48 protein-coding genes (1 of these 48 only partly in view) are annotated in these 54067 nt (G+C 68.6%); 8 read left to right on the top strand and 40 right to left on the bottom strand.

Translation table 11 applies throughout. The features are described from left to right. Positions 1-195: 195 nt before the first annotated feature. Positions 196-1086, bottom strand: coding sequence for a carboxylating nicotinate-nucleotide diphosphorylase (nadC, locus tag GSI01S_RS05080; RefSeq protein WP_006895371.1), 891 nt, complete (start codon positions 1084-1086; stop codon positions 196-198). Positions 1087-1091: 5 nt separating this feature from the next. Continuing rightward, the gene (nadA, locus tag GSI01S_RS05075; protein WP_051999609.1) at positions 1092-2102 is read right to left on the bottom strand and encodes a quinolinate synthase NadA; all 1011 of its coding nucleotides are present in this window, start codon (positions 2100-2102) and stop codon (positions 1092-1094) included. An 84-nt stretch (positions 2103-2186) separates the two neighbouring features. Between nadA and GSI01S_RS20465 the strand changes: the two genes are divergently transcribed. Then, the gene (locus GSI01S_RS20465) at positions 2187-2843 is read left to right on the top strand and encodes a hypothetical protein (protein ID WP_231650325.1); all 657 of its coding nucleotides are present in this window, start codon (positions 2187-2189) and stop codon (positions 2841-2843) included. 54 nt (positions 2844-2897) lie between these two features. Then, positions 2898-3578, top strand: coding sequence for an NUDIX hydrolase (locus GSI01S_RS05065; RefSeq protein WP_006895368.1), 681 nt, complete (start codon positions 2898-2900; stop codon positions 3576-3578). Between the two features lie 26 nt (positions 3579-3604). On the opposite strand, the gene GSI01S_RS05060 is transcribed toward GSI01S_RS05065, so the two are convergent. The 6 genes from GSI01S_RS05060 to GSI01S_RS05035 all read right to left on the bottom strand — a co-directional run bounded on the left by GSI01S_RS05060 (position 3605) and on the right by GSI01S_RS05035 (position 8838). Next, positions 3605-4231 (bottom strand): DUF2567 domain-containing protein, encoded by a 627-nt coding sequence (locus GSI01S_RS05060; protein ID WP_006895367.1) that lies wholly within the window; start codon positions 4229-4231, stop codon positions 3605-3607. After that, the gene (gene bsaP, locus GSI01S_RS05055; RefSeq protein ID WP_039866961.1) at positions 4228-4467 is read right to left on the bottom strand and encodes a biotin synthase auxiliary protein BsaP; all 240 of its coding nucleotides are present in this window, start codon (positions 4465-4467) and stop codon (positions 4228-4230) included. Before bsaP ends, GSI01S_RS05060 begins: the two co-directional genes overlap by 4 nt. Positions 4468-4535: 68 nt before the next feature. Continuing rightward, positions 4536-5573: a biotin synthase BioB gene (gene bioB / locus GSI01S_RS05050; RefSeq protein ID WP_006895365.1), complete on the bottom strand. Its 1038-nt coding sequence runs from the start codon at positions 5571-5573 to the stop codon at positions 4536-4538. 108 nt (positions 5574-5681) lie between these two features. After that, positions 5682-6380, bottom strand: coding sequence for a dethiobiotin synthase (gene bioD, locus GSI01S_RS05045; protein ID WP_006895364.1), 699 nt, complete (start codon positions 6378-6380; stop codon positions 5682-5684). After that, positions 6377-7507: an 8-amino-7-oxononanoate synthase gene (locus tag GSI01S_RS05040; RefSeq protein WP_006895363.1), complete on the bottom strand. Its 1131-nt coding sequence runs from the start codon at positions 7505-7507 to the stop codon at positions 6377-6379. Before GSI01S_RS05040 ends, bioD begins: the two co-directional genes overlap by 4 nt. After that, complete coding sequence (locus tag GSI01S_RS05035; protein ID WP_006895362.1) at positions 7504-8838, bottom strand: adenosylmethionine--8-amino-7-oxononanoate transaminase; 1335 nt, start codon at positions 8836-8838, stop codon at positions 7504-7506. Before GSI01S_RS05035 ends, GSI01S_RS05040 begins: the two co-directional genes overlap by 4 nt. A 127-nt stretch (positions 8839-8965) precedes the next feature. Here GSI01S_RS05035 and GSI01S_RS05030 point away from each other — a divergent pair, with 127 nt between their 5' ends. The 3 genes from GSI01S_RS05030 (at position 8966) to treY (ending at position 14162) form a co-directional block, all read left to right on the top strand. Beyond that, positions 8966-9532 (top strand): TetR family transcriptional regulator, encoded by a 567-nt coding sequence (locus GSI01S_RS05030; protein WP_006895361.1) that lies wholly within the window; start codon positions 8966-8968, stop codon positions 9530-9532. Positions 9533-9647: 115 nt separating this feature from the next. Then, on the top strand, positions 9648-11804 hold the full coding sequence (locus GSI01S_RS05025; RefSeq protein ID WP_006895360.1) for an acyltransferase family protein: 2157 nt from the start codon (positions 9648-9650) through the stop codon (positions 11802-11804). A gap of 42 nt (positions 11805-11846) precedes the next feature. Further along, positions 11847-14162, top strand: coding sequence for a malto-oligosyltrehalose synthase (gene treY / locus GSI01S_RS05020; protein ID WP_006895359.1), 2316 nt, complete (start codon positions 11847-11849; stop codon positions 14160-14162). 27 nt (positions 14163-14189) lie between these two features. Here treY and GSI01S_RS05015 read toward each other — a convergent pair whose 3' ends face one another. The 14 genes from GSI01S_RS05015 to lspA all read right to left on the bottom strand — a co-directional run bounded on the left by GSI01S_RS05015 (position 14190) and on the right by lspA (position 30498). Beyond that, a complete protein-coding gene (locus GSI01S_RS05015) occupies positions 14190-14927 on the bottom strand; it encodes a hypothetical protein (RefSeq protein WP_039866959.1) in 738 nt (245 codons plus the stop codon). 10 nt (positions 14928-14937) lie between these two features. Next, complete coding sequence (locus GSI01S_RS05010; RefSeq protein ID WP_039866956.1) at positions 14938-16107, bottom strand: MlaD family protein; 1170 nt, start codon at positions 16105-16107, stop codon at positions 14938-14940. Further along, entirely contained in the window at positions 16095-17195 is a 1101-nt protein-coding gene (locus tag GSI01S_RS05005) for an MlaD family protein (RefSeq protein ID WP_006895356.1), read from the bottom strand. Before GSI01S_RS05005 ends, GSI01S_RS05010 begins: the two co-directional genes overlap by 13 nt. Further along, positions 17192-18298, bottom strand: coding sequence for an MCE family protein (locus GSI01S_RS05000; RefSeq protein WP_039866954.1), 1107 nt, complete (start codon positions 18296-18298; stop codon positions 17192-17194). The genes GSI01S_RS05005 and GSI01S_RS05000 overlap by 4 nt, the downstream gene beginning before the upstream one ends. Continuing rightward, entirely contained in the window at positions 18292-19284 is a 993-nt protein-coding gene (locus GSI01S_RS04995; protein ID WP_006895354.1) for an MCE family protein, read from the bottom strand. The genes GSI01S_RS05000 and GSI01S_RS04995 overlap by 7 nt, the downstream gene beginning before the upstream one ends. After that, entirely contained in the window at positions 19281-20315 is a 1035-nt protein-coding gene (locus GSI01S_RS04990) for an MlaD family protein (protein ID WP_006895353.1), read from the bottom strand. The genes GSI01S_RS04995 and GSI01S_RS04990 overlap by 4 nt, the downstream gene beginning before the upstream one ends. Beyond that, positions 20312-21607: an MlaD family protein gene (locus tag GSI01S_RS04985; RefSeq protein WP_006895352.1), complete on the bottom strand. Its 1296-nt coding sequence runs from the start codon at positions 21605-21607 to the stop codon at positions 20312-20314. Before GSI01S_RS04985 ends, GSI01S_RS04990 begins: the two co-directional genes overlap by 4 nt. Before the next feature lie 3 nt (positions 21608-21610). Further along, complete coding sequence (locus tag GSI01S_RS04980; RefSeq protein ID WP_006895351.1) at positions 21611-22477, bottom strand: ABC transporter permease; 867 nt, start codon at positions 22475-22477, stop codon at positions 21611-21613. 1 nt (position 22478) lies between these two features. After that, positions 22479-23324, bottom strand: a complete 846-nt coding sequence (locus GSI01S_RS04975) for an MlaE family ABC transporter permease (RefSeq protein ID WP_006895350.1) — start codon at positions 23322-23324, stop codon at positions 22479-22481. Between the two features lie 288 nt (positions 23325-23612). Then, complete coding sequence (gene ilvA, locus GSI01S_RS04970) at positions 23613-24995, bottom strand: threonine ammonia-lyase IlvA (protein WP_006895349.1); 1383 nt, start codon at positions 24993-24995, stop codon at positions 23613-23615. After that, complete coding sequence (locus GSI01S_RS04965) at positions 24952-25233, bottom strand: hypothetical protein (RefSeq protein WP_039866952.1); 282 nt, start codon at positions 25231-25233, stop codon at positions 24952-24954. Before GSI01S_RS04965 ends, ilvA begins: the two co-directional genes overlap by 44 nt. A 69-nt stretch (positions 25234-25302) precedes the next feature. Then, positions 25303-28839, bottom strand: coding sequence for a DNA polymerase III subunit alpha (gene dnaE, locus GSI01S_RS04960; RefSeq protein WP_006895348.1), 3537 nt, complete (start codon positions 28837-28839; stop codon positions 25303-25305). Between the two features lie 137 nt (positions 28840-28976). Continuing rightward, positions 28977-29903 carry an RluA family pseudouridine synthase gene (locus tag GSI01S_RS04955; protein ID WP_006895347.1) on the bottom strand — a complete coding sequence of 309 codons (927 nt, stop codon included), beginning with the start codon at positions 29901-29903 and terminating at the stop codon, positions 28977-28979. Beyond that, positions 29896-30498 (bottom strand): signal peptidase II, encoded by a 603-nt coding sequence (lspA, locus tag GSI01S_RS04950; protein WP_006895346.1) that lies wholly within the window; start codon positions 30496-30498, stop codon positions 29896-29898. Before lspA ends, GSI01S_RS04955 begins: the two co-directional genes overlap by 8 nt. 83 nt (positions 30499-30581) lie before the next feature. On the opposite strand from lspA, the gene GSI01S_RS04945 reads away from it, so the two are divergent. Then, a complete protein-coding gene (locus tag GSI01S_RS04945; RefSeq protein ID WP_006895345.1) occupies positions 30582-31568 on the top strand; it encodes a hypothetical protein in 987 nt (328 codons plus the stop codon). Positions 31569-31621: 53 nt separating this feature from the next. Here the strand turns inward: GSI01S_RS04945 and GSI01S_RS04940 are convergent, their stop codons facing one another. Further along, positions 31622-32203: a WKL family lipoprotein gene (locus tag GSI01S_RS04940; RefSeq protein WP_006895344.1), complete on the bottom strand. Its 582-nt coding sequence runs from the start codon at positions 32201-32203 to the stop codon at positions 31622-31624. A gap of 196 nt (positions 32204-32399) precedes the next feature. On the opposite strand from GSI01S_RS04940, the gene GSI01S_RS04935 reads away from it, so the two are divergent. Next, positions 32400-33335, top strand: coding sequence for an asparaginase (locus GSI01S_RS04935; protein WP_006895343.1), 936 nt, complete (start codon positions 32400-32402; stop codon positions 33333-33335). A 23-nt stretch (positions 33336-33358) separates the two neighbouring features. On the opposite strand, the gene GSI01S_RS04930 is transcribed toward GSI01S_RS04935, so the two are convergent. After that, positions 33359-34708: a DNA polymerase IV gene (locus GSI01S_RS04930; RefSeq protein ID WP_045537446.1), complete on the bottom strand. Its 1350-nt coding sequence runs from the start codon at positions 34706-34708 to the stop codon at positions 33359-33361. A gap of 58 nt (positions 34709-34766) precedes the next feature. After that, positions 34767-34952, bottom strand: a complete 186-nt coding sequence (locus GSI01S_RS04925; protein WP_006895341.1) for a hypothetical protein — start codon at positions 34950-34952, stop codon at positions 34767-34769. Positions 34953-34996: 44 nt separating this feature from the next. On the opposite strand from GSI01S_RS04925, the gene GSI01S_RS04920 reads away from it, so the two are divergent. Continuing rightward, a complete protein-coding gene (locus tag GSI01S_RS04920) occupies positions 34997-35761 on the top strand; it encodes an SGNH/GDSL hydrolase family protein (RefSeq protein WP_039866949.1) in 765 nt (254 codons plus the stop codon). A 12-nt stretch (positions 35762-35773) separates the two neighbouring features. Here the strand turns inward: GSI01S_RS04920 and ileS are convergent, their stop codons facing one another. The 15 genes from ileS to GSI01S_RS04845 all read right to left on the bottom strand — a co-directional run. Then, entirely contained in the window at positions 35774-38962 is a 3189-nt protein-coding gene (ileS, locus tag GSI01S_RS04915; protein ID WP_006895339.1) for an isoleucine--tRNA ligase, read from the bottom strand. 301 nt (positions 38963-39263) lie between these two features. Then, positions 39264-40046: a hypothetical protein gene (locus GSI01S_RS04910; RefSeq protein WP_006895338.1), complete on the bottom strand. Its 783-nt coding sequence runs from the start codon at positions 40044-40046 to the stop codon at positions 39264-39266. A 56-nt stretch (positions 40047-40102) separates the two neighbouring features. Continuing rightward, positions 40103-40885 (bottom strand): DivIVA-like cell division protein Wag31, encoded by a 783-nt coding sequence (gene wag31, locus GSI01S_RS04905; protein ID WP_006895337.1) that lies wholly within the window; start codon positions 40883-40885, stop codon positions 40103-40105. A gap of 327 nt (positions 40886-41212) precedes the next feature. Beyond that, entirely contained in the window at positions 41213-41512 is a 300-nt protein-coding gene (locus GSI01S_RS04900) for a YggT family protein (RefSeq protein ID WP_006895336.1), read from the bottom strand. Positions 41513-41599: 87 nt separating this feature from the next. Next, a complete protein-coding gene (locus tag GSI01S_RS04895; RefSeq protein ID WP_006895335.1) occupies positions 41600-42382 on the bottom strand; it encodes a cell division protein SepF in 783 nt (260 codons plus the stop codon). Positions 42383-42466: 84 nt separating this feature from the next. Further along, a complete protein-coding gene (locus GSI01S_RS04890; protein ID WP_006895334.1) occupies positions 42467-43207 on the bottom strand; it encodes a YggS family pyridoxal phosphate-dependent enzyme in 741 nt (246 codons plus the stop codon). Next, a complete protein-coding gene (pgeF, locus tag GSI01S_RS04885) occupies positions 43204-43941 on the bottom strand; it encodes a peptidoglycan editing factor PgeF (RefSeq protein ID WP_006895333.1) in 738 nt (245 codons plus the stop codon). Before pgeF ends, GSI01S_RS04890 begins: the two co-directional genes overlap by 4 nt. Next, positions 43941-45104: a cell division protein FtsZ gene (ftsZ, locus tag GSI01S_RS04880; protein ID WP_006895332.1), complete on the bottom strand. Its 1164-nt coding sequence runs from the start codon at positions 45102-45104 to the stop codon at positions 43941-43943. Before ftsZ ends, pgeF begins: the two co-directional genes overlap by 1 nt. A gap of 176 nt (positions 45105-45280) precedes the next feature. Next, positions 45281-46030, bottom strand: coding sequence for a cell division protein FtsQ/DivIB (locus GSI01S_RS04875; protein ID WP_006895331.1), 750 nt, complete (start codon positions 46028-46030; stop codon positions 45281-45283). After that, entirely contained in the window at positions 46027-47505 is a 1479-nt protein-coding gene (murC, locus tag GSI01S_RS04870) for a UDP-N-acetylmuramate--L-alanine ligase (RefSeq protein ID WP_006895330.1), read from the bottom strand. Before murC ends, GSI01S_RS04875 begins: the two co-directional genes overlap by 4 nt. After that, positions 47502-48692 (bottom strand): undecaprenyldiphospho-muramoylpentapeptide beta-N-acetylglucosaminyltransferase, encoded by a 1191-nt coding sequence (gene murG / locus GSI01S_RS04865; protein ID WP_051999607.1) that lies wholly within the window; start codon positions 48690-48692, stop codon positions 47502-47504. The genes murC and murG overlap by 4 nt, the downstream gene beginning before the upstream one ends. Then, complete coding sequence (gene ftsW, locus GSI01S_RS04860; protein ID WP_006895328.1) at positions 48671-50467, bottom strand: putative lipid II flippase FtsW; 1797 nt, start codon at positions 50465-50467, stop codon at positions 48671-48673. The genes murG and ftsW overlap by 22 nt, the downstream gene beginning before the upstream one ends. Further along, complete coding sequence (murD, locus tag GSI01S_RS04855) at positions 50464-51960, bottom strand: UDP-N-acetylmuramoyl-L-alanine--D-glutamate ligase (protein ID WP_006895327.1); 1497 nt, start codon at positions 51958-51960, stop codon at positions 50464-50466. The genes ftsW and murD overlap by 4 nt, the downstream gene beginning before the upstream one ends. A 1-nt stretch (position 51961) precedes the next feature. After that, positions 51962-53053, bottom strand: a complete 1092-nt coding sequence (gene mraY, locus GSI01S_RS04850; protein ID WP_006895326.1) for a phospho-N-acetylmuramoyl-pentapeptide-transferase — start codon at positions 53051-53053, stop codon at positions 51962-51964. 64 nt (positions 53054-53117) lie between these two features. Next, positions 53118-54067, bottom strand: the final stretch of a protein-coding gene (locus tag GSI01S_RS04845; RefSeq protein ID WP_006895325.1) for a UDP-N-acetylmuramoyl-L-alanyl-D-glutamate--2,6-diaminopimelate ligase. It continues 1126 nt past the right edge of the window; 950 of the gene's 2076 nt are visible here — the last part of the coding sequence; its start codon lies beyond the right edge, outside the window; the stop codon is at positions 53118-53120.

The following is a 54067-nucleotide window of genomic DNA, read 5'->3' as shown; positions in this document are numbered from 1 at the left end:
CAACACCAGCCGCGGCGGGACAAGACCGCCCGGATGGCGGATCAACCAGATCCACCACGCCGAACTCCTACCGGACCACCAACCCCAACCGCCGCCCGAACCCAGCGAATCCCGGATCGAGAACTACCTCGACACACTCCTGGCCGCCTGACCGGACACACCCGGCCGGGCACAGGAGTGCGCGAACACCGTCGGTCACATGTCCAAGCCGAAGTCGAGGACCGTGACCGAGTGGGTCAATGCCCCGACGGCGAGGTAGTCCACACCGGTCCTCGCGTAGTCCATCGCCGAGTCCAGTGCCAGTCCGCCTGATGATTCGAGCTTCGTCTCGGGCGACCGCGTGTCTCGGCGCTGCACCGCCATCTGCGTCTGCCACGGCTCGAAGTTGTCGAGCAGAACCAGCTGGGGCGCGAGCTCGAGGACCTCGTCGAGCTGCTCCAGCGAATCGACCTCCACCTCCACCGGAACATCCGGCGCCGCAGCGCGGACCGCTTCGAGCGCCTGCGCGACACCGCCCGCGGCGACCACGTGATTGTCTTTGATGAGCGCGGCATCACCGAGACCCATCCGATGGTTCACTCCGCCGCCCGCCCGGACCGCATACTTCTGCAGCGCGCGCATACCGGGCAGCGTCTTCCGCGAATCCCGGATCTGTGCACGCGTGCCGTCCACGGCGTCGACCCACGCAGCCGTCGCCGTGGCGATACCGGACAGATGGCACAGCAGGTTGAGGGCGGTACGCTCCGCGGTCAACAACGAGGTCGCCGGGGCACGCAGCGCGAGAGCGACCGACCCGGGTTCGACGCGCGAGCCATCGTCGAGTTGCTCGGTGACTACGTAGTTATCGCTCCCGATCACCTCGTCGAACACGGCCCGGACCACCGGCAGGCCGGCGAGCACGCCGGGCTGGCGGGAGACGATCTTCGCGTCCGCGACCGTCTCCGGTGGCACGGTCGCCAGCGTGGTGATGTCGGGACCGTATCGAAGATCCTCCAGGAGTGCCGTGCGGATCAGAGCGATGAGTTCCTCGTCGACGACGAGATCCAGATCGCCGGTTGCCTGTTGCTGACCGATGAAGGAGTTCACTCCGCCTATTCTCCGCTACCGGGATTGCCGATCGCGATCATCCTCTCCACCGAGCGCCGTGCACGGGCGGCCACATCCGGAGCGACGTGGACTTCGTCCTTGCCCTCGGTGAGGCATCGCAGCAGCGCCGCCGGGGTGATCATCTTCATGTACGGGCAGGCTGCACGATCGTTGACCGGCTGGAAGTCGATCTCCGGCGCCGCACGACGCAGCTGGTGCAGCATGCCGACCTCGGTCGCCACCAGCACCTGCTTGGCGTGAGTGGCTCGCGCGGCGTCGATCATGCCGCCGGTGGAGAGGATCTTGACGCGCTCCTGCGGCACGACGCCCTCGCCCGACAGATAGAGCGCCGACGTGGCGCACCCGCACTCGGGATGAATGAACAGGTCGGCGCCGGGGTGACTCTCGGTCTGTTCGGTGAGTTCATCGCCGTTGATGCCGGCGTGCACGTGGCACTCGCCCGCCCAGATGTGAATGTTGTCGCGCCCCGTCTCACGCTTCACGTGGGCACCGAGGAACTGGTCCGGCAGGAACAGCACGTCCTTGTCCGGATCGATCGACGCGACCACGTCCACCGCGTTCGACGAGGTGCAGCAGATGTCCGTCAGTCCCTTCACCTCAGCGGTGGTGTTGACGTACGAGACGACGACCGCGTCCGGGAACTCAGCCTTCCAAGCACGCAGGTCGTCCGCGGTGATCGAATCGGCGAGCGAGCAGCCCGCTCGCTCGTCCGGGATCAGTACCCGCTTCTCTGGACTCAGGATCTTGGCGGTCTCGGCCATGAAGTGCACACCGCAGAAGATGATCTCGTCCGCATCGGTCTCCGCGGCGATCCTCGACAGTGCGAGCGAATCGCCGACATGGTCGGCGATGTCCTGAATCGCGGGCAGCTGGTAATTGTGAGCCAGGATCGAGGCGTTGCGCGCCTTCGCCAGCCGCTTGATCTCCTCGGCCCACTCGGCCGTCGGCTCCACGCCGCCGTAGGCGGGCGGAATACCGTGGCGGGGGTCGGGCATGCCGAGTTCGGTCTCGGTCCGGGTGATCACGGTTCCAGTAGTCATGACGACTGCTCTCCCATCGCGTGGTCTCGAGCGCGGGCTGTGCGCCAGAGGTTTTCGACCATAGATCGAAAACACCTCGTCATCGTAACACCTGTGATCGACGACGCATTCCCGCCCGGTCGTGACAGCGTTCGGGCGCGCTGTCAGCGGGAACGCCAAGGCCTGCCGGTGCAGTGGGCTACGGTGCTTCCATTCACGTGGGACGAGGCCGAAGAGGTGACTGCATCGATGGCGACACGACATGTGACGCGGATACTCGTGGCCGTTGCGGTTCTATTGGCGGTGGCTGTCGCGGTCGCGGTCACGATCGTCCTGATGGACCCTCAGCGATCGAACGACGCCGCAGCTCCGCCGGCGACCGTCACCGTGTCGGTCACGCAATCCCCGCCGTCCCAGACCGAGAGACCCGACCCGCCGGCTGTCGAGGAGCCGGTCACGGAGGAGGCACCGCCGGTCGTCGAGGGTTCGGAGTGTTCGGACTCGGAAGTACGCACTTTCCAGACAGACGCCTCCGGCCGCAGTCTGGTCTGCGGCTACTCCGGTAGGCCGACGCCGCACTGGCTCCAGCACGGAGACGACGACGGAAGCGTCCACAATGTCGGCGATCCCTGCGACAGCAGCGTCGATCGGGTGTCGCGGGATCCGTCGGGACTGTTCATCATGTGCGGCGGGAGCACCTGGGTCACTCACCCGTGACCGTCCACCGGGACCGAATGCGCAGCGGAACGACCGTCTCCTAATCTGGATCGCATGGCCGAAACCACCGTGCGCGTCGAGGTGCTCACCGCTGTCTTCCAGGTGCGCGAAACCGACGTCGACGTCCCGGCGCTGCATGTGCTGCTGCATCGGTGCGAGCAGGCCGGATGGGCGTTGCCCGGCGGACCGATCGTTGAGCGCGAGACGCTGGGGGCGGCCGCGCTGAGATGGCTCGGTGCCCGCGCCGGGCTCACTCGGGTGGCCCACCTCGAACAGCTGTCGGTGTTCTCCGACCCGGACCGCGTGCCCGAACAGCGAACCGTCGCATCGACTTTCCTGGCGCTGGTGCCGAGCGATATCCCCGCCGAGACCGTCGCCGATGCCGCATGGTTCGCCGTCGACGAGTTGCCGGAACTGGCCTACGACCACCGCGACGTCATCGACCTCGCACGGCATCGTCTGGCGGGCAAGCTCTCGTACACCAACATCGCGTTCGCTCTGGCGCCGAGCCAGTTCCCGATGTCCGAACTCTCCGAGATCTATGGAGCGGCGCTGGGCTACCCGGTCGACTCGACGAATCTGCTGCGGGTCCTCTCACGCCGCGGAGTGGTCGTGGCGACGGGAACCGTCGGCCGCACCGGCCGGACGGGTGGCCGTCCGCCCGCGCTGTATGAGTTCGCGGACGCTCGGATCAGGGTGACCGACGAATTCGCCGCGCTGCGCCCACCCATGTGACGGCCCGCACTTCCCCACGTCCCGCCTCAGCGTCCGCTCGGGTCTCCCGGTTGCGAGGGCGGCACGACCTCGCCGCCGTCGGATGCTCCGACCGCACCGACCGGCAACGGCTCGCGCATCTCACCGAACTCGTCCGCAGGCAGATCGCCCACGCCGAGATCTGCGTGCGCGCTCGAGAGAACGCACACGAGATAGACCAGCGCGCCGGCCGTCGGCGCACACAGCAGCAGCACCCAGGCCGGACCGACGTCGCCGTCGAGCCAGAGGTTCACCGTCCCGGAGTAGGAGCCCGGTACGGACCGCTCGATCTCGCCGTGCGACATCCGGCCGAAGCGGTCGGCCAGGTTCAGCGCGAGCGCCGACGTGGCGATGGACATCAGCACCACGAACGCGAATCCGCCGACACCCCTCGACGTGCGCAGCCCGAACCAGGTGGCGAGTCCGATCAGCACGCCCAGTCCGAGGCAGAGGAAGGAGAAGATCGCCACCCCGTCGAAGAGCTTCGCCGGGTCGGCCTCGGTCGCGAAACGCATCTGCCCGCCGTGTTCGACGACGACATCGGGTGCGGGAGCCAACAGCACCCACAGTCCTCCGACCGCCACCGCCGCGGCGAACAGCGCGAGTACGACCGCGACCACCCGGCGCGCGTTCATCGCTGTCCCAGCTCCGACGAGTCGACCGTTCCGTGCCTGGAGCACCGTGCATCCCAACCGTCCGGCCGCACCTGCACCACCATCCGGCGGCCGCACTGGCCGCAGAAGCGCGGCGGCTCCAGGCCGAGTCGCGCCGCAGTGGGAACCTCGTCCGCAGCCTGGAGTTCGAGCTCGATGCCGGTGTACACGCCGAAGCGCAGCGGCTGCTGCAGCGGACCGGGGATCACGCTCGTCATGGTCGACGCCTCCTGGAATCTGATAGCCGCGGCGGACGGGCCACGACCTTCGAGGCTACCGGCGCGGGTCACAGCGTGTCATTGAGGGCTTTGATGGGCATGCTCAGGTCGTCGAGCAGATCGAGATCGTCCTCCGCGGGCCGGCCGAGAGTGGTCAGGTAGTTGCCCACGATGACGGCGTTGATGCCGCCGAGGATGCCCTGCTTGGCTCCGAGATCGCCGAGGGTGATCTCGCGGCCGCCCGCGAACCGCAGGATGGTGCGGGGCAGCGCGAGCCGGAACGCGGCCACCGACTTCAGCGCCTCCGAGGCCGGCAGTACGTCCAGGTCGCCGAAGGGCGTGCCCGGACGCGGGTTCAGGAAGTTCAGCGGCACCTCGTCGGGCTCGAGCGCCGCGAGATCGGCGGCGAACTCCGCGCGCTGCTCGAGGGTCTCCCCCATGCCGAGGATGCCGCCGCAGCAGACCTCCATGCCCGCCTCACGCACCATCCTCAGGGTGCCCCAGCGCTCCTCCCACGTGTGCGTGGTGACGACCTTCGGGAAGTGACTGCGCGCGGTCTCCAGATTGTGGTTGTAGCGGTGGACACCCATCGCTGCGAGCTCGTCGACCTGCTCCTGCGTGAGCATGCCCAGGCTGCAGGCGATCTGGATGTCGACCTCGTTGCGGATGGCCTCGATGCCCGCGGCGACCTGAGTCATCAGTCGCTTGTCCGGTCCACGCACGGCGGCGACGATGCAGAACTCCGTCGCTCCGGTCTTGGCCGTCTGCTTGGCCGCCTCCACGAGCGACGGGATGTCGATCCAGGCGCTGCGGACCGGAGAGGCGAACAGTCCCGACTGACTGCAGAAGTGGCAGTCCTCGGGGCAGCCGCCGGTCTTGAGCGAGATGATGCCCTCCACTTCCACCTCGGGACCGCACCACCGCAGCCGCACATCGTGCGCGAGCTGCAACAGTTCGGTCAGGCGGTCGTCGTCGAGCTGCAGGACGCGCAGGACCTGGTCCTGACTCAGTCCCTCACCGCGCTCCAGGACCTGCTCGCGCGCGACGGCGAGGATGTCGGCGGTGTCCGCGGCTGCCGGAGCCGAGGTGTCGGCGGTCGTGGTCATGGGGAGATCTCCTTCGTGAATGGGTGTGAGGTTTCTAGGAACGTGCCGGTGACGCCCCGGGTGAGGGCGTATCCCCCTCGGCCGGCGCTGTGCGGCGCGTTCTCGGCGTCATGAACAGGTCGCGTCCACGTGGAACAGCGAGGCGTCGACCCACTTCGGTGCGGCGGCGCGGAAGTCGTCGGCCGGTGACCGCCCGACCCCTGCGGGGACGGTCGCGACGATCGGCGCTCCCGTCAGCCGTGGAAGGTCGGCGAGGTTGCACCGCATCGCGAGATCCGGTTCGCCGGGCCAGGAACCGATCACCAGACCGCGCAGCCTCACCCCGGCTGCGGCGATCGCCCGCGCGGTGAGTTCGGTGTGGTTGAGAGTTCCGAGCCCCGGGTCCGCGACCACCAGCATCTCCGCGCTGAGTCGGCGGGCGACGCCGAGCACGGTCAAGTCCGGACCGAGTCGCACCAGCACGCCGCCCGCACCTTCCACCAGCACCAGATCGGTGACGGCGGCGAGTCCCTCGGTCGCCGAGGCGATCGCATCGAGTGTCACCGGCTCCATTCCGGCCCGCGCGGCGGCGGTCTCGGGGGCCAGCGGCTCGGGATACCGTGCCGGCTCGCGCACCGGGATCGGTCCGGCCAGGCGGCGCACCTCGTCGAGGTCGCCCGGTTCGCCGGGCGCGACCCCCGTCTGCGCGGCCTTGCACACGCCGACGCGGAGTCCGGCGGCCTGGGCGGCGGCCGCCAGCGCAGCGACCGCGACCGTCTTGCCGACATCCGTCGACGTGCCGGTGACGACCATGATCCGCGCGGTCATGCGGCCTCCACCCGGCGCAGCGCGCCGGTCACGACTGAGGCCACGAAGTCGAGGTCGGCGTCATCGAGGTCGGCGCGGACGGTCAGGCGCAACCGTGAAGTGCCCTCGGGCACCGACGGCGGTCGGAAGCATCCGACGAAGACGCCCTGCTCCCGGCACAGCGCGGCGGCGTCGACCGCGGCCACCGGGTCGCCCACGATCAGCGACACCACTGCGGCGTCGGGGATCCCGCCACCGCAGGCGGCGGCGAGCCGGCGCACTCCGGCGCGGAGCCGGTCGGGCATCTGCGGATCGCCGCGCAGAATGCGCAGCGCCGCATGCGCCGCCCCGACGGCGGCCGGGTTGAGACCGGTGTCGAAGATGAAGGTCCGGGCATGGTCGATGAGATGCTCGCGGAGCAGATGCGTGCCGAGAACGATGCCGCCCTGTGCACCGAGCGACTTAGACCCGACCGTCGTGATCACCAGACCGGGAGCGCCGGACAGTCCCTGTTCGGCCGCGACTCCCCGCCCGCCGGGGCCGCGCACGCCCAGCGCATGCGCCTCGTCGGCGAGCATGATCGCGCCGTGCCGAGTGGCCGTGTCGTAGTACTCGCGGAGCGGAGCGATCCGGCCGTCGATGCTGTAGATCGAATCCGTCACGACCAGCGCGCGTTCCTCCGACCGTGCGGCGAGCACTCGCTCCACGGCATCGGCGTCGCCGCGCGGCACCACTTCCACGCGCGCCCGCGACAGCCGGCATCCGTCGATCAGCGAGGCGTGCGCTCCGGTGTCGCTCACGATGAGATCACCCCGGCCCACGAGCGCGGTGATCGCGCCGACGTTGGCCAGATACCCGGACGAGAAGGCCAGAGCGGCTTCGAAACCCAGGAACTCAGCGAGGTCGTTCTCGAAGTCGATGTGCGCCTGCGTGGTTCCCGCGACCAGACGGGAGGCGGTGGAGCCCGCACCCCACCGGTCGAGTGCGGCGTGTGCCCCGGCGATCACGTCCGGATGGCTCGACAGCCCGAGGTAGTCGTTGGACGCGAGGTTGATCTCGGTCGCTCCGGCCTGGCGCACCACGGGTTCCCGGTGCAGTCCTGCGTTCAGGGTCCGCGCGGCGATGTCCGCCAGCCACGGTGCGCTCATGATGCCAACTCCTCGTCCTCGCGGGTGTCTGCTTCCACCGACGCCTCCACCGACGCCCTCGCCGCCGCGGTCATGCCTGCTGTCAGCACGTCGATCTGTGCATCGGTGATGATGTACGGCGGCATGGCGTAGATCAGGTTTCGGAACGGCCGCACCCACACTCCGCGCGCGATCGCCGCGTCGGTGGCCGCAGCGACGTCGACCTCGCGATCGAGCTCGATCACCGCGATCGCCCCCAGTGTGCGTACGTCGGCGACGCCTGCCACCTCGGTCAACGACGCCAGCCCCGCGCTGAGCCGGCGGCCGATCTGCGGCACGCGCGTCCGCCAGTCCGATTCGGCGAGTACCTCCAGGGACGCACAGGCGACCGCGCAGGCCAGTGGGTTGGCCATGAAGGTCGGTCCGTGTGCCAGACCTCCCGCCTCGCCGCGGCTGATGGTCGCGGCGATCTCATCGGTGGTGAGGGTGGCGGCCAGCGTCAGGTAGCCGCCGGTCAGCGCCTTCCCCACGCACACGATGTCGGGGCTGACGGCCGCGGCGTCGACCGCGAAAAGGGTGCCGGTCCGGCCGAAGCCGGTGGCGATCTCGTCGCAGATCAGCAGCACGTCGTGGCGATCGCACAGTCGCCGCAGCCCCGCGATCAGCGACGGCGAGTGGAACCGCATCCCGCCGGCACCCTGGACCACCGGTTCGACGATCACTGCGGCCAGTCGATCGCGATGCAGTTCGAGTTGCGCGTCGAACATGGTCAGGTAGGCCTCGTCGGCGGACGCACCCGCACGCGCGTCCGGAGGCGCGGGGACGAAGACCTGCTCGGCGATCACTCCGCGCCACATCGAGTGCATGCCGCCCTCGGGATCGCAGACGCTCATGGGCGCGAAGGTGTCGCCGTGGTAGCCGCCCCGCCAGGTCAGCAGGCGGTGCTTCTCGCTGCGCCCGCGACTGCGCCAGTACTGCACCGCCATCTTCACCGCGACCTCCACCGACACCGAACCGGAGTCGGCGAAGAAGACCTTCTGGAGCGGATCGGGAGTCAGGCTCACCAGCGTCTGGGCCAGTCTCGCCGCGGGCTCATGTGTGAGCCCGCCGAACATCACGTGCGACATACGACGGGCCTGTTCGGCGAGCGCCGCGTCGAGTCGCGGGTGACGGTAGCCGTGAACGGCCGACCACCACGAGCTCATCCCGTCGATCAGTTCGGTGCCGTCGGCGAGCCGGATGTGCACGCCCGCGCAGTCCCGCACCACCAGCGGCCGCGTACTGGACGGGAAGCCGCCGTACGGGTGCCAGACGTGCTTCGCATCGATCTGCGCGATGGTGGTCTGGTCCATACCGGCCTCCTGTTCGTTGCACATCCCACACGGATTCCTCGATTCCTGGACACCGTACAGGACGTCCTGAACGATGTACAGGAGACGCCTGTACGACGTACAGGGCAGGTCAGGATAGGGTGGCGGTGTGAGCAACACGAGATCGGACATTCTCGCTGCGGCGCGGGCCATCCTCGCCGAGCACAGCCTCGCCGATCTCACGATGCGGCGGCTGGCATCAGATCTCGGCGTCCGGCCGAACGCGCTGTACTGGCACTTCCCGAACAAGCAGTCGATGCTCGCCGCGCTCGCCGAAGACATCCTCTCGACCGTTCCCGGGGCGTCCGAGGACATCGACTGGCTCGCCGATCTGCACCGGTTGGCGACGGACATGCGCCAGGCGCTGCTCGCCGTCCCGGACAGCGCCGAGGTGGTCTCCTCGGCTTGGGCGTCGGGACTGGCCGACCGCGGCATCGAGACGGTGATCGCCGACATCGCCGCCCGCGGCGGCCTCGACCGCCAGGCCCAGTCGGGTCTGGCGACGGCCATCTGCCAGCTGACCATCGGTCTGACGATCGAGGAGCAGACCCGGACACAGATGGAGCGGCTCGGCGTCACCGGACCGTCCGGCCGGGTCTTCGACGCGGAGTTCGACGACGCGCTCGAGGTGATCCTCGACGGCGCCCGGGCCCGCAGCGCCGCACAGACGCACTGACCCGCGCACCGCACCCGCCGCAGGCCGAGATTTCGTCCGGCGCAGGCGGGCACGTAGATTACTGAGGCGGCCACCCGCCCGGGAGGCCCGTGCCCGGAGAGAGAAACCAACGACAGTGCCCGCGTCCACCGATCGCCCTGCCACGGCAACGGCCCCGACGGTGCCCGCCTATCGTTCAGACCTCGACGGTCTCCGCGGCATCGCCATCGCCCTGGTCGCATGCTTCCACGTCTGGTTCGGCCGGGTCTCCGGCGGCGTCGACGTGTTCCTCACTCTCTCGGGCTACTTCTTCATCGGCTCGCTCCTGCGGCACACCATTCACAGCCAGTCGGTCAGCTTCGGGCTCGCGGAGACGATCAACCCCTGGCCGCGGTTCCAGCGTCTGCTCAAACGACTCCTGCCCGCGCTGTACACGGTGCTCATCGGGGTCGTGATCCTGACAGTCCTGGTGATCGCACAGACCCGCTGGCTCAACATCGGCCGTGAGACCTTCGCGAGCGCGCTCTACTACCAGAACTACTACCTCGCGAAGAACTCTCAGGACTACCTCGCCGCGAGCTCAGCGAACAGCCCGCTGCAGCACCTCTGGTCCATGTCCATGCAGGGCCAGTTCTTCGTCGGCGCCCTGATCGTCCTGCTCGCCATCGCCGGACTGATCAAGGTGGCGGGCCGCCGCTACGAGATGCTGACCCGCGCAGGCGTCATCCGCGGTGTCTTCGCGGTCGTCGTCGCCGCCGTCGCCGTCGCCTCGTTCGTCTGGGCGCAGCACCGGCTGCACGTCGATCAGCCCTTCAACTACTACGACACGCGCTCGCGCCTGTGGGAGCCGCTGGTGGGCGGGCTCCTGGCGATCTGGATGCCGCGGTGGCCCATCGCCGACCGCATCCGCAGCGCGGTCACCGTCGCAGCGCTGGTGTTGATCGCCACCTGCGGTTGGTGGATCGACGGTGTCGCCGAATACCCGGGAGCGCTCGCCTGGGTTCCGGTGGGGGCCACGCTCCTCGTCATCTGGGCCGGTCAGGCCTCCGACCGCCCGGCGCCGGCCGCGAACCGGATGCTCGCGAGCCGGCCCGCCGTGTGGCTCGGCGGACTGTCGTACTCGCTGTATCTGATCCACTGGCCGCTGCTGATCTTCTATCTCACCTGGCGCGGAACGCAGCACGCGAACGTCCTCGAAGGCGCGGGCATCCTCGCCGTCTCCCTGGGACTAGCGTGGCTGATGAAACGGTACGTGGAGGATCCGCTGCGCGGCGGCGGCCGCTCGTCGATGGCGCACATCCGGTGGCCGGCGCACCCGCGGATCACCTACGCCGCGATCCTGACCGTCATGCTGGTCGCGATGTCCGCCGGGACTGCCGGAGCCATTCGGGCGTGGGACCGTCACATGGCGACGGTCACCGTCGACACCGCGAACCTCGACCCCGCCCTGTATCCGGGTGCCCGCGCCCTGCTCGAGAACGCGCCCGTTCCAGCACTCGACCCGCAGCCGACGCCGCTCGCGGTGGCCGACGACCTTCCGCAGACCGGCCCGGACGGATTCATGAGCGACTTCGCCGCGACCGAGCCCGCGATCGGCGTCTACGGCGACCCGCACGGCACCAGGACCCTCGCCCTCGCCGGCGGCTCGCACGCCGAGATGTGGATCGGTGCCCTCGACGCGATCGGCAAGGCCAACGGATTCAAGGTCCTCACCTATCTCAAAATGGGCTGCCCGCTGACGTCCGACGAGAACCCGACGAAGCTGGAGGGCACGCCGTATCCCGAGTGCCGCACCTGGATTCTCAACGTGATGGCCGACCTCGAACGGACTCGCCCCGACGCGGTGTTCACGAACTCGACGCGGCCGGACCCGTCGGGCGCCGCCGATCACGTCCCGCAGGGGTACATCGGGATCTTCGACGAACTGACCGGCGCCGGGATCCCCGTCGTCGGAATCCGCGACGATCCGTGGCCGCACAACGACCGCGGGCCGATCAACACACCCGAGTGCCTCGCCGCAGGCGGCACCGCGCGCTCGTGCGGCACGGTGCGGACCAGCGCACTGCATCCGGTCGATCCGGCGACCGACTACGCCGCGCGCAACCCGCTGTTCCATCGGCTCGACCTCTCCGACGGGCTCTGCACCGCCGACTTCTGCCCCGCCGTGGTCGGTAACATCATCGTGTACAAGGACTATCACCACTTGAGCGCGACCTACGTCCGGAGCCTCACCCGGGAACTGTCGCGTCAGCTCTCCGCGGCACTGCCGTGGACCGGCCCGGAGATCCACTGACGCCTCACCTCCGGGGCCAGTGCAGGCGATCGGAGGACAGGTATGGCCGGCACCCCCGCCGACCCGGTGGCCACCTATCGCATCCAGCTCACGCCTGACTTCACGTTCGCCGAGGTGGCCGGGATCCTGCCTCATCTGTGCGAACTCGGTGTCAGTCACCTCTACCTCTCCCCCGTCCTGGAGGCGATGCCCGGATCGCGGCACGGCTACGACTGGTGCCCGCCAGGGCGGATCTCCGGTGTTCTCGGCGGGCCCGACGGCTACCGGCTGCTTCGCGAGCACGCCCGGGCCCTCGGACTCGGCGTCATCCTCGACATCGTCCCCAACCACGTCGGAATCGCGGACCCCGATCACAATCCCTGGTGGTCGGACGTGCTGGTGAACGGCCTGGACTCCCGGTACGCCGAGTACTTCGATCTCGACACCGAGGCCGCAGGCGGGATCGTCAACCTGCCCTACCTCGGCCGCGACGAGGACCTCGCCGATCTGCGACTCGACGAGCGCGGACGGCTGGTCCTCGGCACGCTCGCCGTACCCACCGCCCCGGGGACCGCGTCACCCGGCGACGACCCGCACGCGGTGCACGCCCGCCAGCGGTACCGCCTCGTCCGGCACGACAGCCGCCGCATCGGCTACCGCCGGTTCCTGGCCGTCAACGGGCTCGCCGCACTGCGGCAGGAGGTTCCGGAAGTCTACGACGCGACGCACTCGTGGCTCCGGGAACTGATCGCCGACGACTTGGTGGACGGCGTCCGCGTCGACCACGTGGACGGGCTGCGCGATCCCGCCGGTTACCTCCGGCGGCTGCGCGCCGATCTCGGCGACCATCGGCTCCTCTACATAGAGAAGGGGCTCGCGATCGGCGAGCGGCTCGACCCCGCCCTCCCCGTCGACGGCACCACCGGATACGACCAGCTCCGGCTGATCGAAGCCCGCTTCACCGCACCGACGGGGATGGTGGAACTCGACGAGACCTTCAAATCCGTCTCCGGCGTCCCGGGCGGCGGCGAACTCGGCGCTCTGGCGCGCGCACTTCGCCAGACCGTGCTCGTGGACCTGTTCCCCGACCGACTCCAGCGCGTCGGCGATCTGCTCTGCCGGCGTGCGCCGCACGTTCGCGCCCACCTCGTGCAGCAGGCCGCCGCCCTGATGATCTGCTCCGCGTCGGTCGCCCGTCCCGACTACCCCTCGCTGCGAAGCACGGTGTTGGCCGACATCGAACGGCTGCGGGACGCCAGTCCGATCCTGTCACCGGGGTTCGACGTCCTCCGTGACGCCTTCCACGACCCGGACTACGCTCCGGAAGCGGTCGCCCGACTCGGCGAAGCCGCGGTCGCGGTCTACGGCAAGGCCACCGAGGACATCGGGTTCCACCGCACCGCACGGCTGGTCTCCACGCAGGAACTCGGATGCAATCCGCGGGTCCCGGCCGTGAACCGCAACGACTTCCATGCGCGGATGACCGAGCGTGCGGCCCACTGGCCGCGGGCGCTGACTGCACTGTCGACGCACGACACCAAACGCAGCGAGGACGTCCGCGCCCGGATCGCGGTGATCGCACAGACGCCCCAACGGTGGCGGATCCTGGTCGACGAGCTGCAGCGGATCGCACCGCCGCCGGACCCGGTGATGTGCTACTTCCTCCTACAGAACGTGGTCGGCGTGTGGCCCGACGAGGGCCGGCCGGACGCCGACCTGGCCCGTCGACTCGCGGAGTTCGCGCGCAAGTCCATGCGGGAGAACGGCATCGTGTCGTCGTGGACCGACGTGGACGACGCTGCCGAGTCGGCCGTTCAGCAGTGGCTGACGAGTCTGCAGCACGGTTTCGCGGCGGAGCTGATCGCCGCGTTCGTCGCACTCATCGCCGACGCCGGCCGCGCCGAGTCGATCTCGCGCAAGGCCCTGTCGCTCCTGCTGCCCGGTGTCGGCGACGTGTACCAGGGCACCGAGTGGTGGGACCATTCGCTGACCGACCCCGACAACCGGCGGCCTGTCGATTACGGTCAGCGCCTCGACCATCCGAAGCTCCAGGCCGTGCGGACCGCTCTGGCGGTCCGGCGCAGGCATCCGGGTGCCCTCGCCCCGGGCAGCGACTTCATCGACGTCCCCGCGCGCGGGGTCTGCGCCTCGCACATCGTCAGCTTCGCGCGCGGCCGCGACGGCGAACCGCAGGTGGTCCTCGTCGCGGTTCGGCTGGCCCTGATGTTCACCGGCGCCGAGACCAGAGCTGCCGCCCAGGTGGAACTGCCCGCCGGAACCTGGCGCGATGCCGTCACCGGCGCGGTGTTCACCGGAACCGTCGGTGCGGACGTCCTCCTGGGCGACGGTCCGCTGGCCGTCCTCGAACCGGCGGATTGAGCCGCCGCGGGACGGCTATCCGGGTGGCTATCCGCCGGGGACCGGCGCGGGCGTCTGCGTCGGGGCGGGTGTCGGGATCTGCTGCTGCGCCTGCTGAGAGCCGACGGTGACTCCGGGACCTGCCTCGATCGCGCTCACGAGCCAGTCGCCGTCGACCTTCTTCATGTTCAGCTGGAGCAGGATCGCATTCTTGCCTCCGGTGGTGCTGATGGCGCTGGTGCCCGTCACGTCCACACCGAGGACCACCGTCGCCTGATCGGCACTGAAGGACTCGACCATCGAGGAGGTCACCGTGGTCTTGATGTTCTCGACCTTGTTCTCCTTCATGAACTCGGTGCTGACGACCGCGTCCGAGTCCAGTCGCTTCTTGAACTCACCGGTGCTGAGCGGGCCCACCGCGTCGCGCAGCGACTTGGCGTCCGCATTGGGACCGCTCATCGCCTGGAAGTACGTGCCGACGAAGTTCGACGCGGCGGCCTTGCTGTCGTCGAACGCCGCGAGTTTCTGGTCCTTCTCGTACAACTGCCATCCGCCGACCGCGATCACGGCGATCACGGCGACGACGAGCAGTCCGACGATCGCCTGCTTCACCCGGCGCATCGAGATCGTCACCGAGACGCTGTCGGCCTTCTCCCTGCCCGCCTTCCGCTCGGCGCGCTTGGCCGCATTGCCGGACTCCGAGGCGTCCATGGCAACGGCGGTGTCGTCGGCATCTGCGTCGTCGGGCCGGGCGTCCGAGATGTCTTTCGAGTCGTCTGAACTCATAAATCCTTCATCACTTGTCGAGCGGTACCGTGCGGGCGTTCGGATCGTAGTCCGGAGGCGGACCCGCCGTGTCGTCGCCCTTCGGTCGCGGTGCGTTCGCCGCCCCGCGGACCTGCATGGTCGGATCCTCGGTGACACAGTACAGATTCTTCGGCACGGTGAGTTCGAGGATCTTGGTCGGACGCACCGGAGCGATCTGGTAGTTGCACGACGGCCGCGGATACACCGATGCCAGCGCCCACCAGGCGCCGTCGTGGAACATCTTCTGTGCCTGAATGGACCCGTCCCGGATCGCGGGGAACAGGGTCGCCAGCGCCGGCGCGCGCAGTGCACCCTGTCGCGCGACGTCGAGGAACTGGGTCAGAACGTCGCTGAGCGGATCGGTGATCGTCGCCAGCGATCCGGCGAGGCTCGTGAACTGTTCCGGTCCGTTCCCCAGGAGCGTCCGCAGTTCCTTGTCGGCCGCGACCGTCGCGTCGAAGAGCGAGTCGAGCCCGCCGGCGAGGCGTCCGAGATCCGGTTGGACCTGCGCCGTGGTCTTGAGGATCGTTCCGGAGTTCTTGATCAGGGTGGTGGTCTCCGGCAGCACCTTCGCCAGATCGGCGAAGATCACGCCTCCGGAGTTGAAGACCGACTTGAGCTGGTTGGGCCCGCGGTCGTTGAGTGCGATCTCGAGTTCCTTGAGCGTCGCGGTGAGTTTCGGCGCATCGATCTGGCTGATGACGTCGAGCGTCGACTGCAGCATCCCCGGGAAGGCCGCCGTCACGTGCGTCTGGCCCACCTGGATCACATCTCCGTCCTGCAGGTACGGGCCGTCATCGGTGGTCGGGGTGATGTTCACGTACTGCTCGCCCGCTGCCGACAGGCCGAGTGCGGAGAACGTCGCTCCCTTGTTGATCTTGTAGTCGTCGCGCAGATCGAGAGTCACGTCGACGCTCTTGGGCGTGACCTGAATGGAACGGACCTCGCCGATCTGGGCGCCGCGCAGCATCACCTTGCTGGTGTCCTGCAGGCCGCCGGAGACCGGGAAATGCACCATGACCTGATACGTGCTCTGCCACGGACGCCAACTGAGACTGTTGAAGGCGAGGAACGCCAGACCCACCAGCATCACCACGACCAGCCCCAGGTTGCCGATCATGATCTTGCGTTTGCGCAGCCATCGCATCATGAGCAGCATCCCTTCGTTCCGGTGAGACGAGCGATGATGCGGGCGAGTGTCTGTTCCAGACTGTGCATGCCGTTGGTGACGTCCGCGCCTTCGGGCAACCGCGACGCCGAATCGAATCCGGCGCCCGGCGTCAGCCAGTACACCTTGGCCGAGACCGCCGCCGCACTTCCGGACGTCGACTTGACCCACTTCGGGTTCAGCTCGGCCATGCGGTCGGCGAGCGGCCCGAAGATCGGCGCCGCATTCTCCAGCGCCACCAGCGTGGTGTTGAGGTGGCCGAGCATCTCGCCGAAGTCGGCCTGCTCGGTGTTCAGGAAATCGTTGGTCGCGGCGGTCACCTTGTTCGTCTTGTCGAGGGTCGTCAGGATCATGCCGAGTTGGTCGTTGACCGTGTTGATCGCCGCGGGGAGCTTGTTGATCGCGGCGGCGATCTGGTTGCGGCCGTTCGCCAGTTCCTTCGACCACCGCGCTGTGACGGCCATCGATTGGTCGACCGCCGCCGAGTTCTTGTTGAACTTGTCGATCGCGGTCGTGAATCCCTCGATGGCGCCGTGCAGTTCGGGAGCATTGCCGCCGATGGCGGTGCTGAGCTCGGTGAAGATCCGCTGCAGGGAGCTCACCGAACCCGAGTCGACCAGACCCGTCAGACTCACGAGCAGGTCCTCCACCGTCGCCGCCGCCGAGGTGGGGCCGGCCAGGGTGCCGCCGTCGCGCACCATCCCCTTCGAGGTGTCCGCCGGCGGCTGCAGCGCGACGAAGACGTCGCCGAGCGGTGTCGCCTGACGCAGTTCGGCTCCGGTGCCGATCGGCAGTTCGGTGTCCTTCGCCACCTTCATCGTGACCTCGGCGCGGTAGTTCTTCGCGACGATGGACTCCACCTCGCCCACATCCAGGCCGCCGAGACGGACCTTGGCCTTGTTCGGCAGGTTGAGTGCGTTCTCGAACGAGGTGTGGACGGTGATCGAGTCGCTGATCCCGCCCGGGGCGGGCAGCGGGATCTGCTCCACCGTGACGCCGGGGACGGCGCCGCATGCGGTGAGGCTGACCGTGGTGACGAGTGAGACCGCCGCGAGACCGGCCTTGCGAATCCTGGTCATTTCTTGCTCAGCTCCAACAGTCCGGAATAGATGCCCAGGTCGGGGCCGAAGTCCTTCAGCTGACCGGTGTCGCAGCCCTTCTGGTTCAGGTTGATCGCATTGCAGAACTTGTTGAGCATCTGGTTGTCGAGCAGCGACTTGTCAAGGAAGACCGAGGTCCGCCACGCACCCTGTTCGGCCGAGATCGAGTTCGAGAGGTTCTGGAACAGCAGGGGCGCCACATCGATCGTCTCCACCACCTCGCGGGAGAAGTCCGACAGATTGGCCGCCAGCGACGCCATCCTGCCGGTCGCACCGCTGATCGCACCCGAGTTGGCGGCGAGGAACTCGGAGGTGTTCTGCAGGGTCTTGTTCAGGTCGTGCAGCGACGCGACGAGGCCGACCGACTGGTCGCCCAGCATGTCCGAGACCTGCGTCATCGACGACGAGAACTGCTGCATCTTCGGATAGTTGTCGGTGAGCGCCGTGGTGAGCGTGCTCAGCGACTTGATGATCGACATCAATGCGTCACCGTTGTCCGCGCCGAGCTTGCCCGCCTTCGAGAGCGCATCGAGCGCCTGCCGCAGCTTCTCGCCGTTGCCGGAGGCGATTCCCGAAGTCACGTCGACGAAGTCGGCGATCGGCCCCTCGCCGGGCCGGTCTCCCGACATGGCCTTGACGATCTTGTCGATCGAATCGAACAGCGTGCCGATCTCCACCGGCGCCTCGGTGTGGCGGATCACGTCGCCGTCGCCGAGCTTGGGTCCCTTGGTGTAGGTGGGCGACAGCTCGATGTGCCGCGTGGTCACGATCGAGGTGTTGACGATCGCCGCCGTCACATCGGCGGGCACGTCGACGCTGTTGTCGACGGTCATCGTGACCTTCACCCGAGTGCCCTGGGGCTCCACGGAGGTGATGCGACCGACCGGCATTCCGAGAACCGCGACGTCGTTGCCGGTGAAGATTCCCGACACGTCGTCGAAATAGGCTGTGACGGTGTTGGCCTGGCCCAGCGCCGCGGTCCAGGTGGCGGGCATCAGCGAGCAGCCGCTGACGGTCGTCGCCGTCACCGCGACCAGCGCCACCGCGGCCATCGCGCTCTTGATCCGGGACATCCTCAGCATCCGTCCACCACCCGCGCCGCGCAGAGCCAGTTGTCGGGGAACAGGCCCCACGGCAGGTAGCCGTTCGCATAGGGCCCGTCACCGGTGAGATTCGTGGTCAACCGGGCGGTGACCGGCAGGACGTCAAGCAGCTTGCGCAGGTTGTCGCGGTTCTTCTCGAGTCCGTTCGCAATCGTGTTGAGGTTCGCCATCACCGGTGCGAACTGGTCGCCGTTCTCCGCGGCCACCGCCGACGCCTGATCGGTGAGGGCGGCCACGCCGTCGAGCATCCGGGTCACGAGTTGTTCGCGAGCCACGATCTTGTTCGCCAGTTGGGCGCCCTGGCCGACGATGATCGACAGCGCGAACTGACTGTCGACGACCTGCTTGGTGACCGCATCGGTGTCTTTGAGCAGCTGGTTGATCTGATCGTGCCGATTGTTGAGCACGTTCGACATCCGGGTCAGCGCATCGAGTGTGGGTCCCATGATCGCGGGCGCACCCGCCAGCTGCGTGCTCAGCGTGCGGATGCTGTTGGTGAGGTCATTCGGTTCGATGCCCGCAAGCACCGGGGTGCCCTTGGCCAGGGTCTGCTGGAGGTCGTAGGGCACGTACGTGTGCTGGATCCGGTCGTTCGGCGTCGCCTTGTCGCTTTGCCCGAGCACGATGTCGACGTACCGCTGCCCCAACAGCGTCGACATCTTGATCTCGGCGGAGCCGTCGTCCTTGACCTCGACGTCCTTGTCGACCTTCATGGCGACCTCGACGTGGTCTCCGGCCAGTTCGGTCTTCGACACTTCGCCGACGTCGATGCCCGCCACGCGGACTTTGTCACCGGGACGGATTCCGCCCGCCTGTTCGAAGTCTGCGGTGTACGTCCGCTTACCGAGTCCGGCCGAACTCAGCCCGACCACGGCGACCAGGACGATCGCGATGACGACGACACCGAGGATCCCGTACCACAGCCGGCGGTTGCCGTGGAACGACCGGGCGAGACGCTTCTTCATCGGCACACCACCGAGTGGTTGGTGCCACCGATCTTGTTGATCAGGCCGGGCGGGAACAGGACGTCGCCGATGGAGATGTCGAGGTCACACGCGTAGATGTTCAAGTAGTTGCCCTGCATCATCACATTCGGGAAGTGTCCGAGGAAGATCGGCAGCTCGACCGCGAGCCGGTCCATCTTGGCGCCGTTGGCGATCAGTTTGCCGGTGGCGTCGTCGGCGGCGGTGCCGGCCGACTTGAGGGTCGCGCGGTTCTGCGCGAACACCTGGGCGAAACCGGTGGTGGTCTGGCCGAGCTGATCGATCGCCTTGCCGAACTGCTGAGAGTTGCCGTTGAGACCCTCGATCAGCTTTCCGGTGCTGTCGAGGAGGGTCTGCACCTGGTCGCCCTGTGAGGCCAGTTCGCGCATCACCACCCCCATGTTCGTGATGATCGCGCCGAGCACCTGGTCGCGGTCGGCCATGTCGCTCGCCACCTGCCCGATCTCGGCGATCGTGCGAGAGAGAGACACCTCGTCGCCCTGGAAGGCCTGGATCAGGCTCTCCGACAGCGTGTTGACCTGTTCGGGTGTCAGCGTGTCGAAGACCGGCTGGAATCCGGCGAGGAGTTTGGTGACGTCGAACGAGTCCTCGCCCGGCAGACGCAGCGCCGAGCCCTCGCTCAGCTGAGCCTGCGGTGTCGGACCGTCCAGCGAAAGCGCCAGGTACCGCTGACCGATCAGGTTCTGGTAACGGATCGCGGCCCGGGTGTTCGCGTACACCTTCTGATCGTGCTGGACCTCGAACCTGACGAGGGCCCTGCCGTCGTCGAGGTCGATGCTCTCCACGCGCCCGACGCGCACGCCCGCCATTCTGACGTCGTCGCCCTCCGCGAGCCCGGACGCGTCGTTGAACGTGGTCGTGTACCCGCTGGTCGGCCCGCTCACCGAGCGCTCGAGCGTGGACCAGATCAGATACGTCATCGCCAGCGCGACGATCGCGAACAGGGTGAATCCGATCAGCGGCTTGCGGATGGTCGATTTAGCGGCGCTCACCGGCCTCCCTCCTGCGGTGTCACGGCCGAGACCAGCGGGCCGAGCATGAGGCTGTCGGCCGAGGTCGGCTTCCGTCCGAGCGCGCCCTTGAGCGTCTTCTCGTCCTTTCCGGTCGTCACAGCACTGACCGGCTTCTGGGCGGCGGCCCGCTTCATTCCCGGCGGGTACACCGTCAACGGTCCCGACATGGTCGGGCCCGTGCCGGTCCCGGGGCCGACGCATCCCGGCCCACGGGCCGTCCCGTAGGGGCCGCCGTCGTAAACCGGGCAGTTCTGGCGCGTGTACTGCGCGAACGCACTGAAGCTGACGCCGAGGTTCAGCTGAACGTGGCCGTTCACGCCGGTGAAGACTCCGAGCACCCTGCCCGCCAGGACGTAGAGCTGCTGCAGCGCCTCGGGCAGTGAGTTCGGTTCCAGCGTGATCGCTCCGAGCATCGTGTTCAGATCACGCACGATCCGCTTGCCGCCGTCGCCGTTCTTGGCGAAGAGGGTGTGCACTTGGTCGAGCATCCCCTGGCCGGCCGACAGCAGTGCGGTCAGCTGGTCGGCGTTCTGCGCGATCGTCATCGCCGGAACCACCGACTTGCCGAGCGCGTCGAGCAGTTGCGGGGTCGACTGCGCCAGACCGCGGATCGCCCGGTCGAAGTTCTCGAAACCGGACGGTGCGCCCGGCGGGAACTGCGCGTTGATGGTCTTCCAGTAGGTGTCGAGAACACCGACGAAGGTGGAGAAGGTTGCGCCGCCGCCCTGCAGCGCGTCGGCGATGGTGCCGAGCACCATGCCGAGATCTTCGGGCGGGACACTCCGCAGCAGCGAGCGGAGCTCGTTCTGCGCGTCCTGCAGCCGGATGGTCGGCTCGGAGGTGTCGGCCTTCACCACGTCGCCGCCGCTGATCGACTCCGAGGCGGGATTCGCCGGCGCGATCAGCTCCACCGAGTTCACGCCGAAGAGGTTCGACGGAACGGTGCGCGCGGTGGTGTTCGCCGGGATGCCGGACGCCTGGTCCGGGTTCAGGATCAACGCGACGTCCTTCGTCGGGTTGTCACCGCTGCCGACCAGGGTGATCGAATCGACCGACCCCACGATGAAGCCGTTGTAGCGGACGTCGGCGCCGGGAACCAGTCCGTCGCCGACGTCGGTCAGCTCCGCGGTGACCTCGGTGCGGTCGTCGAACTTGCCCTCGTACCGGGCCAGCAGCAGTGCGAACACGACCACCGCCACGGCGAGGAACGCCAGCCCCCGCAGGAAGTACGTCTTGAGCGACGGATCGCGCCCACCAGTATCGATTCGCATCCGTCACCCCGATATCTTGATGCCGGCCGAGGTGCCCCAGAACACCAGCGTGAGGATCAGGTTCGCGAAGACGATCGTGATGATCGACAGCCGGATCGCATGCCCGGCCGCGACGCCCACGCCTTCCGGACCGCCCGACGCGAAGTATCCGTAGTAGCACTGGATGAAGGTCGTGAGCAGGACGAAGACTATGACTTTGAGGAACGAGAAGACCACATCGCGCGACAGGATGAATTCGTCGAAGTAGTGCAGGTAGGTGCCCGATCCCTGTCCCGACTGGATCTGGAACATGAACTGGCAGGCGATGTAGTTGGCGGCCAGCGAGATCGCGTACAGCGGGATGATCGACAGGACCGCCGCGGCCATCCGGGTCGTCACCAGATAAGGCAGCGGCCGGATCGCGATCGATTCGAGCGCGTCGATCTCCTCGCTGATCCGCATCGACCCGAGCTGCGCCGTGAACCGGCAGCCCGACTGTGCGGTGAACGCCGTCGCGGCCAGCAGCGGAGCGATCTCACGGGTGGTCGCGAACGCCGAGAGTCCGCCGGTGATCGGCGACATGCCGAGCAGGTTGAGCGCCGTGTAGCCCTCGATGCCGACGGTCGCGCCGCCCATCACACCGAGGATCACCATGACGCCGACGGTTCCGCCGCCGACGACGATCGCGCCGTTGCCCCACGCCACGTCGGAGAGCAGTCGCCAGACCTCTTTCCGGTAGTGCGTGAAGGTGATGGGCGCCAGTCCGATCGACTTCACGAGGAAGGTGATCAGGTGCCCCATCGCGACGATGCCGTCGCGCGGCGCCTCCCACAGCTTCCGCAGCCAGCCGAGCGGTTTGAGCAGCGGCGGTACGTAGCGTGACGCGGCCATCTCACACCACCTTCGCCGGCACGACGAGTGCGAACACCTGGGTGAGCACCACGTTGACGGTGAACAGCAGGATCACCGAGTTGACGACCGCCGCATTCACCGAGTTCGCGACACCGGCCGGGCCGCCGCTGGTGGTGAGGCCGCGGTCGCAGGCGACGATCGCCACGATGGCGCCGAAGATCACGGCTTTCACCAGGGCGAACAACAGATCGGGCACGCCGGCGAAGGAAGCGAACGTCCCCGTGTAGCTGCCGGGCGTCCCGCCCTGGAAGTAGACGTTGAACAGGTAGCCGGTGATGAAGCCGACGAAGCAGACGAAGCCGCAGAGCAGGAACGAGACCACCATCGTGGCGAGCAGCCGGGGCGAGATCAGACGCTGGATCGGGTTGACTCCCATCACCCGCATGGCGTCGATCTCCTCGCGGATCGTGCGCGAGCCGAGGTCGGCGGCGATGGCCGAGCCGACCGCACCCGCCAGCAGCAGCGAAGTCACCAGCGGCGCGCCCTGCCGGATGACGCCGAGGCCGGTCGCGGCGCCGGAGAACGACGTGGCGCCGATCTGGCCGGCGATGTTCGAGACCTGGATCGAGACGATGACGCCGATCGGGATCGCCACGAGCAGCGTCGGGAAGACCGACGTGGAGGCCATGAACGCGCACTGCCGGATGAACTCGCCGAAGGGGAAGCGCTTCTTGACGATGTCTTCGATGAGGACCTTGAACACTTCGACGAACATCGCGAGCTGACGGCCGAAGGTCTCGAAGGACTTCTTGATGTGCTCGTCGAACCATTTGCGGGCGCCGCTGTCGGACCAACGACGCGCAGCAGCACGTGGGTGCGCGTCCACCGTGTCTGTGCTCAATCCCCTGCCTTCGCCCTCTTCGCCTCCGCGGGTGCGGTGGGGAGTCGACAGTCGCCGCGCCCCCCGCCGGCCCCACCCCCGAGGGGGTGTTCGGTCGTAATATACACAGCGATTTCGGGAAAGTGTGCCAGGCGCCACACATAACTTCACCTATGTAGGAAATAGGCAGGTGACCCTCCCACGACGCCGGTAACCAGGTGATCGGGTGGTCGAGACGAGGACGGCGGCCGCCCCCGTCGTTACCGGGAGCGACCGCCGTCGCGCTGGGTCCGCCTACGTCAGGTAGCGGTACGCCGGAGTGTCCGGCTCGAGTTGTTCGACGTCCAGACGGGAGCGCTTCATCCGGTCCTGCAACCCGGACAGATCCGACGGGTCGCCGAGTTCCACGCCGACCAACGCGGCCCCGGTCTCGCGGTTGTTCCGCTTGACGTACTCGAACAGAGTGATGTCGTCGTCGGGACCGAGGACGTCGTCGAGGAAGCGGCGCAGCGCGCCCGGCTCCTGCGGGAAGTTCACCAGGAAGTAGTGCTTGAGACCGCGGTGCACCAACGACCGCTCGATGATCTCGCCGTAGCGGGAGACGTCGTTGTTGCCGCCCGAGACGAGTGCGACCACGGTGGCACCGGCGGGAAGATCGAGTTCGCGCACCGCGGTCGCCGCGAGCGCGCCCGCGGGCTCGGCGATGATCCCCTCGTTCTGGTACAGCTCGAGCATGGTCGAGCAGATCGCCCCCTCGCTCACATTCGTGATGGTGACGCTGCCCGGCGCGAGGTCGATCTCCGAGGCCTCGATCACCGGCACCCGCGGGTGCGAGGTGACGTCGGCGAGCACGGGGTGGTTCACCACCCGGGCCCCGGCGGCCGCCATCACGCCGTGCCCCAGGCCGCCGATGCGCTGCACTGCCGCACCGTCGACGAAGGAGTCGACGGTCGGCAGCGTGTACGGTGCACCGTTGACCAGCGCGGCCGCGAGCGACACGGCACCGTGCGGCTCCACGCCGACGATCGCGACGCCGGGGCACGCCGCACGCAGGTAGGTGACGATTCCGGCCATGCAGCCCGCACCGCCGACCGGCAACACGACGACGTCGGGATCGGCTCCGAGCTGCTCGAGGATCTCCTTGCCGATCGTGCCCTGCCCGGCCGCCGTGCGCGGGTCGTCGAAGGCATGGATCCACGTGGCGCCCGTGCGGATCACGTCGCTCTGGGCCGCGGCCGCCGCGGCGTCGTAGGTCTCACCGACCGGAATGAGCTCGACGAACCCTCGGCCATGCCACAGAATCCGGTCGCACTTCTGCTTGGGAGTGGTCGTCGGTACGTAGATCCGACCCTTGACCTGCATGGTGGCGCACGCGAACGCGACGCCCTGTGCGTGATTGCCCGCGCTCGCCGCGACGACGCCTGCGGCCAGTTCATCTGCGCTCAGCTGCGCCATGACGTTGTAGGCGCCGCGGATCTTGTAGGAGCGGACGGTCTGCAGATCCTCGCGCTTGAGATGCACTCGCGCACCGGTGGCGTCACTCAGGCGGGGGCAGTCCTCCAGCGGTGTCCGGCGTACGACGCCGTCCAGACGACGTGCCGCAGCCTCAATGCTCGCCGGGGTGAGGGTCGAATCAGCGGCGGGAGTGGTGTTCGGCGATGAAGTCACGCTCTCCATCGTCCCACCGTTCACGAAGCAGCACATAGCCGCCCCACCACACCGTGATCACCGCGACTGCACTGGCCCACATTGACGCCGTCCCGGAGCCGGTGAAGGTGAACACGAGCGCGGCGACGACCACGCCGGCGACCACAGCGGCCAGCTTGTACAGCGGCCACGGCACCCCGAACACCGGAACCTGCACGGCGCGATGCACAGTTGCGGGCTGAGGTGCCTGTCGGATCAGCGTGGTCATATCCACAGTGTAGCTCAGTCGACGAGTTGAGATTCGGTGAACCGAATCTCGGCCTCGTGCCTGCCCTTCTCAGGTCAGACAGCTCGGGCCCAGGAGTGCCTTCAAATCCCCCATCAGGGCCGACGACGGCGCCACGCGCAGTGAGTCCATCAACCGCAACTGCGTCTGCTTCCGGTCGCTGACCAGCGTCACATGAACGTCGGAGGTCCCCGGATGACGCACGAGGATCTGTTTGAGCGCGCTGACCCGGTCGGGCGTGCAGACGCGGGCCGACAGCGTGAGATTCAGCGGCTTGGTGGTGCCGACCGCTGACAGGTCCGGAACCGCGAGGTCGTTGGCGCTGATCATCGTCGAATCGTCACGCTTGTTGACACGGGCCTTGACCAGGACGATGTTGTCGGGCACCAGGTCCATCCCGTACGCGACGTACGCGCGCGGGAAGAAGTACACCTCGACGCCGCCCACCATGTCCTCGAGCTGGACCGCCGCCCACGGCTCGCCCTTCTTGTTCACCCGTCGGGTCACCGAGGAGATGATGCCGCCGATGGTGATCTGCGCGCCGTCGGCCACCGACCCTTCGAGGAGCGCGGTGATCGAGGTGTCGGTCTGCGCCGCGATCGCGTGCTCCAGTCCTGCCAGTGGGTGGCCGGACACGTACAGGCCCAGCATGTCTCGTTCGAGAGCGAGCTTGTGCTTGGTCTCCCACTCGTCCTCCGGCACCTTGACCGCGAACACGTCCGAGGCACCGCCGTCGTCGTCTCCGACACCGCCGAAGAGGTCGAACTGGCCGACCGCTTCGGCCTTCTTGGTCGACAGCACGGCGTCGATCGCTTCGGAGTGAACGAGGAACAGGCCCTTGCGGTCGTGACCGAGCGAATCGAAACCGCCGGCTTTGATCAGCGACTCGGTGACCTTCTTGCTGCACGCCTGCACGTCGATCTTGCCCAAGTAGTCCGAGAAGCTCGTGTAGGTGCCCTTCTCCTCGCGCGCCGAGATGATCGAGGAGACCACTCCGGACCCGACGTTGCGGATCGCGGCCAGACCGAATCGGATGTCCTCCCCCACCGCGGCGAAGTCGGCACGCGACTCGTTGACGTCGGGTGGCAGCACCGTGATGCCCATCTTGCGACAGTCCGCGAGGTAGATCGCCGCTTTGTCCTTGTCGTCGCCGACCGACGTCAGCAGCCCCGCCATGTACTCGGCCGGGTAGTTGGCCTTGAGATAGGCGGTCCAGAACGAGACCAGCCCGTAGCCGGCGGCGTGCGATTTGTTGAAGGCGTAGCCGGCGAACGGCAGAACCGTGTCCCACAGGGCGGTGATCGCCCCCTGTGAGAAGCCGTTGTTCTTCATCCCCTCCGCGAAACCGTCGTAGGCCTCGTCGAGGATCTCCTTCTTCTTCTTTCCCATCGCACGACGGAGCAGGTCGGCCTGTCCGAGCGAGTAGCCCGCCACCTTCTGAGCGATCTGCATGATCTGCTCCTGGTAGACGATCAGGCCGTAGGTCTCCGCCAGGATCTCCTTGAGCGGCTCCTCCAACTCGGGATGGATCGGCTTGACGTCCTGCAGACCGTTCTTCCGCTTGGCGTAGTCGGTGTGCGCGTTCACACCCATCGGCCCCGGGCGGTACAGCGCCAACACGGCGACGATGTCTTCGAAGCCGGTGGGCTGCATCATCTTCAGCAGCTCGCGCATGGCCGCGCCGTCGAGCTGGAAGACGCCGAGCGTGTCGCCCCGCGCCAGCAGCTCGTAGGTCTTCGGATCCTCGAGCGGCAGCTTGTCGAGATCGAGGTCGATGCCGCGGTTGGTCTTGATGTTCTCGATCGCGTCACCGATGACGGTCAGGTTGCGCAGCCCGAGGAAGTCCATCTTGAGCAGACCGATGGCCTCGCACGAGGGATAGTCCCAACCGGTGATGATGGCGCCGTCCTGCGCACGCTTCCAGACCGGGATCGCGTCGGTGAGCGGTTCGCTCGACATGATCACCGCGCAGGCGTGCACGCCCGCGTTGCGGACCAGCCCCTCCAGGCCGAGGGCGGTGTCGTAGATCCGCTTGACGTCCGGATCGGTCTCGATCAGCGTGCGGACCTCGGTGGCCTCCGAGTACCGCTCGTGCTCGGGATCGGTGATGCCCCAGACCGGGATGTCCTTGGCCATGATCGGCGGCGGGAGCGCCTTGGTGATCCGGTCTGCGATCGCGAAGCCCGGCTGACCGAATTGGACGCGGGCCGAGTCCTTGATCGCGGCCTTGGTCTTGATCGTGCCGAAGGTGATGACCTGAGCCACTTTGTCGTGGCCCCACTTCTGGGAGGCGTAGGTGATCATCTCACCGCGGCGACGGTCGTCGAAGTCGATGTCGATGTCGGGCATCGACACGCGCTCGGGGTTGAGGAACCGCTCGAACAGCAGACCGTGCGGAATGGGATCGATGTTCGTGATGCCGAGCGCGTAGGCCACCAGCGACCCCGCGGCGCTGCCTCGTCCCGGCCCGACGCGGATCCCGACCTCCAGGGCGTGCCGGATGAGGTCGCCGACGACGAGGAAGTAGGCCGGGAAACCCATCTGGTTGATGACCGACAGTTCGTACTCGGCGCGCGAGATGTAGTCCGCGGGCGGATTGCCGTCGAACCGGCGGTCCAGACCGGCCATCACTTCGCGCGCCAGCCACGTCTCCTGCGTGTAGCCGTCCGGCACCGGGAAGATCGGCATCCGGTCGTGGTGCGCGTAGACCTCCTCGTACGACTGCACGCGTTCGCCGATCTCGAGCGTCGAATCGCAGCCGCCGGGGACGACGTCGTCCCACAGCGCTCGCATCTCCTCCGCCGACTTGAGGTAGTAGCCGTCGCCGTCGAACTTGAACCGTGTCGGGTCCGACAGCGTCTTGCCCGTCTGGAGGCACAGCAGCGCCTCGTGCGCCTTGGCGTGATCGCGGGTGACGTAGTGACAGTCGTTGGTGACCAGCGGCTTGATGCCGAGCTTGCGGCCGATGTCGAGGAGCCCCGACCGCACCCGCTGCTCGATCTCGAGGCCGTGCTCCATCAGCTCGAGGTAGAAGTTCTCCTTGCCGAAGATCTCCTGCCACTTGCCCGCCGCCTCGAGAGCCTCGGCCTCGTGGCCCAGCCGCAGCCGCGTCTGCACCTCACCGGACGGGCAGCCGGTGGTCGCGATGATCCCTTCGGCGTGCTCGGCGATGATCTCGGCGTCCATACGCGCCCACTTGCCGAGCTGTCCCTCGATCGACGCCAGCGACGACAGTTTGAAGAGGTTCCGCAGCCCGGTGGCGTTCTCGGCGACCATCGTCATATGCGTGTACGCACCCGAACCGGAGACGTCGTCGGACTTCTGGTCGCGCGTGCCCCACTGGATCCGCTTAGTGTTGAAACGGGACTCCGGTGCGATGTACGCCTCGATGCCGATGATCGGCTTGATGCCGTGCTTGCGCGCGGTGTTGTAGAACTCGCTCGCACCGAACATGTTGCCGTGGTCGGTCATCCCGATCGCCGTCATGCCCAGGCGCTCGGCCTCGGCGAACAACGGGGACATCTTCGCGGCACCGTCGAGCATCGAGTACTCGGTGTGATTGTGAAGATGAACGAACGACCCGGACACGCGGCGACTCCTTGAGGCGATCGAACCAACTTGAGACCACTCCACTGTAGAGAAGACCTCGGACACTTCCGCCGTGGCACGCGGACCTGTGACGGATGAGACGAGCGGCCCGCGCGAGGGCCGATCACCTCCTCGTCTCACGGCTCCCGGAGAACGTCCAGGGCGTGCTGCAGATCGGCCGGGTACTCCGAGGTGAACTCCACGCGACGACCGTCGGCGGGGTGCGCGAAGGCCAGCATCCGGGCGTGCAGCCACTGCCGTTCGAGCCCCAGCCGGCCCGCGAGCCGGGGATCGGCGCCGTAGGTCGGGTCGCCGCAGCACGGATGGTGCATCGCCGAGAAGTGCACACGGATCTGGTGCGTGCGTCCGGTCTCCAGATGAACGTCGAGCAACGACGCCGCCGCGAACATCTCCAGGGTGTCGTAATGCGTCACGGATTCACGACCGCCCGCGGTGACGGCGAAACGCCAATCGGACCCGGGATGTCGACCGATCGGCGCGTCGATCGTCCCGGACGGCGGATCGAGGTGCCCCTGCACCAGCGCGTGGTACCGCTTCTCGACGGTGCGTTCCTTGAACGCCCGCTTCATCAGCGTGTACGCGCGTTCGGACGCGGCCACCACCATCACCCCCGAGGTACCCGCGTCGAGGCGGTGCACGATGCCCTGGCGCTCGTGCGCACCCGAGGTGGAGATGCGGAAGCCGGCCGCCGCCAGCGCTCCGATGACGGTCGGCCCCGACCAGCCGAGCGACGGATGCGCCGCGACGCCGGCGGGCTTGTCGACGACGATGATGTCGGAGTCGTGGTAGAGCACCTCGAGGTCTTCGACCGGTGTCGGCTCCACCGTGAGCGGCTGCTCCGGCTCGGGAAGAAGCACGTCGAGCCACGATCCGGCCGCCAGCTTGTGGGACTTGCCCACCGGGACGCCGTCGACGGTGATGTCACCGGCGTCGGCGAGCGTCGCGACCACCGTGCGCGAGAGACCGAGCACGCGCGCCACGCCCGCGTCCACGCGCATCCCGTGGAGACCGTCGGGGACCGGCATCGCCCGCGAGTCACGCATCGTGGTCCTCCTCGTCCTCGCCCGACTCCGCCGGGTGCTTCTCACTGCCGTGCCGAGCCGCCCATCCGGTGCGGGATCCGTCGTAGTCGTAACCGAGCAGGGTCAGCACGACCAACAGAACCGCACCGCAGACGACCGCCGAATCGGCCATGTTGAAGGTGGGCCACCAACTCCCCACCTGAATGAAGTCGACCACATGGCCGCGCAGCGGCGCCGGATCGCGGAACATCCGGTCGGTCAGATTGCCCAGCGCCCCGCCCAGCACCAGGCCCAGGCCGATCACCCAGCCCAGCGAACCGAGCCGCTTGGCGTAGCGCGCGATCACCACGACGACGGCCAGCGCGACGAAGGTCAGCACCCACGTGTAGCCGGTGGCCATGGAGAACGCCGCGCCGCTGTTACGGACCAGGTGAAAGGTGAGGAAGTCGCCGATCACCGACACCGTCTCACCGGGTTCCATCTTCGCAACCACCAGCACCTTGCTGAGGACGTCGATCAGGTAGGCGGCGACCGCCACCGCGATGAGAACGGGGATCAGCCCGACTCCGCGGCGGCGCGCCGGGTCTCCGGCGCGCTGCGCCGCAGGTTGGTTCATGACCTCAATTCTCCACATCGGCCGCGTCGGCGTCGCACCCCGCCTCGTCGGGACGGCCCGCGGCCCGCACTACTCTGGCTCGGGTGACTGTCTCGTCTCCGGTTTCCCCGCGTTCCACCACTGCCCGCCGCGCCGTCGGCATGGCCGCCGCGGCGGTCGTTCTGGCGTCCGGCGCCGCGGCGTGTTCGTCTTCGAACGACGCCTCCGGCGACGGTCCGTGTGCCACGACGCCGGCCAGCAAGTCCGACGGCGCGCGGTCGATCACCGTGCCCGACGCCGAGGTGACCGTCCTCTCCCCCGGCGAGGGTCCGGCGCAGCCGCTCACCGTCTCGCCGAGGACCGATGCCGCCCAGCGGGTCACGCTGGAGACCTCGTCGCTCGAGGCGAGCGTGGCACCGACCTCGCGCACGGAGAACACCAATCAGGTGCAGAAGACCGAGCAGCAACTCGTCACTCCGATCACCGCGCGCGCCGTGTGCGACGATCCGAGCAGTCTCGAGTTCTCCATCGGAACGCCCACCAGCAAGGACACCGCTCTCGACGGCCTGCTCGGCGCGCTCGACGGATCCACGGGCGGCATCTCGTACGCCCCGGGCCTGGTGCCCACCCGGCTGCGCCTCAAGCCCGACGAATCGTCCGAGTCACCCGCACGCAGCGCGCTGGAGCAGTCGCTCGTCGGGGCGCTCGACTACGCGGTGCCGGTGCCGACCACCCCGGTGGCCCCGGGTGCCCGATGGCAGTCGCTGCGGACGGTGTCCGCGGCCGCGACGGTCACCCAGACCATGACCGTGACACTGACCGCTCGCGAAGGCGACATCCTCAAACTCGACGTGCGGGTCGACGAGACACCGGTCGACTCGGTCTTCTCTATCCCGGGGTCCGACGCGAAGCTGCACATCGCGAAGTTCTCGATGAGCGGCTCGGGCTCGTTGACGGTCGATCTCCGCTCGCTGCTGCCGGTCTCGGGCGACCTCACGATGAAGGGCGGCCGCGAACTGACCGGCGACGACCCCAACCGGCCCATCCTGCAGCAGAACGAATTCACCCTCACCTGGCGGAAGTCGGAATGACTCCGCGCCTGGCGAGGGCGAATGGATGTGCTCCGGTCAGCGGCTGACCGGAATCAGCCCGCGGCCTTCTTGCTCGAGGTCGCGCTCTTGGCCTTGCTCGACGGCGAAACGCACAGCGGCGACTGCACGTCGGTCTGGCTCAGCAGCGGGCAGACGGTCTCCTTGGAGAGCTTCCAGCGGCCGTTGTCGAAGACGATCGACGCGTCGATCTTGGTCGGCGGGTTGTTCGGCAGCTTCACCTCGACCTTCACCTTGGCTCGGTTGGGCCCGGCCTTCAGGATCGGCTTCTTGATCTCGTAGGTGACGTCCGGGTTCTCCTTCTTGGCCTTCACCAGCTGCGTGAAGAGGTTCGGGTCCACCTCGGAGCCCTCGACCAGGTCGGTCTTGGCCGCCGGCTTGATATTCGGATCGAGCGCCTTCTGAAGCATGTCGTTGAGTGCGGCGACGCCGGGAACCTTGTTCGGGTTCGTCATCTCGGCCTCGGTGCCGGTGGCCGCACTGCTCGTGGCCGCGGCGCTGGACGTGGTGGCACTGGGCACGGGCGGAGCGTCGGAGTTGTCGTTGCCGCCGCACGCCGCGGTCGCGGCGATGGCGCCGGCAAGCACGGCACCGGTCACGATTCTGCGAATGTTCACCGAAGTAGTCCTCACATTGGGGTCGGATTCCAGCGGGCCCTCCCAGACCCGAACTCAGACCACTATGCCAAAGAGCCCGCGATCCGCACACTCGCTCAGGCCGGTATCGGGTGACTTCTCAGCTTGGTCTCATCTGTCTCGCCAGCCCCACCGCGAGCTGCAGACACGATCGACGCGGGATGCAAGAATCGAGACCATGAGCACACGTCAGGTCGTGATGATCACCACTGGCGGCACCGCCGCCTCGCAGACCACCGACGACGGGGCCGTGCCGGTCCTGCACGCGGCCGACCTCGTCCCGGCGACCGCCGACGACGTCCGGGTCGCACCCGTCGAGCTGATGGCCAAGGACTCGTCGGCGATGACCGTCCGCGACCAGTTCGCAATCGTCGCAGCGATCGCCGAGGCCTTCGCCGATCCCGCGGTCGCCGGAGTGGTGGTGACGCATGGAACCGACACTCTCGAGGAGACCGCCTACTTGGCGGACGTCTTCGCCGCCGACCCCCGCCCGGTGGTGTTCACCGGCGCGCAGTTCCCGGCCGATCACCCGCTCTCCGACGGTCCGGCCAACATCGCCGCCGCGGTGGCGCTGGCGGCCGACGCGGACTCGCGCGGACGCGGTGTGCTGGTGGCGATCGGCGGCCGGGTTCTCGGCGCGCGCGGCGTGTTCAAGACCTCGACCACCGAGGTCACCGCATTCGACACCGTCCATCCCGACCTGCCGCGACCGCTGGTCTCGGACACTCTTCCCGAGGGCAGGCCGGCCCGTGTCGACCTGCTCGCGCTCTACCCCGGCGTCTCACCCGGCACCATCGCGTCGGCGGTCGCCCAGCGGGCGGCGGGCATCGTGCTGTCGGCGACCGGCTCTGGCAACACCCATCCCGACATCACCGCCGAGGTGAATCTCGCGGTGCAGCGCGACGTGGCGGTGGTCGTGTCGACCCGGGTCCCGTACGGCCCGGTGGAGCCGACCTACGGTGGTGGTGGCGGCGGCGTCGATCTCGTCCGGGCCGGCGCGATCTTCTCCCCGTGGCTGCGGGCGCCGCAGGCGCGGATGGCCCTCATCGCCCTGCTCTCCCGCGGCGCCGACGCCGACGCGATCGCCGCCTTCTTCGCGGCGTCGTCCCCCTGACCGCACAGCCCCAGCTGTACTGTCTAGTCCGGATCCCCCGATTCGGCGACCTCGTCCCAGGCGAGGCTGTCGAGCGGGTCCGCCCGCGTCAGTCTCGGCTCGGGCAGTCGGAAGGTCTGCGCGCGGCCCGGACCGGTCGCGCGCGTCTCGAACCGGACGGTCACGAAGCCGTGACCCCCGCCCTGCACCCATCCGTGGCCGTGATCGGGATGCGAGACGTCGGTACCGGTGGGCCAGTCGACGACGGGTTCGGCGGCGGTGTCCTCGTCCGGGACGCCGGGCGCACCAGTGGCCGCAGCCCCCGTGCCGGAGGGCGACGCGGAGTCACCGAGGTCACCGAGATCGGGAAACAGCGTCTCCTGGTGAGTGTCCGACAACCCGGAGTATCCGACGCCGACCAGGCGGATCGGCCCCACCTCCAAGGGATCGAGCATCACCCGGTGCGCCGCCGCGGTCAGCGCATCGAGGTCGGTCGTCGGCGCGGGCAGAGTGGTCGAGCGGGTCAGGATCGACATGTCGGAGCGGCGCAACTTCACCACCACGGTCCGCGCGCCGCGGCCGTCCGCCAGCAGCCGTCGATGCGCATGCGACGCCGCGCCCGAGACGGCCGCCCGGAGTTCGGCCGCGCGCACGATGTCGACCGCGAAGGTCGATTCGGCGCTGATCTGCTTCGCCTCCGCCCGCTCGGTCACCGGGCGATCGTCGATCCCGCGCGCGAGCCGGTGCAGCGACGGTCCCGCGGTGGCGCCGAGGACCGAGGCGACCTCGACATCCGAGAGCGCCGCCAGGTCGCCGATGGTCTCCACTCCCAGCCGAGCCAGTCGGTCTCCGGTCACCGGGCCGATCCCCCACAGCTTGCGCACCGGCAGCGCTTGCAGGAAGTCCAATTCCGTGGACGGCGGAATCACCTTGGCCCCATCGGGTTTGGCCATTCCGGAGGCGATCTTGGCGATCTGTTTGCCCGAGCCGAAGCCCACCGAAGCGGGCAGCCCCGTCTCCTCCCGGATCGCGGCGCGCAGCCGGTGGGCGAAGTCGAGCGCGTCGGCGGCGGTGGCGCCCGCGAGCTCCTGCGGTTCGCCGAACGCCTCGTCGAACGAGAGCGTCTCGATGACCGGGACGAAGGTTCTCACGAGTCCGAAGACGCGGCGGCTCACCACCGAGTACACCGATCCGCGCGGCGGAACCACCACCGCGGAGCCGCCGACCAGCCGCCGCGCCTGATGCATCGGCATCGCCGAACGGGCACCGAACGTCCGCGACTCGTAGCTGGCTCCGGCCACCACGCCGCGGCCACCGGTGCCGCCGACGAGCACCGGACGCCCGGCCAGGGTCGGCCGCGTGAGCTGCTCCACCGACGCGAAGAAGGCATCCATGTCGATGTGCAGCACCCAGCGCGCGCTGCGCTCCCCGCCGGCGGTGCCGGGTGCGGAGTCAGTCACGGGGACGGCGGCACAGGGCCAGCACTCGGGGATCGGTGGTGACGAAGCGGTCGACCTCTTCACCCGCGTCGCAGCGCAGCAGCGCGATGGTCGCCGAGTCCGGCCGCAGCGACACGACCTCCCACTGCGCGCCGTTGTCCTCCCAGCGCTGGAGTCGCTCGAGATCGTCGCCGCTCATGGCCCGATTCTATCGCCGGCCCCGCGGGCGTACTCTCGGCAGACGTGCCTTTCCTTCGATATGCAGCATTGGGCGACTCCTTCACCGAAGGAGTCGGGGACCACGACCCGCAGCGGCCGAACGGAGTCCGCGGCTGGGCGGACCGGGTGGCGGCCGAGTTGGCGCGGCTCGAGCCCGGCGCCGAGTACGCCAACCTCGCCATCCGCGGTCGCAAGCTCGAGCCGATCGTGGCCGAACAGGTGGAGCCGGCGCTCGCACTCGACCCGGATCTGATCACCCTCTACGCCGGCGGCAACGACATCCTCCGGCCCAAGGTCGACATCGACGCCCTGCTCTCGACGTACGACGCCGCCGTGGCGCGACTGACCGAGTCCGGTGCGCGACTCGTGCTGTTCACCGCGCACGATCCGGGCGGCTGGCCCCTCTTCAGCGCCCTTCGCGGGCGCTTCGCGATCTACAACGAGGGCGTCCGCGAGATCGCCGACCGCCACGGCGCCACCATCGTCGACTTCTGGCGGATCGACGACTACCGCGACGTCCGCCTCTGGGACTTCGATCGGCTGCACATGTCGGCCGCGGGCCATCAGCGCATGGCGATCGCCGTGCTCGACGCGCTCGGCGTCGAGCACGGCCTCCGGCCGCTGGAGCAGGCCCCGCTCCCCGACCTGTCGCCCGCCCGCCGGCGCGCCGAGAACCGGCGTTGGATCAGGGAGTTCGCCGTGCCGTGGATCGGCAGACGCCTGCGCGGCACCTCCAGCGGCGACGACCTCTCGCCCAGGTTCCCGGAGATGACCGCGCTCGGCGCGTGAGCCGAGCGGCGTCTACGCCTTCTCGATGTCGGCGGTGACGCCGTCTCCGAGTTCGATCGCCCCCGGTCGGTCCGAGGTCACGTCGAACGCGGTCGCCAACACCTCGCCGGCGATCATGTCCGAATGACGCCTCGCGGTCCCCACCCGCTCCTCGGGCACCGCCAGGCGCACCGAGATGCGGTCGGAGATCTCCAGCCCGAGGTTGCGGCGCGCGTCCTGCAGTTCGCGGACCCGGTCCTTCGCCCAGCCCTCGGCTTCGAGTGCGGGCGTCACCGCCGTGTCGAGGACCACCAGACCCGCCCCGCCCGGCATCTCGGCGGTCGAATCGGGTGCGACGGCGACCAGCTTCCGTGAGAACTCCTCGCCCTTCAGGACGATCCCGTCGGCGACGACGGTCTGTTCGCCGGTCTCCGGATCGGTGCCGAACTCCCAGTCGCCCGACTTCACCGCCTTGATCGCGCGCTGGACGTCCTTGCCGATCCGCGGCCCGGCCGCTCGTGCGTTCACGGCCACCTCCACGCGGCCGACGGCGTCGACGTCGGTCGAGAGCACGACCTGCTTGACGTTCATCTCGTCGGCGATCAGATCGGTGTACGGCGCCATCCGTTCGGCCGCGGGCGCGGCGACGGTCAGCGCCGGAAGCGGGAGACGGACGCGCAGCTTGTTGGCCTTGCGGACACTCGACGCGACCGAGCACACGGTCTGCACCTGATCCATGGCCGCCACCAGTTCCGTATCGGAGGGCAGCTCGTCCTCGGCCGGCCAGTCGGTCAGGTGCACCGACCGTTCACCGGTCAATCCCCGCCACATCGCCTCGGTGGCCAGCGGAAGCAGCGGTGCGGCGAGCCGGCCCGCCACCTCCAGCACCGTGTACAGCGTGTCGAAGGCGTCGGGGTCGGTGTCCTGGCCCGCCCAGAACCGGGCCCGCGACCGCCGCACGTACCAGTTGGTCAGCGACTGGCAGAACTCGCGGAAACTCTCGCAGGCGCCGGCGATGTCGTAGACGTCGAGCGCCGCGGTCATCTCGTCGCGCGTCTGGGCCAGTTTGGCGAGGATGTAGCGGTCGAGGACGTGCTGCGAATCGGTGCGCCACGTGGCCGGGCGCTCCGCGTACAGCTGCAGGAAGCTGTATGCGTTCCACATCGGCAGCAGAGCCTGGCGCACTCCCTCGCGGATGCCGCGCTCGGTGACCACCAGGTTGCCGCCGCGCAGGATCGGCGAGGCCATCAGGAACCAGCGCATCGCATCGGAGCCGTCGCGGTCGAATACCTCGTTGACGTCGGGGTAGTTGCGCTTGGACTTGCTCATCTTCTGACCGTCATCGCCGAGCACGATGCCGTGTGCGGCCACCGTTTTGAACGCGGGGCGGTCGAAGAGGGCGGTGGCCAGCACGTGCAGGTTGTAGAACCAGCCGCGGGTCTGTCCGTTGTACTCGACGATGAAGTCGCCCGGATTGTGCGCCAGCTGATCGCCGCCGCCGTCGAACCACTCGGTGTTCTCGAACGGGTAATGCACCTGCGCGTACGGCATCGACCCGGACTCGAACCAGCAGTCCAGGACCTCCGGCACGCGTCGCATCGTCGAACGCCCGGTCGGATCGTCGGGATTCGGCCGGGTCAGTTCGTCGATGTGGGGCCGGTGCAGGTTCTCCGGCCGCACCCCGAAGTCGCGCTCGAGCTCGTCGAGACTGCCGTAGACGTCAACCCGCGGGTACGCCGGATCGTCGGAGACCCATACCGGGATCGGCGCTCCCCAGAAGCGGTTGCGGCTGATGTTCCAGTCCTTGGCTCCGGCGAGCCACTTGCCGAACTGCCCGTCCCGGATGTGGGCCGGCGACCAGGTGATCTGCTGGTTCAACTCCAGCATCCGGTCCTTGATCTCGGTGACGGCGACGAACCACGACGGCACGGCCATGTAGATCAGCGGCTGGCCCGACCGCCACGAGTGCGGGTAGGAGTGCTCGATGGTCTCGTGCCGAAGGATGCGGCCCGCCGCCTTGAGATCTCTGATGATGTTCGGGTTGGCGTCGAAGACCATCTGGCCCTGGTACGGCGGCACCAGATCGGTGAAACGGCCGCCCGGATCGAGCGGCTGCACCACCTCGATGCCGTTGGCGGTCGCGACGTCCATGTCCTCCTCACCGAAGGCCGGCGCGAGATGGACGACGCCGGTGCCGCTGTCGGTGGTGACGTAGTCGGCCAGCAGCACCACGTGCGAGGCGGGGTGGCCGAGGAAGAAGTCGAACGGCGGTCGGTAACTCAGCCCCGCCAGTTCCTTGCCGAGGTACACCCCGACCGTCTCCGGTTCGCCGAGTTCCTTCGCGTACGCACCGACGAGAGCCGAGGCCAGCAGGTACTCGTCGCCGTCGGCGGTCCGCACATGCGAGTACTCGGTCTCGGGATGTACCGCGATCGCCAGGTTCGACGGAAGGGTCCACGGCGTCGTCGTCCAGATCAGCGCGTTGACGCCGTCGAGCGGTGATCCCGGCGCGGAGAGCGGCATCGTCACGGTGACCGCCGGATCCTGGCGCATGCGGTAGGCGTCGTCGAGCTTGGACTCCTGGTTGCTCAGCGGCGTCTGCTCGTACCAGGAGTACGGGAGCACGCGGTATCCCTGGTACACCAGGCCCTTGTCGTGCAGGCGCTTGAAGGCCCACATGACCGACTCCATGAAGTCCAGATCGAGCGTCTTGTAGTCGTTGTCGAAGTCGACCCAGCGGGCCTGCCGGGTGACGTAGTCGCGCCACTCGCCCGTGTAGCGGAGAACCGAGTCGCGGCAGTATTCGTTGAACTTGTCGACGCCCATCGTCTCGATCTCCGATTTATCGGTGATCCCGAGTTGCCGCTCGGCCTCGAGTTCGGCGGGCAGACCGTGGGTGTCCCAGCCGAATCGGCGGTCGACCTTCTTACCGCGCATCGTCTGGTACCGCGGGATCACGTCTTTGACGTAGCCGGTGAGCAGGTGGCCGTAGTGCGGAAGTCCGTTGGCGAAGGGCGGACCGTCGTAGAACACGAACTCCGGTGCGTCCTCGCGATTGGCGATCGACGCCTTGAAGGTGTCGTCGTCCGCCCAGTACTGCAGGACGGTCTCCTCGACCTGGGGAAACGACGGCGCTCCCCGCCCGGTTCCGTCGGTCAGATCGACGATCGGGTAGGCGCGCGCCGTGGTGCTCTGCTGTGATTCGGGGGTCGTGTCGCTCACGCGCTGCTCCTCGTGCCTGGTCTTCGCCGACGCTCTCGTCGGCCCTGTGGGCACGGGGACGCGACTGTGTGGACTCGCCTGAGTTCACGGTCTGCGCGCGGTACCACCCCGCTTGCACGCCCGAGGGGCGTGCCTCTCATCGTGACGGCTGTGTCGGGCCGCACCCGCCCGGTTCTACTGAGACCCAGCGGGTCCGTTCTTCCGGGAGCTCACCGGTGATTGCCGGGTCGTCGCTGCGAACAATCAGTCTACTGCACGGGGCCCGACCGCACTGGGCCGGGAGGTCTGCTCGGGCGGTGGCTCAGTCGTCGGAAGGGTCGCTCTTCGGCGACCGCCCGCCATCGTCCTGGGTGTCGTCCCAGACGAACTGCATGGCCGGCAACTCGGGGTCCGACGACCGCACCACGATGTCGTCCGTCGGATCGCCGGCCAGACGCCGCCGCCCGACATATGTCTCCGGCAGCGCGTCCGCCTGCGGTGCACTCGTCTCCGGTGCGCCGCTCTCCGCTGCTGCCGACGGCGCCGGCTGCTGCGGAGTCTGCGCAGGCCCCTGCGGAACCGGCTGCGGTCCCGTGCGCGGCCCGCTCGCCGACTGCACGGGGAACGACCCCGTCGAGCGGAGGTAGTCGTTGACGTCTCCGGCGCCCTCGGGAGCGCGCTCCGCACCCGGCTGCGGAGCGGAGAATCCGCCCGACAGAGCGGACAGTTCGCCGTTGCCCGGATCGGTGGGCACTTCCGAGACGGGTTCGGGTGTGGCCGAGACGATCGAACCGAGACCCGCCGACTCGCCGCCGCCGACATCGCCCGAGTCGACGGGCACGTGCTCACGGGCCGGACCCTCGTCCTCGGCGTCGAGGGGCTCCTCGCGCGCCGCGGATTCACGCCCGCGGATCGTGAACAAGGGCTCGTCCTCGGCGCCGGCGCCACCGCGCCGGGTGGCCCGCAGTGTGTCGATGACCAGAAGGATCAGGCCGACGACGCAGACCGCCACGCAGGCGATCGCGAGCGGGAGATTACTGGTCACCAGTGCGACCACCAGAAGGCCGAAACCGACGAGGGTGGCGGCCAGCGCAAGGCTCAGCATGTCACCCTCGTCGGTTCGGGGAAGATGTGCGTGTACACGTCGGTGTCAGCCCCAGATCAGCTCTGCGAGTATCCGCCCTCAGCGGCATAACTCGCCTGTCCGTTCTCCACCGGGGCGGCACTGCCGCGCTGCTGGAGTTCCTCGAGCTGCGACTCCAAGTACGTCTTGAGTCGAGTGCGGTACTCGCGCTCGAACGTCTTGAGCTGCTCGATGCGGCCTTCCAGCACCGTGCGCTGCTGGTTGATGGTCGTCATGATCTCGGTGTGCTTCTGCTCCGCGTCGCGCTGCAGGAAGTCCGCGCGTTCCTGCGCCTGGCGCACCTGGGTCTCAGCCCGGGTCTGTGCATCGGCGAGGAGTGCCTCGCTGCGCTGGCGAGCGTCGGCGAGCGTGGCGTCGGCGTTCGACTTCGCCTCGGCCACCATCGCGTCCGAGCGCTGGCGAGCGTCGGCCATCAGGCTCTCGGCCTCGCTCCGGGCGCTGCCCGTGACTCGGTCTGCGGTGTCCTGGGCCAGCGCCAGCACACGTGCCGCACGCATGCTGGCCTCTTCGTCAGCGGCGGGAGCCGGCGCCGCGGCGGGCTCCGGTGCGGGCGCGGGAGCAGGCTCCGCGACGGCCGCGAACGCCTGAGTGCGATCCGGGGCACCGGAACGCGCCTCGTCGAGTTCGGTCTCGAGTTCGCCGACGCGCTGCTTCAGGTCGTTGTTCTCGTCGATCAGCCGTGCGAGTTCAGCCTCCACGAAGTCGAGGAATTGATCGACCTCGTCCTCGTTGTAACCGCGCTTGCCGATCGGCGGTTTGCTGAACGCGACGTTGTGCACATCAGCTGGTGTGAGCCGCATTTCTGCCTCTCCCCTTAGGTCATTTCGCGTGTTGATTTCGTACACGCCGTCTTCTGGCACGGTCAGCCGGAACGTAGGTCCGCACAGGCGAACACGAACTGCCCCAATCTTGATCGCGTTTCTATTAATACCAGTACCACTACGCAACTAGCGTGTCATCTCGTCACACCAGGACCAAGGCGTGTTGTCTGCCCGCGACCCGTTCGCAATCGAATCTAGGCCGAATCATCGGGTCACCGTGGACTTCGTAAATGACACGCTGAGGCAGCAGAATTGGCGTTGCACACCGACCACCAGCGACTATTCGATTAATCACATTCGTGGAAGTCACGTGGTGTGGATCGCGAAGCCCAGAACCACCCGCATCAGGATCGACAACACGATCAGCACGATCATCAGCGAGAGGTCGAGCCGCACCGGACCCAGAGACAGCGGCGGGATCAGTCTCCGCAGCAACTTCACCGGCGGATCGGTCAGTGTGAAGACGAATTCGATGACGACCACGCCGGGCCCGGACGGACGCCACCGGCGCGCGAAGGACTGCACCAGCTCGACGACGAAGCGGCCGAGGAGCAGCAGAACGTAACAGAACAGTACGAAGTACAGGATCCAGAGGAAGGTGCTCACCCCTCAAGGGTGCCTGATAACCGTGCAGAACGCCGCGCCGCCCCGGAAACGACCGGGGCGGCGCGGCGGACGACGACGAGCTGCGGCTCAGGACTGACTGTAGAAGCCGCTCTCGGCGATGCGGCGACGCTCCTCCGGGCTGACGTCCACACCGTTGGGCGAGAGCAGGAAGACCTTGGTGGCGACCTTGTCGAACGAACCGCGAAGCGCGAAGACGAGGCCGGCGGCGAAGTCGACCAGACGCTTGGCCTCGTCGTTGCTCATATCCGCCAGATCCATGATGACCGGGCTGCCGTCGCGGAACCGTTCGCCGATCGTGCGGGCCTCCGAGTAGTCGGCCGGCCGCAGCGTCGAGATCTTCTTCATGGCACTCTCCGACAGCGGATCGTTGTCGACCTGGGGGTCGAGCGCGACGGCGTTGGCGCCGCGCACCGTGACGTTGGACGAACGATTCAGCGGCTCGAGCCTGCGGACCGACTCCACGTCGGGCGAGCGGCGGGCGCCCACAAACGGGCGATCCGACTCGGCGCGTACCGCGAAAGCGCGGTCGTCGGCCGAACGGGCGAACTCCGCCTCGCGGTAGGCCGGTTCGCGGTAGCGCGGCTCGGCCTCTCCGAACGGTTCGCGGTACTCCGGCTCCCGGTAGTCGGCCTCGCGGTAGCGGGATTCGCCCCGGTAGTCCCGCTCGCGGAACTGCTCGTCGCCGTAGAAGGCGTCCTCGCGGGTCCCGTTGCTGCGGTACTTCTCCATGTACGCACGCTCACGTGCCGACATGGCCGGCTGGTCCTCGGGGTCGGCCAGGTAGTCGTCCTCGAACTCGCTCGGGGGCACCATGCCGAAATATGCCTTGAACTTCTGCATCGTCGTCATTACGAGCCTTCCTGAACCGTGAAGTCATTGCGGGTGGATGGGCGCTACACCTGATCGCTAGTGGTTCTGTTGTGACCAGTGTGACTAAAGCGAGACTATCGGCCGCGTCCCCATAATTGCGGTTCCGACACGCACACACGTCGATCCGTGCGCGATCGCCGCTTCGAGATCTCCGGACATCCCCGCCGACAGCTCGACTGCGTGTGGGAACCGTCGCAGGAAGTCCGCGCGGATCCGGGCCAGCCGCTCCATGGCCTCGTCGGGGTCCGCTCCGAGCGGGGCCATGGCCATCAGTCCGTCCAGGCTGAGCGTGTCCGGCGAGGCGAGCACCCGTTCGGCGGCCGGAGCCAGTTCCGCCGGGGCCAGACCGCCGCGCTCCGGATCGCCGTCGAGGCTCACCTGCAGCAACAGGCCCAGCGTCCGGTCCCGGTCACCTGCCTCCAGAGCGCGCGCCGATGCGCCGTCGAAGGCCTCGATCAGTGGGAGGGAGTCCACCGAATGCACGCGGCGCGCCCAGCGGGCGATACCGCCTGCCTTCTTGCGCTGCACCCGTCCGATCATGTCGACGGCGAAATCGACGTCCACCCGCGCACGGACCGCCGCCGTCTTGCGCCCGGCCTCCGGCTCACGGGACTCGCCGAACTCCCGCACACCCAGGCGCAGAAGCCGCACCACGTCGTCGGCCGGGAAGTACTTCGTGACGACGAGCAGGCCGATCTCGGCCGGATCGCGTCCGGCCGCGGTCGCGGCGGCCGCGATGCGACGCGCGGTGGCGGCCAGTCCGTCGGCGAGCTCGGATGAGCGGGGATCCCGCTCGTCGGTCACCGCCGCGCTCCGGCGCTGTCCATCCAGATCACTGAAGCCAGGCGGCCGGTCGGCGCGCCGCGCCGATGGCTGAACAGCGACGTGTCGCTGATCGTGCAGCGCGGGTCGACGGCCACCGCCGACACACCGGCCTCGAGCAGTTGACGCCGGATACCCGCACGCAGGTCGAGCCCGGGCGTCCCAGTGGAGGTTCGGCACGAACTGCCCGGCAGATGCCGTTCCACATCGGCCTGCATCGCCGCGGGCACCTCATACCGTTCGCCGCTCGCGGCCGGGCCGAGGAAGGCCCCGATCCGTTCCGGCCGCGCTCCCAGCCGGATCATCGCGCGCAACGCCTCCGGCACGATACCGATCCGGGCACCGACGCGACCGGCGTGCACGGCGGCGATCACCCCCGCCTCGTCATCGCTCAGCAGCACCGGAACGCAGTCCGCGGTCAGCACCGCGAGCACCAGGTCGCGCTGGTCGGTGACCAGTCCGTCGGTAGCGGGCACCGGTTCGGCGACCGGTCCGTCGACGACGGTCACGTTCCTCGTGTGCAGTTGTTCCATCCACACCACCCGGGCGGGCTCCACGCCGAGATCCCGGGCCAGCCGCTCCCGGTTGGCCGCCACCGCGGCGGGGTCGTCGCCCACGTGATCGCCGAGATTGAAAGAGTCGTACGGTGCCGCGGAGACGCCGCCGGCGCGCGTGGTGACCGCGCGCCGGACGACGAAGGAATCGTCAGCCGCCATCACTTCATGAAATCGGGGACGTCGACGTCATCGTCGTCGAGCCGCACCGAGTTGCGGCGGGGCGTCGGCTCGCCGAACGGGTTGCCCGAGCGCTCCCGGGAGGTGCCGAACAGCGGGTCCTTCGCATCGGGCTTGGCGGTCTCCCCCGCCTGCGCCTGCGCGACGCCGGCATTGCTCGCCGTGGCGGCGTGGGCGCCCTGCTGGCGCTTGGACGGTGCGCCGGCGTCGAAGCCCGCGGCGATCACCGTCACTCGAACCTCGTCGCCGAGGTTGTCGTCGATGACCGTGCCGAAGATGATGTTGGCGTCCTCGTGTGCCGCTTCCTGCACCTGCGAAGCCGCATCGTTGATCTCGAACAGACCGAGGTCGCTCCCGCCGGCGATCGAGATCAGCACACCGCGTGCACCCTCCATCGACGCTTCGAGCAGCGGCGAGTTGATCGCCGACTCGGCCGCCTTGCGCGCCCGGTCCTCGCCGCGCGAGGCCCCGATGCCCATCAGCGCACTTCCCGCGTCGCTCATCACGCCCTTCACATCCGCGAAGTCGACGTTGATCAGGCCCGGCGTGGTGATGAGATCGGTGATGCCCTGCACGCCGTTGAGGAGGACCTCATCGGCACTGCGGAAGGCGTCCATCAGACTCACCTGCGCGTCGCCCAGGTGCAGCAGGCGGTCGTTGGGGATCACGATGAGCGTGTCGCACGACTCGCGCAGCGCCGCGATGCCCGCCTCGGCCTGGTTGCCACGTCGCTTGCCCTCGAACGAGAACGGGCGGGTCACGACACCGACGGTCAGCGCGCCGAGCTTGCGGGCGATCGATGCGACCACCGGCGCACCGCCGGTGCCGGTGCCGCCGCCCTCACCCGCGGTCACGAAGACCATGTCGGCGCCCTTGAGGAGTTCCTCGATCTCGTCCTTGGCGTCCTCCGCGGCCATGCGGCCGACATCCGGATTGGCGCCGGCGCCGAGGCCTCGGGTCGACTCGCGGCCGATGTCCAGCTTCACGTCGGCGTCAGAGATGAGCAGGGCCTGCGCGTCCGTGTTGATGGCGATGAACTCGACACCCTTGAGCCCCTGCTCGATCATGCGGTTGACAGCGTTGACGCCACCGCCGCCGATGCCGACGACTTTGATGACGGCCAGATAATTGTGCGGTGGCGTCATGATGCCTTCCTACTTCGAACAAACCCTAAAGCTCAACCATAGGGTTATAGTTATGTCAAGTACTGGTGTTGAAGACGACGGTATTGATCGCGGCGCCGTGGTGCCAGGAGGCTCGCGGCGTGTCGCGAAATCAGTGTCGGATTTCCTCCCGAGTCCCCGTCCGCGGACACGCCGACTCAGCTGACCGACGCGTACTCGGGACTCGAGACGTTGTACTGCTGTCCGTCGACGATCAGCAGACTCCGCAGGGCTTCGGCTTTGTCGGCCGTCCGCCCCGCGTCTCCCCACACGGCCTTCTTGCCGCTCTTGAGACGGAGCGTGATGTCCGACGGCGAGTCGGCCGCGACGGCCACGACCCGAGAGGCCAGCCAGTCCGGGAGATCCTGCACCACGGTCAGCGCCGCCCGCGTCGTCGGATTGGCCGCGGACGGGTCGGTCATCTGCAGTGCGGGCAGCCCCTGCAGGGACTTGGGCAGGTCCTTGGCCGACCCGAAGGTGAGATAGACCATGCCCAGGCGATCCATCACGCCGATCCGTCCGGACTGCTCGACGGTCACCACCGGCGTCCGTTCGGTGACCGCGATCGTCAGGGTCGAGGGGTACTTCCGGCTGACGTTCACCGACTCGATCTCCGGCAGCGCGGACACCCGATTCGCGATCTCCGCCGTGTCGACCTGCAGCAGCGGTGAGCCCTCAGGCACCTGCGCGGTGCGCAGCACCTCCCCCGCATCGATCGCGGTCGCTCCGGTCACGTCCACCGACCGCACCGACATCAACGGCGTGAAATAGGCGATCGCCACCAGCCCGCCGACCACGACGACGAGGGCGATCACCGAGCCGATGAGCGGCCACCGCCGCGGCGACGAGGCGGCGCCCGGACGCGTGCGCCGCGCCCGGTCCGGTTCCGCCGTACGCCGCCGGCTCATTCGGCCGCGGCCCTCTCCAGCGCTTCCAGAATGGCCGGAGCCTGCATGGTGATGTCGCCGGCGCCGATGGTGAGCACCAGATCGCCGCGCCGGGCACGGTGAGCCACGGCGTTCGCGATCTCCGACAGATCCGGGACGAAGACCGCGGGAGCGGTCACCGCATCGGAGATCAGCCTGCCGGTGACCCCGGGCTGCGGCTGTTCACGGGCACCGTAGACGTCGGCCACGATCACCTCGTCGGCCAAGCTCAGCGCCGCGGCGAACTCGGCGGCGAACTCCGCCGTCCGCGAATACAGATGCGGCTGGAACACCGCCAGCACACGCCCCGACCGCGCGCCGACGACGTCTCGGGCGGCGGTGAGCACGGCGCGGACCTCGGTCGGATGGTGCGCGTAGTCGTCGTACACGTCGACGTCGGCGGCACGGCCCCGCGATTCGAACCGCCGGTGCACCCCGCCGAAGCTCTCGATGCCCTCCGCCACGGTGTCGACGTCCTGCCCCGTCCGTGCGCATGCGATCAGGGCTCCCAGCGCATTGAGCGCCATATGCCTGCCGGGCAGAGTGACGGCCAGTTCCCGGACGCGCGGCGTGTCGACCAGCGGCTCGGAGAGTCCGACCGTGGCCAGCCCCCCGGTCCCGTGCGCCGCGAGCTCGACGAGTTCGGCGACCACCGGCACACCCTCCACCGTGATCCGCGCGGCACTGCCGTATCCCAGGACCGCGACCCCGCGCTCGGAGCAGCTCGCAACGCATCGCTGCGCCAGCGCCGCGGCTCCCGGATCGTCGAGACAGACAGCCAGCGTTCCGCCGGGGCGGATCAGTGCGACGAATTCGTCGAAGACCTGCACGTAGGCCGCCTCGGTACCGAAGAAGTCCAGATGGTCGGCCTCGATGTTGGTGACCACGACGATGTCCGGCACGTATTGAAGCAGGGAGCCGTCGCTCTCGTCGGCCTCGGCGACGAAGACCTCGCCGCTGCCGTGATGCGCGTTGGTGCCCGACTCGTTCAACTCACCGCCGACGGCGAACGACGGGTCGACACCGCAGTGCTGCAGTGCCACCACCGACATCGACGTGGTGGAGGTCTTGCCATGGGTGCCCGAGATCAACACGGTCCGGTGTCCGCGCATCAGCAGGGCGAGCACCTCGGGCCGGTAGAGCACCGGGATACCGCGGCGTCGTGCCTCGACGAGTTCCGGATTGTCGTCGGGCACGGCGGCCCGGGTGGTGACGACGACGGTCGGACCGCCGTCGAGCAGATCGAGGGCGTCGGGTGCGTGGCCGATCCGGACCTGCGCGCCGCGGGTCCGCAGCGCCAGCACCCCGCGCGAATCCTTGGCGTCCGAACCGGACACCTGACCGCCGCGAGCGAGCAGGATCCGGGCCAGGCCCGACATGCCCGCGCCGCCGATGCCGACCATGTGCACCCGCTGCAGCTGCGCCGGAAGCGTGTTCTCGATCGCCGGGTCGCTCATCGGGGTCCGTCCTGCGTCGTCGCGCGGTCGCCGCGCCGCGCGGCAGCCAGTTCCAGTGCCGCCGTCGCCACTTCGACGGCGGCGTCGCGGTGGCCGAGCCCCGCGGTGGCGGCACTCATCGCGCGCAGGCGTTCGGTGTCGCCCAGCAGTGCGGGGATCTCTCGCTCGACCCACTCGGGCGTCACGTCCGCGTCGTCGACGATGACGGCGCCCCCGGCCCGTTCCGCGGGCAGTGCGTTGAGTCGCTGTTCGCCGTTGCCGTGCGGCAGCGGGACGTACACCGCCGGGAGTCCGGTGGCGGAGATCTCGGCGACGGTCATCGCTCCGGACCGGCACATCACCAGGTCGGCGGCCGCGTACGCGAGGTCCATCCGGTCGAGGTAGCTGACCCCGACGTAGGGCGGGGCGCCCGGCGGCGAGACCGGGTCGATCGTGTTCTTGGGGCCGTAGGCGTGGAGAACACCGATACCGGCCGCGCCCAGCGCCGTAGCGGCCGGCGCGACCGCCTCGTTGAGCCGCTGCGCCCCCTGCGAGCCGCCGAAGACGAGCAGGGTCGGCGCATCCGGGTCCAGACCGAAGAATCGGCGCGCCTCGGCACGGGCCGAAGCACGGTCGAGTCGGGTGATCGCTCCGCGCACCGGGATTCCGACGACCGTGGCGCCGGCCAGCCCGCAGTCGGGGACTGCCGCGAGGACGCGGTCGGCGAGCCGGGCGCCCACCTTGTTCGCGACACCTGCGCTGGCGTTCGCCTCGTGGAGCACCACGGGGATCCGCCGGGCACCGCGGAGTCGACTGCGCGCCGCGAGATACGCGGGCAGTGCGACGTAACCGCCGAAGCCCACCACCACATCGGCGTCGACCTCGGCGAAGACCTTGCGCGTGGCGGCCACCGAATGTGCCACTCGCCACGGAGTCTTGGCCAGTTCCACGCCCACCTTCCGAGGCAGGGGAACCGGCGGGATCAGACGCAGATCGTATCCGCGCGCGGGCACGATCGTGGTCTCCAGACCGCGACTCGTCCCGAGGGCCGTGATCCGCGCGTCCGGCTCCAGTTCCCGCACGGCGTCGGCCACCGCGAGCGCGGGCTCGATGTGGCCTGCGGTTCCACCGCCTGCGACCACCACCGAAAGTGCCGATCCCCCCTCGTGCGACCGCTTCCGCTTGCTCACCGGCGACCGTTCTCCCATCCGCCTCTGCCGGTCCGCCGCGCACGATCGCGCGGAGCCGGCGACCTGGACTCCTGCCACGACCGGGACGGTCGCGCACCCCTAGGAGGATAGTGGATCTCCCCCGAGCTCGATTCGCCCGACCGGCGTCGCATTCGCGGCCCGGATGCCTCGGGCGTCCGCGGGCGGCCCGCCCATGTGCGGGGCGCCTCGCGACGGCCGGTCCCGGACGAACCGCGGACGGGTGCCGGTCGCCGGATGGGCGCGGCGGTCGGCCGGCGCCGCGGCGACGAGCCCGCAGCCCGGTACGTCTCGGGCCGCGGGAGACGGAGCAACCGCGACAACCCCTTCGGCGCCGGCCCGGCCAGCGCCGCGACCGCCTGCGGTTCGTGCCGTGCGGCGTTCGCCAGCAAACCGAGCATCGCCAGCATCGTCAGTGCCGAGGTACCGCCGTACGACAGGATCGGCAACTGGATGCCGGTGACCGGCAGGATGCCGACGACGTATCCGATGTTGATGAAGGCCTGCACCAGGAAGAGCACGGTGATCGTCGCCGACATCAGACGCAGGAACGGGTCCACCGAACGGCGGGCGATCCGCATCCCGACGTACCCGAGCAGCAGGTACAGCCCCAGGACGATGATCCCGCCGACCAGTCCGAGTTCCTCGCCGATGATCGCGAAGATGAAGTCGTTGTGCGCATTGGGCAGATAGTTCCATTTGGCGGTGCTCTGGCCGAGCCCCTTGCCGAACAGTCCACCGTCGGCCAGCGCGAACTTCGCCTGGTTCGGCTGATAATCGGCGCCGAGCGGATCGGAGTCACGGCCGAGGAAGCTGAAGATGCGCGCGGCACGGTACGACTCGGCGAAGGCCAGCGCGACGCCGGCCACCGCGAAGACCACGCCGAAGGCGGCGAAGAACCGCCCCGGCAGCCCGCCGAACCACAACAACGTCGCGACGATCATCCCCAGGATCATCGTCGTGGACTGATTCGGCTCGATGATGACCAGGAAGGCGACGCCGAAGGCGACCGGGATCAGCGGGAAGATCAGATCGCGGGCCGTGGACGTGCGCGGATCGCGAGTCGAGAGGACCGCGGCTCCCCACATGCACAGCGCCGCCTTCGCCAGTTCCGACGGCTGCAGCGTGAGCCCGCCGAACGAGAGCCAGCGGCGCGCACCGCCGCCGGCGACGCCGAAGCCCGGGATCATCACCAGGATCAGCAGGACGATCGAGATCAGCAGAATGGGCAGGGAGGCCTTCTGCAGCGTCCGCACGGGCATCCGCAGCGCGATGTAGAACAGCACCAGACCCAGGCCCACGAACATCACCTGCGTGGTGAACATCCCGTAGGCCGAGCCGTCCTTCGCGTAGCCCTCCACAGCGGACGCCGAGAGCACCATCATCAGGCCGAGCGCGATGAGGATGACGGTGATCGAGACGATCAGGTGGAACGAGGTCAGCGGCCGCGCGAGCAGATTCCGGACTCCCCCGGCGAGGAACGCCGCACCCGCTTTGACATCCGATCCGCGCATCAGGCGAAGCCTGCGAAGCGGGTCCGCGTCCGCGGTGCCGCCAGGCCGGGCCCTCCGAGTGGACGCGGTCCGGCGATCCCGGCGCCGAGCCGACCGGTCGGCGACTCTCGCCTCCGGCTCTCCGTCAGCGCTTTCGGGGGCGTCGGGACGGTCGGAGGTGTCGCCGGGCGTCTCGGCGGTGTCCTCGCCATCGGCGGCGGAGCGCGGCGCCGAATCCTCGACGTCCTCCGCGACGCCGGTGTTCTCGTCGCCGGAACTCATCGGTTCGCGCGGGAGTCGGCGAGGGCGGTCGCGGCGGCGGCGAACGAGTCGCCGCGCTGCGGATACCCGGCGAACATGTCCAGGGAGGCGGCCGCCGGTGCGAGGAGCACCGCGTCCACCCCTGGCGAGTCCGCCTGCGCCAACTCCCAGGCGGCACCGACCGCCTGGCTCATCACCGCGTCCGACGATCCGGTCGCGGAGACGGCACGTGCCCGTTCACCAGTCCGCTGAGTCATCACAGAGCCATCGTCCCCTGTGAATACTGTGACGGCTGGGACTTCTGGGGCGTGTCGCGCAATCGCGTCGAGAATGATCTGCCGATCCCGGCCGATCGCGACGACTCCGGCCAACCGCGACACTGTTCCGGCGATCAGGTCGTCGACGGGTGCGCCCTTGAGCAATCCGCCCGCGATCAGGACGACACGCTCGTGTGCGACCACCGCAGCGTGGGCAGCGTGCGGATTCGTGGCCTTCGAGTCGTCCACGAAGGCGACGCCGTCGATGCGCGCGACCACCTGACCGCGATGCGCGGCCGGCCGGTAGGCCCGCAGTCCGCGCGCCACCGCCTCGGGATCGATTCCCACGGCGCGAGCGAGCGCAGCCGCGGCGAGGGCGTCCGACAGTCCCGACGGTCCCGCCGGCCGCACATCGGCGGCGGGGATCATCGCGAGGGTGCCGTCGCCGAAGGCGCAGTCGACCAGCGTGCCGTCGACGATGCCCAGCATTCCCGGTCGCGGTGCGCCGAGGGTGAATCCGACCCGCCGGGAGTCGGGCCCGACCGGCAGCGCCGCCGCGCCCGCATCGTCCTCACCGACCACGGCCACCCGGCCGGTCAGCGCTCCGGCCTTGGCCTCGGCGTACGCCTCGCGTGAGCCGTGCCAGTCGAGGTGATCGTCCGCCACGTTCAGCACCACGCCGGCGTCCGGCCGGACCGACGGCGCCCAGTGCAGTTGGAACGACGACATCTCGACGCACAGGACGTCGGCGCGCGGCTCGGCGCGGAGCGCATCGGCCACCGTGAGACCGATGTTCCCGCAGGCCAGACCGCTCTGTCCGGCGGCCGTGACGATCGACTCGATCATTCCCGTCGTGGTGGTCTTGCCGTTGGTTCCGGTGATCACCAGCCAGGTGCGCGCGGGTCCGAACAACCCGGCGCGATCGGCGCGCCACGCGAGTTCCACATCACCCCACACCGGCGTACCCAGTGCCGCGGCCGCCACCAGCAGCGGCGTGTCCGGGCGGAAGCCGGGTGAGACGACGATCAGCTCGATGCCCTCGGGCAACTCCGCGGTGCCGTCGTCGGCGACGAACTCCTCCGGCGTGTGCACCGGCACGCCCCGGCGTACGAAATCGGCGCCCGCCTGCGGGTCCGCGAACGTCTGATCCATCACTTCGGGCTTCGCACCGAGCTCCAGCAGCAGGTCGACGACGGCCACTCCGGTGGCACGACCGCCGGCCACCAGAACGCGGGTCTGTTCCAGCGAAAGCCCCATGTCAGCCCGCATGCGAGATGAACTCGCCGTAGAACAGGGTCAGTCCCAGCGCACAGGAGATGGCCGTGAGCAGCCAGAATCGGATGATCACCGTGGTCTCGGCCCAGCCGCCGAGCTCGAAATGGTGGTGGAAGGGCGCCATGCGGAAGACCCGCTTGCCGGTGGTGCGGAAGAAGGCGATCTGCACCACCACCGAGACCATCTCGGCGACGAACAGCGCGCCGATGACGACCATGAGCAGTTCGGTGCGCGTCGTCAGCGACAGACCCGCCACCAGACCGCCGAGCGCGAGCGAACCGGTGTCGCCCATGAAGATCTTCGCCGGCGCGGCGTTCCACCAGAGGAAGCCGAGGCAGGCGCCGCCCGCCGCCACCGCGACGATCGCGAGGTCGAGCGGATCGCGCACGTCGTAGCAGGCGCTGGCGTTCTCGGCGTTGGCCGGGAGCGGCGCGCAGGGGTTGCGGTACTGCCAGAACGTGATCAGAACGTATGCACCCATCACCATCGCCGCCGAACCCGCGGCCAGACCGTCGAGACCGTCGGTGAAGTTCACGGCGTTCGACCACGCCGCGACCACCAGCCAGCAGAACAGCACGAAGCCCACCGCAGTCAGCGAGATCACGTTGATGTCGCGCGTGTACGAGAGGTACTCGCTGGCCGGTGTCTGGCCCTCGGCGTTCGGGAACTGCAGCAGCAGGACGCCGAAGATGACCGCCGCGATCATCTGACCGACCGACTTGGCGGTCTTGTTCAAACCGAGGTTGCGCGATTTGTAGATCTTGATGAAGTCGTCCAGGAATCCGACGGCGGCCAGCGCGGTCGCCAGGCCGAGCACCAGCAGACCCGAGGCGGTGGGGCCGCCGCCGTCGTCGAGCAGCCCGAACAGATGCGCGCCCAGGTAGCCCAGCCACAGCGCCGCGACGATCGCGACACCGCCCATCGACGGCGTCCCCCGCTTGGACTGGTGGCTCTGCGGCCCCTCGACCCGGATCTCCTGGCCGAAGCCCTGCCGGGAGAAGACCTTGATCAGGACGGGCGTCAGCAGAATCGACACTGCCAGCGAGATCGCGCCCGCGATCAGTATCTGGGTCACTGCATGTCCTTACTTGTCGGAATCTGTGAACTAAGAATCTAGCGCGAGCCGCCGCTCCGGCAGGTCAGCGGGTGAGCACCTCGACCAGGAGTCCGGCGTCCTCACGCCAGTACGCGAGCAGCGTCTCGCCGAGTTCTCCCCCGGCCAGCAGCACCAGGTCTCCGGGCTTCGGAGACTCGGCGGGCCGTGTACGCAGATGGTCGACGGCTGCGGCGGGCGAGGCCACCAGCACGGCCTCGTCACCCCACGACCCCTCCATCACGGCGCCCTGATGCAGCGCCCGTACGGTACGGAGATCTTCGCCGACGGCGATCACCTGGTCGACGGCCAGCCGGACGATCTGCCGGCCCAGGCCGTCGTGGTCGACGCACCGCGCGTTCTCGTCGCGTCCGTCCGCATCGGCGAACTCACCGGCGATCACCCAGGTCCGGCGGGCCGACTCCCCTCCTCGGTGGGCACTGCCGACTCCGGTGTCGGCGGCCAGCGCCACGAGTTCACGGACCGCCCGGCGTGCCTCGTCGATGCCCGCCTGCGGGTCCACCAGCAGCACCCGCAGCGCAGGCTGCGCGTCGACGGCGTCATCGACCACGCGGGCGTCGAGCAGTTCGCCCAGCACGGAGCGATCGTCGAACGGATATTTCACGCCGTCGATCTCCTGCCCCTTCTCATGGCCCTTACCCGCGACCAGCACCACGTCGCCCGCCTGCGCCCAGTCGACCGCCGCGGCGATCGCCTCGCGCCGGTCGCCGATCTCCCGGATCTCCCCGCGCGCGTCCGCCACCGCCCGCGCTCCCGCGAGCACCGCCGTCCGGATGTCCTCGGGCCGCTCGGACCGCGGATTGTCGTCGGTGACGATCACCAGGTCGGCGCCGCGTGCCGCGGCCGCGCCCATCAGGGGCCGCTTCTCGGTGTCGCGATCGCCACCCGCCCCGAGGACGACGGCGATCCGTCCCGGCGTCTGGGCCGCAAGGGTCGCGAGAACCGCCTCGACCGCGGCCGGCTTGTGCGCGTAGT

Source organism: Gordonia sihwensis NBRC 108236 (assembly GCF_000333035.1).
Taxonomy (GTDB): domain Bacteria; phylum Actinomycetota; class Actinomycetes; order Mycobacteriales; family Mycobacteriaceae; genus Gordonia; species Gordonia sihwensis.
This window is presented reverse-complemented; position numbering and strand designations above follow the sequence as displayed.

Excerpts from the sequence above, each read along its gene's own strand:
- GSI01S_RS04910 (WP_006895338.1), bottom strand. The coding sequence starts at position 40,046 with ATGCTGAGCCTTGCGCTGGCCGCCACCCTCGTCGGTTTCGGCCTTCTG.
- GSI01S_RS04980 (WP_006895351.1), bottom strand. The coding sequence starts at position 22,477 with ATGGCCGCGTCACGCTACGTACCGCCGCTGCTCAAACCGCTCGGCTGG.
- GSI01S_RS05005 (WP_006895356.1), bottom strand. The coding sequence starts at position 17,195 with ATGACCAGGATTCGCAAGGCCGGTCTCGCGGCGGTCTCACTCGTCACC.
- GSI01S_RS04895 (WP_006895335.1), bottom strand. The coding sequence starts at position 42,382 with ATGACGACGATGCAGAAGTTCAAGGCATATTTCGGCATGGTGCCCCCG.
- nadA (WP_051999609.1), bottom strand. The coding sequence starts at position 2,102 with ATGCCCGACCCCCGCCACGGTATTCCGCCCGCCTACGGCGGCGTGGAG.
- GSI01S_RS04930 (WP_045537446.1), bottom strand. The coding sequence starts at position 34,708 with ATGGATGCCTTCTTCGCGTCGGTGGAGCAGCTCACGCGGCCGACCCTG.
- treY (WP_006895359.1), top strand. The coding sequence starts at position 11,847 with ATGGCCGGCACCCCCGCCGACCCGGTGGCCACCTATCGCATCCAGCTC.
- wag31 (WP_006895337.1), bottom strand. The coding sequence starts at position 40,885 with ATGCGGCTCACACCAGCTGATGTGCACAACGTCGCGTTCAGCAAACCG.
- pgeF (WP_006895333.1), bottom strand. The coding sequence starts at position 43,941 with ATGGCGGCTGACGATTCCTTCGTCGTCCGGCGCGCGGTCACCACGCGC.
- lspA (WP_006895346.1), bottom strand. The coding sequence starts at position 30,498 with ATGAACCAACCTGCGGCGCAGCGCGCCGGAGACCCGGCGCGCCGCCGC.
- bioD (WP_006895364.1), bottom strand. The coding sequence starts at position 6,380 with ATGACCGCGCGGATCATGGTCGTCACCGGCACGTCGACGGATGTCGGC.
- bioB (WP_006895365.1), bottom strand. The coding sequence starts at position 5,573 with ATGACCACGACCGCCGACACCTCGGCTCCGGCAGCCGCGGACACCGCC.
- ftsZ (WP_006895332.1), bottom strand. The coding sequence starts at position 45,104 with ATGACGCCACCGCACAATTATCTGGCCGTCATCAAAGTCGTCGGCATC.
- GSI01S_RS05015 (WP_039866959.1), bottom strand. The coding sequence starts at position 14,927 with ATGAGTTCAGACGACTCGAAAGACATCTCGGACGCCCGGCCCGACGAC.
- GSI01S_RS04875 (WP_006895331.1), bottom strand. The coding sequence starts at position 46,030 with ATGAGCCGGCGGCGTACGGCGGAACCGGACCGGGCGCGGCGCACGCGT.
- GSI01S_RS04925 (WP_006895341.1), bottom strand. The coding sequence starts at position 34,952 with ATGAGCGGCGACGATCTCGAGCGACTCCAGCGCTGGGAGGACAACGGC.
- GSI01S_RS05035 (WP_006895362.1), bottom strand. The coding sequence starts at position 8,838 with ATGGACCAGACCACCATCGCGCAGATCGATGCGAAGCACGTCTGGCAC.
- ftsW (WP_006895328.1), bottom strand. The coding sequence starts at position 50,467 with ATGAGTTCCGGCGACGAGAACACCGGCGTCGCGGAGGACGTCGAGGAT.
- GSI01S_RS04985 (WP_006895352.1), bottom strand. The coding sequence starts at position 21,607 with ATGCGAATCGATACTGGTGGGCGCGATCCGTCGCTCAAGACGTACTTC.
- GSI01S_RS04995 (WP_006895354.1), bottom strand. The coding sequence starts at position 19,284 with ATGAAGAAGCGTCTCGCCCGGTCGTTCCACGGCAACCGCCGGCTGTGG.
- murG (WP_051999607.1), bottom strand. The coding sequence starts at position 48,692 with ATGGGAGAACGGTCGCCGGTGAGCAAGCGGAAGCGGTCGCACGAGGGG.
- GSI01S_RS05040 (WP_006895363.1), bottom strand. The coding sequence starts at position 7,507 with ATGAGCGCACCGTGGCTGGCGGACATCGCCGCGCGGACCCTGAACGCA.
- GSI01S_RS04965 (WP_039866952.1), bottom strand. The coding sequence starts at position 25,233 with ATGACCACGCTGATCCGACAGGCACCTCAGCCCGCAACTGTGCATCGC.
- GSI01S_RS04955 (WP_006895347.1), bottom strand. The coding sequence starts at position 29,903 with ATGCGTGACTCGCGGGCGATGCCGGTCCCCGACGGTCTCCACGGGATG.
- GSI01S_RS04935 (WP_006895343.1), top strand. The coding sequence starts at position 32,400 with ATGAGCACACGTCAGGTCGTGATGATCACCACTGGCGGCACCGCCGCC.
- ilvA (WP_006895349.1), bottom strand. The coding sequence starts at position 24,995 with ATGGAGAGCGTGACTTCATCGCCGAACACCACTCCCGCCGCTGATTCG.
- GSI01S_RS05000 (WP_039866954.1), bottom strand. The coding sequence starts at position 18,298 with ATGCTGAGGATGTCCCGGATCAAGAGCGCGATGGCCGCGGTGGCGCTG.
- GSI01S_RS05060 (WP_006895367.1), bottom strand. The coding sequence starts at position 4,231 with ATGAACGCGCGCCGGGTGGTCGCGGTCGTACTCGCGCTGTTCGCCGCG.
- GSI01S_RS05010 (WP_039866956.1), bottom strand. The coding sequence starts at position 16,107 with ATGCTGCTCATGATGCGATGGCTGCGCAAACGCAAGATCATGATCGGC.
- bsaP (WP_039866961.1), bottom strand. The coding sequence starts at position 4,467 with ATGACGAGCGTGATCCCCGGTCCGCTGCAGCAGCCGCTGCGCTTCGGC.
- murC (WP_006895330.1), bottom strand. The coding sequence starts at position 47,505 with ATGAGCGACCCGGCGATCGAGAACACGCTTCCGGCGCAGCTGCAGCGG.
- murD (WP_006895327.1), bottom strand. The coding sequence starts at position 51,960 with ATGGGGCTTTCGCTGGAACAGACCCGCGTTCTGGTGGCCGGCGGTCGT.
- GSI01S_RS05065 (WP_006895368.1), top strand. The coding sequence starts at position 2,898 with ATGGCCGAAACCACCGTGCGCGTCGAGGTGCTCACCGCTGTCTTCCAG.